Source organism: Paenibacillus sp. FSL M7-0656 (genome assembly GCF_038003225.1).
Taxonomy (GTDB): Bacteria; Bacillota; Bacilli; order Paenibacillales; family Paenibacillaceae; genus Paenibacillus; species Paenibacillus amylolyticus.
Window position 1 is genome coordinate 3,863,986 of record NZ_JBBOOT010000001.1, and the last position, 57,671, is coordinate 3,921,656.

General features: G+C 47.3%; 45 protein-coding genes, 17 tRNA genes and 3 rRNA genes (1 of these 65 running past the window's edge). 12 read left to right on the forward strand and 53 right to left on the reverse strand.

The window, feature by feature from the left end; all coding sequences use genetic code 11:
• Both MHI01_RS17075 and MHI01_RS17080 read right to left on the reverse strand, forming a co-directional pair.
• Positions 1–99 carry the beginning of an amino acid ABC transporter permease gene (locus MHI01_RS17075; RefSeq protein WP_340983698.1) on the reverse strand. 558 nt of this gene lie to the left of the window's left edge, so 99 of the gene's 657 nt are visible here — the first part of the coding sequence; its start codon is at positions 97–99; its stop codon lies beyond the left edge, outside the window.
• Positions 100–122: 23 nt separating this feature from the next.
• Positions 123–944 (reverse strand): transporter substrate-binding domain-containing protein, encoded by an 822-nt coding sequence (locus MHI01_RS17080; protein WP_315371175.1) that lies wholly within the window; start codon positions 942–944, stop codon positions 123–125.
• Positions 945–1,267: 323 nt separating this feature from the next.
• On the opposite strand from MHI01_RS17080, the gene MHI01_RS17085 reads away from it, so the two are divergent.
• Positions 1,268–1,912, forward strand: a complete 645-nt coding sequence (locus MHI01_RS17085) for a GntR family transcriptional regulator (protein ID WP_315371174.1) — start codon at positions 1,268–1,270, stop codon at positions 1,910–1,912.
• 58 nt (positions 1,913–1,970) lie between these two features.
• Here MHI01_RS17085 and MHI01_RS17090 read toward each other — a convergent pair whose 3' ends face one another.
• Positions 1,971–2,705 carry a class I SAM-dependent methyltransferase gene (locus MHI01_RS17090; RefSeq protein ID WP_315371173.1) on the reverse strand — a complete coding sequence of 245 codons (735 nt, stop codon included), beginning with the start codon at positions 2,703–2,705 and terminating at the stop codon, positions 1,971–1,973.
• Between the two features lie 164 nt (positions 2,706–2,869).
• Here MHI01_RS17090 and MHI01_RS17095 point away from each other — a divergent pair, with 164 nt between their 5' ends.
• Entirely contained in the window at positions 2,870–3,217 is a 348-nt protein-coding gene (locus tag MHI01_RS17095) for a hypothetical protein (protein WP_074093127.1), read from the forward strand.
• A 247-nt stretch (positions 3,218–3,464) separates the two neighbouring features.
• Here the strand turns inward: MHI01_RS17095 and MHI01_RS17100 are convergent, their stop codons facing one another.
• The 4 genes from MHI01_RS17100 to MHI01_RS17115 all read right to left on the reverse strand — a co-directional run bounded on the left by MHI01_RS17100 (position 3,465) and on the right by MHI01_RS17115 (position 5,652).
• Positions 3,465–3,692, reverse strand: coding sequence for a cold-shock protein (locus MHI01_RS17100; RefSeq protein ID WP_017691121.1), 228 nt, complete (start codon positions 3,690–3,692; stop codon positions 3,465–3,467).
• Positions 3,693–3,880: 188 nt separating this feature from the next.
• A complete protein-coding gene (locus MHI01_RS17105) occupies positions 3,881–4,081 on the reverse strand; it encodes a cold-shock protein (RefSeq protein ID WP_024633772.1) in 201 nt (66 codons plus the stop codon).
• Between the two features lie 395 nt (positions 4,082–4,476).
• Positions 4,477–4,713, reverse strand: a complete 237-nt coding sequence (locus MHI01_RS17110; RefSeq protein ID WP_036607962.1) for a DUF6953 family protein — start codon at positions 4,711–4,713, stop codon at positions 4,477–4,479.
• 150 nt (positions 4,714–4,863) lie between these two features.
• Positions 4,864–5,652 carry a CPBP family intramembrane glutamic endopeptidase gene (locus MHI01_RS17115; protein WP_315371172.1) on the reverse strand — a complete coding sequence of 263 codons (789 nt, stop codon included), beginning with the start codon at positions 5,650–5,652 and terminating at the stop codon, positions 4,864–4,866.
• Between the two features lie 304 nt (positions 5,653–5,956).
• Here MHI01_RS17115 and MHI01_RS17120 point away from each other — a divergent pair, with 304 nt between their 5' ends.
• Positions 5,957–6,628 (forward strand): phosphatase PAP2 family protein, encoded by a 672-nt coding sequence (locus MHI01_RS17120; protein ID WP_315371171.1) that lies wholly within the window; start codon positions 5,957–5,959, stop codon positions 6,626–6,628.
• Positions 6,629–6,762: 134 nt separating this feature from the next.
• On the opposite strand, the gene MHI01_RS17125 is transcribed toward MHI01_RS17120, so the two are convergent.
• Entirely contained in the window at positions 6,763–7,542 is a 780-nt protein-coding gene (locus MHI01_RS17125; protein WP_036607966.1) for a helix-turn-helix transcriptional regulator, read from the reverse strand.
• A 112-nt stretch (positions 7,543–7,654) separates the two neighbouring features.
• Here MHI01_RS17125 and pyk point away from each other — a divergent pair, with 112 nt between their 5' ends.
• Positions 7,655–9,070, forward strand: coding sequence for a pyruvate kinase (pyk, locus tag MHI01_RS17130; RefSeq protein ID WP_036607968.1), 1,416 nt, complete (start codon positions 7,655–7,657; stop codon positions 9,068–9,070).
• Between the two features lie 145 nt (positions 9,071–9,215).
• Here the strand turns inward: pyk and MHI01_RS17135 are convergent, their stop codons facing one another.
• Positions 9,216–10,745, reverse strand: coding sequence for a methyl-accepting chemotaxis protein (locus MHI01_RS17135; protein WP_282319668.1), 1,530 nt, complete (start codon positions 10,743–10,745; stop codon positions 9,216–9,218).
• Between the two features lie 177 nt (positions 10,746–10,922).
• Positions 10,923–11,372 (reverse strand): SRPBCC family protein, encoded by a 450-nt coding sequence (locus MHI01_RS17140; RefSeq protein ID WP_282319669.1) that lies wholly within the window; start codon positions 11,370–11,372, stop codon positions 10,923–10,925.
• A gap of 257 nt (positions 11,373–11,629) precedes the next feature.
• On the opposite strand from MHI01_RS17140, the gene MHI01_RS17145 reads away from it, so the two are divergent.
• Positions 11,630–12,367 (forward strand): WecB/TagA/CpsF family glycosyltransferase, encoded by a 738-nt coding sequence (locus tag MHI01_RS17145; RefSeq protein WP_340983700.1) that lies wholly within the window; start codon positions 11,630–11,632, stop codon positions 12,365–12,367.
• Positions 12,368–12,461: 94 nt separating this feature from the next.
• Here MHI01_RS17145 and MHI01_RS17150 read toward each other — a convergent pair whose 3' ends face one another.
• On the reverse strand, positions 12,462–12,995 hold the full coding sequence (locus MHI01_RS17150; RefSeq protein ID WP_017691131.1) for an MOSC domain-containing protein: 534 nt from the start codon (positions 12,993–12,995) through the stop codon (positions 12,462–12,464).
• 266 nt (positions 12,996–13,261) lie between these two features.
• Here MHI01_RS17150 and MHI01_RS17155 point away from each other — a divergent pair, with 266 nt between their 5' ends.
• From MHI01_RS17155 to MHI01_RS17165, 3 genes are all read left to right on the forward strand, one after another.
• On the forward strand, positions 13,262–13,618 hold the full coding sequence (locus tag MHI01_RS17155; RefSeq protein ID WP_036608019.1) for a DUF1304 domain-containing protein: 357 nt from the start codon (positions 13,262–13,264) through the stop codon (positions 13,616–13,618).
• 76 nt (positions 13,619–13,694) lie between these two features.
• Positions 13,695–14,534: a DUF4261 domain-containing protein gene (locus MHI01_RS17160; RefSeq protein WP_340983701.1), complete on the forward strand. Its 840-nt coding sequence runs from the start codon at positions 13,695–13,697 to the stop codon at positions 14,532–14,534.
• Between the two features lie 261 nt (positions 14,535–14,795).
• On the forward strand, positions 14,796–15,155 hold the full coding sequence (locus MHI01_RS17165) for a hypothetical protein (RefSeq protein ID WP_340983702.1): 360 nt from the start codon (positions 14,796–14,798) through the stop codon (positions 15,153–15,155).
• A 149-nt stretch (positions 15,156–15,304) separates the two neighbouring features.
• Here the strand turns inward: MHI01_RS17165 and MHI01_RS17170 are convergent, their stop codons facing one another.
• The 36 genes from MHI01_RS17170 to MHI01_RS17345 all read right to left on the reverse strand — a co-directional run bounded on the left by MHI01_RS17170 (position 15,305) and on the right by MHI01_RS17345 (position 42,747).
• The gene (locus tag MHI01_RS17170) at positions 15,305–15,814 is read right to left on the reverse strand and encodes a GNAT family N-acetyltransferase (protein ID WP_340983703.1); all 510 of its coding nucleotides are present in this window, start codon (positions 15,812–15,814) and stop codon (positions 15,305–15,307) included.
• Entirely contained in the window at positions 15,811–16,338 is a 528-nt protein-coding gene (locus MHI01_RS17175; protein WP_340983704.1) for a hypothetical protein, read from the reverse strand. The genes MHI01_RS17170 and MHI01_RS17175 overlap by 4 nt, the downstream gene beginning before the upstream one ends.
• 332 nt (positions 16,339–16,670) lie before the next feature.
• Entirely contained in the window at positions 16,671–17,678 is a 1,008-nt protein-coding gene (locus tag MHI01_RS17180; RefSeq protein ID WP_340983705.1) for a LacI family DNA-binding transcriptional regulator, read from the reverse strand.
• Positions 17,679–17,804: 126 nt separating this feature from the next.
• Positions 17,805–18,611, reverse strand: a complete 807-nt coding sequence (gene iolB / locus MHI01_RS17185; RefSeq protein ID WP_105602509.1) for a 5-deoxy-glucuronate isomerase — start codon at positions 18,609–18,611, stop codon at positions 17,805–17,807.
• Positions 18,612–18,721: 110 nt separating this feature from the next.
• On the reverse strand, positions 18,722–19,774 hold the full coding sequence (gene iolG, locus MHI01_RS17190) for an inositol 2-dehydrogenase (RefSeq protein WP_282319682.1): 1,053 nt from the start codon (positions 19,772–19,774) through the stop codon (positions 18,722–18,724).
• Positions 19,775–19,843: 69 nt separating this feature from the next.
• Entirely contained in the window at positions 19,844–21,319 is a 1,476-nt protein-coding gene (locus MHI01_RS17195; protein ID WP_340983706.1) for a CoA-acylating methylmalonate-semialdehyde dehydrogenase, read from the reverse strand.
• A 98-nt stretch (positions 21,320–21,417) separates the two neighbouring features.
• A complete protein-coding gene (gene iolC, locus MHI01_RS17200; RefSeq protein ID WP_036671941.1) occupies positions 21,418–22,428 on the reverse strand; it encodes a 5-dehydro-2-deoxygluconokinase in 1,011 nt (336 codons plus the stop codon).
• A gap of 142 nt (positions 22,429–22,570) precedes the next feature.
• Positions 22,571–23,473, reverse strand: coding sequence for a myo-inosose-2 dehydratase (gene iolE / locus MHI01_RS17205; RefSeq protein ID WP_127551649.1), 903 nt, complete (start codon positions 23,471–23,473; stop codon positions 22,571–22,573).
• A gap of 53 nt (positions 23,474–23,526) precedes the next feature.
• A complete protein-coding gene (gene iolD / locus MHI01_RS17210; protein ID WP_340983709.1) occupies positions 23,527–25,392 on the reverse strand; it encodes a 3D-(3,5/4)-trihydroxycyclohexane-1,2-dione acylhydrolase (decyclizing) in 1,866 nt (621 codons plus the stop codon).
• A 391-nt stretch (positions 25,393–25,783) separates the two neighbouring features.
• Positions 25,784–25,854, reverse strand: a tRNA-Gly gene (locus tag MHI01_RS17215).
• Between the two features lie 11 nt (positions 25,855–25,865).
• A tRNA-Pro gene (locus MHI01_RS17220) sits at positions 25,866–25,939 on the reverse strand.
• A gap of 7 nt (positions 25,940–25,946) precedes the next feature.
• Positions 25,947–26,025: transfer RNA gene (locus MHI01_RS17225), tRNA-Leu, on the reverse strand.
• 17 nt (positions 26,026–26,042) lie between these two features.
• A tRNA-Arg gene (locus MHI01_RS17230) sits at positions 26,043–26,119 on the reverse strand.
• A 7-nt stretch (positions 26,120–26,126) separates the two neighbouring features.
• A tRNA-Gly gene (locus MHI01_RS17235) sits at positions 26,127–26,201 on the reverse strand.
• A gap of 10 nt (positions 26,202–26,211) precedes the next feature.
• Positions 26,212–26,292 (reverse strand) — tRNA-Leu (locus tag MHI01_RS17240).
• Positions 26,293–26,298: 6 nt separating this feature from the next.
• Positions 26,299–26,374: transfer RNA gene (locus tag MHI01_RS17245), tRNA-Lys, on the reverse strand.
• A 10-nt stretch (positions 26,375–26,384) separates the two neighbouring features.
• Positions 26,385–26,470: transfer RNA gene (locus MHI01_RS17250), tRNA-Tyr, on the reverse strand.
• A 9-nt stretch (positions 26,471–26,479) separates the two neighbouring features.
• A tRNA-Thr gene (locus MHI01_RS17255) sits at positions 26,480–26,555 on the reverse strand.
• Positions 26,556–26,575: 20 nt separating this feature from the next.
• A tRNA-Phe gene (locus MHI01_RS17260) sits at positions 26,576–26,651 on the reverse strand.
• A gap of 17 nt (positions 26,652–26,668) precedes the next feature.
• Positions 26,669–26,746, reverse strand: a tRNA-Asp gene (locus MHI01_RS17265).
• Between the two features lie 27 nt (positions 26,747–26,773).
• Positions 26,774–26,847: transfer RNA gene (locus tag MHI01_RS17270), tRNA-Met, on the reverse strand.
• A gap of 17 nt (positions 26,848–26,864) precedes the next feature.
• Positions 26,865–26,940, reverse strand: a tRNA-Val gene (locus MHI01_RS17275).
• Positions 26,941–26,946: 6 nt separating this feature from the next.
• A tRNA-Glu gene (locus MHI01_RS17280) sits at positions 26,947–27,018 on the reverse strand.
• Positions 27,019–27,022: 4 nt separating this feature from the next.
• A tRNA-Asn gene (locus tag MHI01_RS17285) sits at positions 27,023–27,098 on the reverse strand.
• Position 27,099: 1 nt separating this feature from the next.
• Positions 27,100–27,175 (reverse strand) — tRNA-Ala (locus MHI01_RS17290).
• 33 nt (positions 27,176–27,208) lie between these two features.
• Positions 27,209–27,282 (reverse strand) — tRNA-Ile (locus tag MHI01_RS17295).
• Positions 27,283–27,341: 59 nt separating this feature from the next.
• A 5S ribosomal RNA gene (rrf, locus tag MHI01_RS17300) occupies positions 27,342–27,458 on the reverse strand.
• Positions 27,459–27,536: 78 nt separating this feature from the next.
• A 23S ribosomal RNA gene (locus MHI01_RS17305) occupies positions 27,537–30,462 on the reverse strand.
• A gap of 312 nt (positions 30,463–30,774) precedes the next feature.
• Positions 30,775–32,327, reverse strand: a 16S ribosomal RNA gene (locus MHI01_RS17310).
• The 16S, 23S and 5S rRNA genes sit together here with 17 tRNA genes alongside, the layout of an rRNA operon.
• Positions 32,328–32,959: 632 nt before the next feature.
• Positions 32,960–33,508, reverse strand: coding sequence for a GNAT family N-acetyltransferase (locus MHI01_RS17315; protein WP_340983710.1), 549 nt, complete (start codon positions 33,506–33,508; stop codon positions 32,960–32,962).
• Between the two features lie 51 nt (positions 33,509–33,559).
• Complete coding sequence (locus MHI01_RS17320) at positions 33,560–35,164, reverse strand: response regulator (protein WP_340983711.1); 1,605 nt, start codon at positions 35,162–35,164, stop codon at positions 33,560–33,562.
• Complete coding sequence (locus MHI01_RS17325) at positions 35,161–37,029, reverse strand: cache domain-containing sensor histidine kinase (protein ID WP_340983712.1); 1,869 nt, start codon at positions 37,027–37,029, stop codon at positions 35,161–35,163. Before MHI01_RS17325 ends, MHI01_RS17320 begins: the two co-directional genes overlap by 4 nt.
• A gap of 28 nt (positions 37,030–37,057) precedes the next feature.
• Positions 37,058–37,906 (reverse strand): carbohydrate ABC transporter permease, encoded by an 849-nt coding sequence (locus MHI01_RS17330; protein WP_036616400.1) that lies wholly within the window; start codon positions 37,904–37,906, stop codon positions 37,058–37,060.
• The gene (locus tag MHI01_RS17335; RefSeq protein ID WP_036616398.1) at positions 37,903–38,853 is read right to left on the reverse strand and encodes a carbohydrate ABC transporter permease; all 951 of its coding nucleotides are present in this window, start codon (positions 38,851–38,853) and stop codon (positions 37,903–37,905) included. Before MHI01_RS17335 ends, MHI01_RS17330 begins: the two co-directional genes overlap by 4 nt.
• Before the next feature lie 47 nt (positions 38,854–38,900).
• On the reverse strand, positions 38,901–40,241 hold the full coding sequence (locus MHI01_RS17340; protein ID WP_315371281.1) for an ABC transporter substrate-binding protein: 1,341 nt from the start codon (positions 40,239–40,241) through the stop codon (positions 38,901–38,903).
• 262 nt (positions 40,242–40,503) lie between these two features.
• Entirely contained in the window at positions 40,504–42,747 is a 2,244-nt protein-coding gene (locus tag MHI01_RS17345; protein ID WP_340984870.1) for a glycoside hydrolase family 88/105 protein, read from the reverse strand.
• Between the two features lie 600 nt (positions 42,748–43,347).
• Here MHI01_RS17345 and MHI01_RS17350 point away from each other — a divergent pair.
• Entirely contained in the window at positions 43,348–44,175 is an 828-nt protein-coding gene (locus MHI01_RS17350) for a methyl-accepting chemotaxis protein (protein ID WP_017691152.1), read from the forward strand.
• A 162-nt stretch (positions 44,176–44,337) separates the two neighbouring features.
• On the opposite strand, the gene MHI01_RS17355 is transcribed toward MHI01_RS17350, so the two are convergent.
• Positions 44,338–45,156: an endonuclease/exonuclease/phosphatase family protein gene (locus tag MHI01_RS17355; RefSeq protein WP_340983714.1), complete on the reverse strand. Its 819-nt coding sequence runs from the start codon at positions 45,154–45,156 to the stop codon at positions 44,338–44,340.
• A gap of 283 nt (positions 45,157–45,439) precedes the next feature.
• Here MHI01_RS17355 and MHI01_RS17360 point away from each other — a divergent pair, with 283 nt between their 5' ends.
• Both MHI01_RS17360 and MHI01_RS17365 read left to right on the forward strand, forming a co-directional pair.
• Entirely contained in the window at positions 45,440–47,215 is a 1,776-nt protein-coding gene (locus MHI01_RS17360) for an SWIM zinc finger family protein (protein WP_340983715.1), read from the forward strand.
• 5 nt (positions 47,216–47,220) lie between these two features.
• On the forward strand, positions 47,221–50,241 hold the full coding sequence (locus tag MHI01_RS17365) for a DEAD/DEAH box helicase (RefSeq protein WP_340984872.1): 3,021 nt from the start codon (positions 47,221–47,223) through the stop codon (positions 50,239–50,241).
• 115 nt (positions 50,242–50,356) lie between these two features.
• Here MHI01_RS17365 and MHI01_RS17370 read toward each other — a convergent pair whose 3' ends face one another.
• Positions 50,357–50,821 carry a hypothetical protein gene (locus MHI01_RS17370; RefSeq protein WP_340018930.1) on the reverse strand — a complete coding sequence of 155 codons (465 nt, stop codon included), beginning with the start codon at positions 50,819–50,821 and terminating at the stop codon, positions 50,357–50,359.
• Between the two features lie 383 nt (positions 50,822–51,204).
• Here MHI01_RS17370 and MHI01_RS17375 point away from each other — a divergent pair, with 383 nt between their 5' ends.
• Positions 51,205–51,888 carry a type 1 glutamine amidotransferase domain-containing protein gene (locus tag MHI01_RS17375; protein ID WP_036674651.1) on the forward strand — a complete coding sequence of 228 codons (684 nt, stop codon included), beginning with the start codon at positions 51,205–51,207 and terminating at the stop codon, positions 51,886–51,888.
• A gap of 104 nt (positions 51,889–51,992) precedes the next feature.
• Here MHI01_RS17375 and MHI01_RS17380 read toward each other — a convergent pair whose 3' ends face one another.
• The 4 genes from MHI01_RS17380 to MHI01_RS17395 form a co-directional block, all read right to left on the reverse strand.
• A complete protein-coding gene (locus tag MHI01_RS17380; RefSeq protein ID WP_340983717.1) occupies positions 51,993–52,952 on the reverse strand; it encodes a 2-keto-3-deoxygluconate permease in 960 nt (319 codons plus the stop codon).
• A gap of 6 nt (positions 52,953–52,958) precedes the next feature.
• Entirely contained in the window at positions 52,959–54,416 is a 1,458-nt protein-coding gene (locus tag MHI01_RS17385) for a glycoside hydrolase family 1 protein (protein WP_340983719.1), read from the reverse strand.
• Positions 54,417–54,495: 79 nt separating this feature from the next.
• A complete protein-coding gene (locus tag MHI01_RS17390; RefSeq protein ID WP_340983721.1) occupies positions 54,496–56,424 on the reverse strand; it encodes a beta-glucoside-specific PTS transporter subunit IIABC in 1,929 nt (642 codons plus the stop codon).
• A gap of 126 nt (positions 56,425–56,550) precedes the next feature.
• Positions 56,551–57,387: a PRD domain-containing protein gene (locus MHI01_RS17395; protein WP_340983722.1), complete on the reverse strand. Its 837-nt coding sequence runs from the start codon at positions 57,385–57,387 to the stop codon at positions 56,551–56,553.
• Positions 57,388–57,671 lie beyond the last annotated feature (284 nt).

The window sequence follows — 57,671 nt, forward strand, 5'->3', positions numbered from 1 at the left end:
ACCAAACAATACACCGAAGAAGGAAAGTTCAAGCGTGACCCACGCACTTCGTGCATAATCCTGCCAATGTTCTAATAGAAAGGAAAAATCTAAATTCACGGCATATCCCTCACTCGTCCGGTTTATTCGCCGAGCATCTCATTCGCTTCAACGACGAACCGTTCAATATCTCCGTTCGTTTTGAGCTTTTCCAATGTAGTGTTGATCTGATCCAGCAGCTTCTGATTACCTTTCTTCACCGCGATGGCCGAACCACCCTCGTCTTCAGCCTGTTCAACCTCCACACCTGCAATAACAAGCCCCTCTTGGTTCTTCACATACTGTTCAGCCACCGGCTTCTCCAGGATGAGCGCGTCTACACGCCCCGTCTGCAACTCCAGAATCAGTTCAGGTATTTTGGCCAGAGAAGTGAGCTTTGCTCCCTCTATTTCCTGAGCAATCCCTTCCTGAATGGAACTCTTTTGTACACCAACCTGCTTGCCTGATAGATCATTCACAGACTTTAATGCCGTACCTTCCCCATCTCTAACAAGTACAGCCTGCTCTGCATAATAGTAGATATCCGTAAAATCAACGTTCTTCTTTCGTTCCTCGGTAGGGGTTAAGCCTGATATTACAAAATCAACCTTATCTGTACCGAGGGCCATAAGAAGGCCATCAAAGTCCATGTCCTCAATCTTCAGCTCGGCTCCCAGATCAGCCGCAATTGCTTTGGCAATCTCGATGTCAAAACCTACAATGGTATCTTTACCATCAATTTTCTTATGAAATTCATAGGGTGCATAGTCCGCACTGGTTCCAAGTACAATGACTTCCTTTTCCGCAGAGCTACTGCCCGAAGACGAAGTAGCGTCTGATCCGGTTCCTGTCGTTTTTTCCTGCCCACATGCGGACATGAATACAACCACTAACAACAGCATCATTGGCAAAAGCACTTTTTTCACACATCATACCCCTATTCTTTTTTTTGAATAAGTAACATAATGGTTTGTATACAATATACATAAGACAATATATGGACTTATATGTAAGTAATACTAACAAACATTCTGGTTTATCACAATCATTATTTAAACATTTATACGCTTTAATTCCATAAAATGTGATATATATAACATAGAATTTACATCGGCTGAAACATGAAGTTTGCTTGCCCAACTTCCCCCTCGGTGTTAAGATGATAAAAACTTGAAACTCCTGAACGGCGCGTACAGTACGGCCCCACACCCATCTATTTATTCACTATACATAGAAAGGAGGATTCGGTATGGAGGTACCCAAATACCGGTCCTTGAAAGATCACGTATACGATTACATTGCCCAGAAGATTCAAGACGGGACGTTGCTTCCCAACCAGAAGATCAACGAGGCAGAAATATGCAAAAAGCTGGACATCAGTCGCACGCCTACTCGGGAGGCGCTTTTCCAGCTGGCTTCAGACAATCTGCTGCAATACATCCCACGCAGGGGATTTATTGTCACTCCTTTTGATGCAGGCAAAAAACTGGAATTCTCCCAAGCGATCGGTGTGCTGGAGGCACTTGCTGCCACACTTGCAACAGACCACCTCAGACCATCTGAACTTTTGGAGATGGAAACTCTGGTTGTTCGAATGGACGAAGATATCAGCCAGCTTGATCTTGCTGCCTACAACAAGAACCAATATCAGTTCCATAATCTGTACATTCAGCGATGTGGTAATGCAACAGTCATTGAGATGTTAAACACATTGAAGAACAGTTTCATCCGGCAATCTTATGTTAGCGATAATAAACCAAAGCTATCTGAGGTACTGCTCGAAGTTAATGAAGAGCACCGGCAAATTTTAAGTGCTTTTCGAGCCAAAGATAAGAACCAACTGGAAGCCCTGCTCAAACACCACTGGCGGATTATCGACAACGATATGCTGTAGTACGTGCTGTCGAAACAAACCAAAGGCAACCCACACGATTGTGTGAGTTGTCTTTTTCCTATTTTTCCTTTTTGACCTCCAACGGTGCCCTAGCCGCAAAAACAGCATATCCCAACTTTTTGCCGTATTTCGCGAGCAAACGATCATTGGTTTGACTCATTCGCTGCATACGTTCATCCTCAAACCAATTCATATCGATCTCGCGATGTGGATCATGATCAACGCCCCATTTTCCCATGGATCGCGAATGTTCTTTGACCTCTACCTTGGTGAAACCACACTGCTTGAAGCGTTTTCTCCATGCTGTGGCCGTTACCAGGGTTCGTATACCGTAAAATTGCTTTAACCTGCGACACATCAATTCGGTCTTCTGGCCTGATAGAACCATCTCCCGATCCACTAAAAGTCCACCAGGTTTCAACACTCTTCTATACTCAGCAAGTGCACTCCGCCATGGGGTGAAGATCGTGACCGACTCTACAAATACCACATCAAAATGATTTTCCGGAAAAGGTAACGATGTTACATCCGCCTGAACAAATCGAACATCCACCCGTTCTCGTCTCGCTCGCCGAACTGCCTTATCCAGCATATTGCGATGAAGATCAATCGCCGTTACCCGATATCCACTTTTAGCCAGGTAACACGCAGTCCTCCCAGTGCCGCACCCTATTTCAAGAATATGATTACTCACAGGCAGAGATAAGCCATCCAGCAACTTCAGTGTTGCCAAAAATCCTCCAGGATGGGCACTTCCCTCCCCTAACCGAGCCAGCATGTCATGATAATCCACGCGACATCCCCTCCTCACTTCTCCCAGTGTATGGAGCAGATTCAAAAACGGCTCCTCCCTATTCGATTTTCCGGGTACTCGTCCATACCAATTGCTCTTCTTTTTACTATGATATACAAACCGTTGAATTCAAGCGGCAACCGCATCTAATGAGGAGGATTTGCATGTACAGAATTAATCGGGTATGTGAAGAAACGGTTTCTCCGCACGTTGGACGTTCCGTTTGTCTCGTTATGAACGACGGTAAGCATATGTATGGTACGCTTAGTCAATGTCGTGATGGCAAAATTTATTTGAACGGGTGTTTCGAGGGACCACGGCTGTGTTCAGTCAAATCCAAACAGCAGCTGGTAAAAAGCAGCAAGAAAAACGCTGTTGCAACAAAAAAAGTTAAATCTTCGGCCTACGGTCGATATGGTTACGGAGGATACGGTGGGGGTTACGGCTATGGAGCAGGAATCGATCTGGCTCTGGTAGCAACATTGTTTCTGCTGCCGTTCCTGTTCATCTAAACTCCAATCTGATCGTTGTAAAAATTGTAGTCATAACAAAGACCCTTTTTGCTTATAGCGAAAAGGGTCTTTATCTTTTTCATATGATTCACATCAATCACACTATATTTTTCTGTTAAAAAATGATACAAAAAAAGGCATTCGCCAAAACGAATGCCGGGAACTTCATATTTAATACCCTTACCTTCGCACAGGGTGTCTATTTGATCTTAAAAAAAAACACCTCGTTAGAGGCGGGTAAGCTATGTTAAATCCGATTTCCTTTAGGCATCGTTTTCAGATTACTATTCGAATTCTCAAGCAATGGTAGCATCCTAGTCGTGCTGACCATCTCAGAAGCACATATCGGACAAGTAGGTACGTTATCAAACGCAAAATTGTCCCGCATCCATCCTTTGCACGTATCACTCGTACATTCCCAGATTGCCGCATCAGCTTGTGGAATCTCTTCCAACGGTTTTTTGCGATTATACATGACTTCTACCCCCTTTGTTATGGAAAAACATCTAACCGACGTTATTTCACAGAAGACTACACTTAGCGGAAGTTTAACGTCCCACCGGACTCCTGCCTCGACAACTAATGGGCCGACTTTTATATAACTGATCAAAAAAAAGAAGCTGCCTTTACCATTATAACATGTTAAAGGCAGCTATGCTTTAATTACAGTTTTACAACTTCTTCTGCTTGAGGACCACGGTTTCCTTGTACAATTTTAAATTGCACGCGTTGACCTTCGTCCAGCGTTTTGAAGCCTTCGCCTGTAATAGCGCTGAAGTGTACGAATACATCTTCTCCGCCTTCAACTTCGATGAAACCGAAGCCTTTATCAGCGTTGAACCATTTTACTGTTCCGTTTTGCATGTGAATTACACCTCCAAATAAAGATTAACATGTTCCTTTGTTCTTTGCAGCAAGCAAATAAAAATTCACACATTGAAAAAGGTACCAGTCATAAACCTATAAGTGATCGCCCTTTACAATATATGAATTAGGTTTTCCACTCTCTACAACTTGTTTTTATTATAACTCCATTTCAGCCAAAAAGCAAATCTTTGTATTTTCTTTTCAAACAGCTTTGGAAATACATGTTATTAACACGCGTGGGGCCAGGGTTTATCACGCTTATGTGCCTGGTCGCTTGCGTACGGTCTTATGAAAGGATATGCAGATCTAATCCATCTTATACATTTTTTATATAATATTCTGACATGCATATCCAACACAACCAATGAATCATCTTACTCCAGTATAACACACTATGTCCATGCCCACATAAATGCATCCCGATCCCAGGCGATCTGCCCACGATGAAGCTTTCGGAAAGCCTTCTTCACTTCCTTGGACAATGATGTATTGCCGTTCTCGTTCACAAAAACAAACTCTTCGCCAAAATGGGTCTTCACATATTCTATGGCAGCTTCCTGATGAAGTGTTCCTGTGAATTTAATCTCCTGTACCATCCATTCCGCTACACCTTGTGCTGTCTTCTCCACTATATCACCTACTGTCTAAACCTAATGTACGGATAGGCAGACCTCGTATCATGAACATATCTGTCTTCCCGTCAGACTGAAGTATACCATGATCCAACTGCTGACGGGAAACTGTATGATAACTACTTTCAAGCAATACCCGCAATACCCTTAATGAACAACCGTATTCGCTTGCTCACTCCCTTTGGATGGAATGGACGAATTTGTTCGAATGCTCCACACTAACCATGCACAGTAAGCAATCAGTACTGCCAGTATAAACAGATCGTAAGGGAGTGTACCTGTGTCCTCCAGATCATTCCCTAGAAATTGAATCAGATTATGTATGAAATGAAACAATATAAGCGGTACGATATTTCCGTTCTTCAGCATCAATAACGCCAGTACAGCTCCCAGGAGCAGCGCATAGATCAATTGTATGATCGTATCCGTCATATCCTGACCAGACAATGCGTTCAATAGATGTGTAATGGAAAACAAGATGCTGGAGGTCACAACTGCGGCCACTGCACTTTTTTGAAGCAAGGTCTTGAAGATAAGCCCCCGATAGATCGTTTCCTCAACAAAAGCTACGAGCAAGGTAAAAAAGATGAAAAAGGCTACCCGTGACAAGCTCAGCTCCCCAAATCCTTTCAGGGCAAGTGTACCCAGTACAAGGAGTAGTGGAATATAATACTTTGCATGGCCAGCTGGGATACTTCGCAAAGATCGGAAGCCAGTCTCTCTCCACTTGCGCCTTAACGTCAGATAGATCATCAGAACAATGGCGATGGGTGTAAAGGAAATGAGTACAGGGGAAGTGTAGTCGAGTTGTTTTATCGTTGCAATGGCCCCTGCTGCAAATACGGCTAACAGGAGAAGCAGCTCAATAATCACAACGGTGAGTACAGGTTTCCGCTCGGAAAAGGAATGTTTTGGCTTGGCTTGCGGATTAATCATACATTTGCCTACCTCGTTTCATTTATGTTTTCCGTTGTCATAAGAACTTATATGCCAATATAGTTGTATCACATTATCCGTATATTGAATATTCCTATTATGGATAAAACTATAAAAGTAACAAAAAAGAGACTTATCCTGACTTCTTTTCCCCTAAAATCAGGTATGGCTTATACCTTTATCTGTCCATTATAGTATTACAAGAGTTCAAAGTTGCAGGGGTGTGGCGACTCATCAGCGTCTTATATCTATGAAGTACCCATAACGATAGACTCACAATGCATAATGAAATCAGGGGGATACTATGAAAGCATTCTTTCAGCGCTGGGGGCATTTACTGGCTATTCTGTGCATACCGCTCCAAGGCTCCATTTACGTATTTCTAGGCAGCAACACCGGAAGTGATGTCTTCTACAATTATGCTTGGATTGACACACAGATTCCTTTTCTCAAAGAATTTATTTATCCGTACATTAGCTGGATGCCCATTCTGTATCTTGGATTTCTCTATTTGGGTCTGACGAACAAGTCGCTATTCTGGCGTACGTTGATTACCTATAATGTTGGTGTCATGGCTGCCAATGTCTGTTTTGCGGTGTTTCCTACCCATGTCCCGCGCCCGGAGATCGGCGGAACTGATCTGAGCAGCGTGTTAGTACAGTTTATCTATACCAATGATGCGCCCTTCAACTGTTTCCCAAGTGTTCACGTTCTGACCAGCTATTTGCTGTTTATTGTGATTAACAGACACTTGAACTTTAGGCCTTTGGCACGGATTTCTTGGTCGGTATGGCTGTGGTTGATCATTGCTTCAACGGTGTTTGTAAAACAGCATTCCTTGCTGGACATCGCTGGAGGCATTTTGTTTGCTGAGGCCGCGTATTGGACTGTACATGTCTTTGCTCTTCGTCTTGGGCAGGCACGAAAAAAAGGCAAGCAGCCACTCACAGCTTCTAACCCAAGCAGTCATGTATAACGACATTTATTGATGTAACAGGTGGGATGATGATCCTGCTATACAGCAAAAGAGGGCATAGGCCCTCTTTTTTTGTACTCATTTAATTAAACCTACTTATATAGAAGAACTTTATTTGGGTTGGACTACGCGTTTCACGCTATAGGTGGTCGTTCATGAAGAAGGTCAGACGGTGGACTTCCGGTTATACGTTTGAATATGCGGTAAAAATAAGACAGGTCCCGGTAGCCGAGAAATTCGGCAATTTCCTGGATGGAGAGTTGTGACTCAGTGAGCAGATATATGGCTCGTTTCATCCGTTGATCATGGACATATTGACTGATGGTCTGATTTGTCATGCTTTTGAATAATGCGGCAGCATAATTGGGAGTTTTATTGATCTCGTCCCCGAGTTCTTCCTTCGTCACTTTCTCCCGATAATGCCGCTCAATATATCGCTTCATCCGTTCAACATGATTATGCCTCTCCGGCGGGATAACTCCACGATCAAGCTCCCTGTTCATATAAATCAACACTTCCATCAATAAGGCTTGGCTCATCATGACATAATAAGACGGACGCTCCTGCCATTGTTGATAAATAGCGCTCATGCGTTGATGGATCAGTTCGTAACATCCAGGTTTATGCCGCAAAGCCTCATACCGTTCCAGTGCAGGCAGAGTTTCGGTATGGTCGCGTTGCAATTGAATTACAATCTGTGTGTGCGTTACTGTAGGAATACTCTTGCCGTAATATGGGGTACCACCTGGAATGAGGAGCAATTCCCCCTTTTCCATGATCTGTTTATCACCGTTCACCCAATATACACATTTTCCATAAGTAACCAAGCTAAGCCGCCAAGTTTCTTGAGATTGCACAGCTTCTTCGTACCAACCGACACCATTAATATGTCGTACTTCAAGTGGAGTGACCATAACACACCTCATTATCGGACTATACTCTAATCATTGTACTATAGTTCATACCCTGATTCGACAGAAAACGCTACAATACACATATAAGCTTAAATATGAGGAGGAAATTAGCATGTTAAAAACAAAAATTATTTGTACCATGGGACCTGCTTGTGACTCAATCGAATTGTTAAAAGTAATGATTCAGGAAGGTATGACCGTTGCCCGTCTGAACATGGCTCATGGCGAACTGGAAGATCACGTTACACGGATTAATAATATCCGCAAAGCAGCTTCCGAACTGAACACCTATATACCGATCATGATGGACATCAAAGGGCCGGAAGTACGTATCGGTAAACTGAAAGAAGCATCCTGCCATCTGCAAGCTGGTAAAGAGTTGATCCTGACTACCGAAGAAATTCTTGGTGACGCTGAGCGTATCTCGGTAAACTATCCGGAACTGAACCTCGTTGTGAAACCTGGCGATCGTATCCTCATCGATGATGGCCTTGTGGATCTGACTGTACTGTCTGTGGAAGGATCCGATATCCATTGTAAAATCATCAGTGGCGGCATTCTGAAACCACGCAAAGGGGTTAACTTGCCAGGAATCAAAACGACATTGCCAGGTGTAACCGAGCGTGACGTTATGCACATCGGATTTGGGATCGAAAACGATATCGAAATTATCGCAGCATCCTTTGTTCGTAAAGGTGATGACATTCGTGAAATCCGCAGCATTTTGAAAGAACGCGGTGTAGACCACGTTCAGATCATCTCCAAAATCGAAAACCAGGAAGGTATGACCAACCTGGACGATATTATTGAAGCATCTGACGGCATCATGGTAGCTCGTGGAGATCTCGGGGTTGAAGTTCCGATCGAAGACGTACCAATGATGCAAAAAGAAATGATCGATAAATGTAACCGCGCTGGTAAACCAGTTATCGTAGCTACACACATGCTGGAGTCCATGCAAGTGAACCCACGCCCTACTCGTTCCGAAGTTAGTGACGTGGCCAATGCTGTACTTCAAGGTGCTGACGTTGTGATGTTGTCCGGTGAATCAGCTGCTGGTAAATATCCGGTACAATCTGTGCGCACGATGGCTGCTGTTGCTCGCCGTGCTGAAACGATGATCGACTACAAAGAGCAATTCGCACAAAAATCGGCTCAACAGATCGCTGATATTACTGAAGTTATCAGTCAGGGCGCTGTAAGTTCTTCCCTCGTACTGAATGCAAAAGCAATCATCACTTCAACTGAGAGTGGATTCACAGCACGTATGATCTCCAAGTATCGTCCAAAAGCACCAATCATCGCAGTTACACAACATGAAGAAGTATTGGCGAAAATCTGCCTGCTCTCCGGTGTTATTCCGGTTATGGGCGACAAAGTAACAACAACGGATGAAATGTTCGAGTCTGCTACGCGTAACGCAATCAAAACAGGTTACATTGAAAAAGGTGATATCATTGTGTTGTCCGCTGGTGTTCCAATCGGTCAATCCGGTAATACAAACCTGATCAAAGTTCAACAAGTTTAATTCAATAACTGAACTGAAGCTATATATCTTAGCTATAAAATAGAAATAGAAATACAAAAAACCACCGGGAGCAGAAATGCTTCCCGGTGGTTTTTTGTTGATGTTGTTGCCAATGATCGTGATGTTATAACAAACGGCTTCGAGATTATAGATTCCTCGAGTAATTAACCAGATCCTGTGACATGGTGTTGATCTCATCCATTGAAGCATTTACCTGCTGTGTCAGGGCAGCCTGATTTTGTGTTAACGTGGACATATTACCGATATGTTCAAGAATCTGATCAATCAATGTTTTCATCTTCTGCATGCTATCTTCGATATTTACTGTGGCCTCCGAACTGTGATCAGCCAGTTTCCGCACTTCACCTGCAACGACGCCAAATCCCAGTCCCAGCTCTCCCGCTCGTGCAGCTTCAATGGCTGCATTCAACCCCAGCAGATTGGTCTGACTCGCAATCTCTCGAATAAATACGGTGATATTCTTCGTATCATCTGCACTGCTTTTCACTTGAATGGCTGCATCGGCAGATAATTCCTGCGCAGTCACCAGATCCTGTGCCTGATCGGTAATCGAGTTGATTCCACGTACCATCTCGCCAATGGACTCCGACAATTGTTTTGTTTTCAGATTCATGGCTTCCACGATCTGTTCCTTATTCTTCTCATGGGTAACATCTCGAATGGTTCCAGCTACACGGAGTGGTACTCCATCCTGATCCCGAATGGTCTCCCCACCCGCGTGATACCACCGATACTCCCCGTCTTTGCGTTGCAGACGATAATCCAGATCGTACGGTGTACGACCACTGTAATCGTTCATATGTCTGGCAAATTCGTTGATCGTCCGATCATGGTCTTCCGGATGAAGTCGGCTACTCCAGCTGCTGAACACATTCGGGAAATCCTGCTCGTCTTTAAACCCTAATTCTTTACGGAACTGGGGTGACCACCAAAATTCATTGTTCGGATTAACTACATCTCCAGCCACAACGGTCATATCCCACGGAGCCTCCACCAAGGCGCGGTTAACCAGATCATATCGGGTGACGAGTGCTTCCAGCTCATCAGACTTGCTCTTCTCCTCATGAATATCAAACATGATGCCCAGGAGTTTGACCGGAACTCCAGCCTGATTTCGGATGACTTGTCCAAGGCATCGGAACCAGCGGATTTCTCCACTTTTTGTAATCATACGGCTGATGACGTTATAGGCAGTTGTTGCTCTTGTGTCATTCACATGTTTCATAATCTCCTGCACCAGTTGGGGTCTGTCATCCGGATATATCGATTTGGCCCAGCTTGCAAATGAATCGGGATAATCCTTGGCATTATGGAAGCCTAACATTTGGCGGAATTCATTCGAAAATGCGACGATATTATTGTTATCCAGTGGATCACCAGCAACAATTTTTGATTCCCATAATCCCACATTCATTGCCTGATTCAGCATTCTAAGGCGCATTTCCACGTCTTCGTTTTGAGCTTTCATCATATGTACTGCTTTTTTGATATTACTAGCTATTTCATCAGTATCCTGAAACTCAATGCCATCTTCAATCCATGCGTCATAGTCGCCCTTTTCTGCGTTTGCTACCAGTTTACGACTATACTCCAATAATCTCTGATGAGTATCTGTACGAAGGTGTTTGGTCGATTCAGTACGTTTACGAAACATGCTCATTTCTCCTCTTAGCTCATATGATATATATTTCGACATTATCAGACATTAAGTGTAGAGCAATGGTCTTAATTTTGTATAAAAACAAGAACCAGCGCTGAAACAGCACTGGTTCTTATCTTAATTGCCTTTATTTTTTATGAAAATAAATCTTAAATGACTACCTCTTCCCAGCTACCAGCCAAAATTCAGTGTTTTCCCCGTCTCCACCCAAGTTTTGATGCTGCTTAGAATCATCCACCAGCTGCTCTGTGCATTCGCAACGGAAGGATGGTTATCTGTAAATTGATCATTGATCAGCGTCAGCTTCGTACACTCACCTACAGTTTCCAACTGAAAGACCACTCTGGATTGAAGCTCGGCATGATTCGCATGGTACGACGGTCCAGGATGCTCCTGATAACTAAGTCTGGACAACGGTTCAAATTCTAATATATCTCCATACACATGGACAGTCTCCGCACCATCATTGCCCGGTCCTACATAAGCAAACGGCTGACCTGGTTGGAAATTGGTGCGGAGTTCGCTGCCGAAAAAACTATTCCGTGTGCCGTCTGGTGATATTAGAGCATTCCACACCTCTTCCAGTCCTGCATTGATATAGAATTCATATTTCAGTTCCATGGACTCACTCCCTTTATGTATTGGATAAGCGATCTGCCAACCTCGCACCCCTATCCTATCGTTATACCCCAAAGGCCGTATTGTAAAAACGCGACAACAGGTAAAATATAAGCTCTTTATGTTTTTGGGAATGTTATACCATGATCCCAACGGATTGCGCCTATATAGTGCTTTCCCAGAAGATCAGATATACTAAACTGGAATGAAATAACAGGTCTGTTCAAGGTAATGCGACTAATTAAGAAAGGAAATGAGATATGAGCCAATCAACCAATATTATGGGTATCCCTTTTCCCAATGTCACGATGGATCAAACCGTTGCGATCCTTGATAAAGTCGTAGATCAGGAAAGCAATGAACTCTTCCATGTCATCACAGGTAATCCCGAGATTGTTATGTCCTGTCAAAAGAATGCCTCTCTTCGCAAGGTTGTCGATCAAGCCGGGTTGGTCACGGCTGACGGTGCTGGCATTGTGATGGTATCCCGTTTCCGCGGCGGACAATTGACTGAACGGGTAACCGGTTGTGATCTGCTGTTTCGTTTATTAGAGGAAGGTGATCAAAAACACTGGTCATTTTACATGCTGGGAGCAGAGGAAAGCGTAAGTGAACAGGCCGTGAAAGTTATTGCGCAACGTTATCCGGGAGTTGTTGTAAAAGGCAGACACCATGGTTACTTCCAGGCAGATGAGGAACAACAGATTGTGGAAGAGATTTGTACTGCTCAACCAGACTTTCTTATCGTGGCTCTTGGCGCCCCCCATGCGGAACACTGGATTAACAAGTATCGCCACCAGTTGAACGCTCGTGTAGCCATAGGTGTTGGAGGCAGTCTCGATATCGTGGCCGGCAAAACCAAACGTGCCCCTGCGATATGGCAGAAGCTTAACCTGGAATGGCTCTATCGCCTCCTCAGTCAACCTTCGAGATGGCGCAGGCAACTCATTTTACCCCGTTTTGCTGTGCGGGCATTGTTGTTCAGAGAACCTAAATAATGTGAGATGAGCAGTACACCAGAGGAGTACTTACACTCTAGACATCCCCATGGTGAGCGCCGAGGGCTGATCAATTAGAAACCTGTCCTGAAAATCAGGACAGGTGAATGACTTCTATGGTATCCCCCGTGTGAATTACACCTTCCCGTTCAACCGAGCATACAATCCCACGTTTTTTGCGAGCCGCAGGCACGAATTTTTTGCGCAAACCGTCCTGTTCATAGAATTGTTCAATCATTTTTCCCGGGTGTACACAGGGAAGGTTCTCCCCTTCGCATATTAACCCTGTCCCGTTTGGAAATAGGAGCCGCGTTCCAGCAGGCAGTTCCGTCAATCGATCAATGCCACGAACCAGTATATTGGCACCAAGCCACTCTGGACGCACTTCAGGAATGTTCATTTTCTCAGCAATAAGAGCACATTCTTCCTCAGACACAATACTGATCTGGCGGCGATTCGCAATCGGTGTACCACGCTTGTAGATTTTCTGACGTGAGTCCGCCGGACGAAGCAGACCATAATGACGGTCACCCGGAATTCCTGCAAGCTCAATGTCGATAAAAGGTACAACTCGGGTCACAAATGTGGATGGATCATCAGCCAACATGACGAATTGAACTGTTCCCATAGTAATCTCCTCCCTTTCCTGAGCAATATTACTTCTTTATTGTTCATTATTACCCAATGAATGGATTGTCGACAATCGGCGTATGCTTACCTTTGTAACCATTTTTTAATTTCAACATCAAAACTCAACTGGAAAACGATAAATGATTTTAATAATACGCAATTAAATTGTTACAAATTAAATTTACTCTTTCCGTTCTTGTTGCAAACACTTATACTAGGATGGACAAGTAAATAAATTACATATCAGAAAGCAAGGTGTTTCCTTTGATTAGTATCATTTTTGTAGCTCTTGTAGCTGTCGAACACTTCTATATCATGGTGATGGAGATGTTTATGTGGACTCGTCCACGCACAATGAAAACCTTTAATCTCACGCCGGAATTCGCCAAATCCACCAAATCTCTCGCGGCCAATCAAGGTCTTTACAATGGATTTCTTGCGGCAGGTCTGATCTGGGGACTCGTATATCCGGATGCTGCCGTTGGACAGCATATTCAGATTTTCTTCCTGGCGTGTGTGATTATTGCGGCTCTTTATGGAGGAGCAACTTCTTCACGGTCGATCATTATCAAACAAGGTTTGCCTGCGATCATTGCGTTGTTGCTAGTTCTGTTCCTGTAATTTCTGTCGAATGGTGCATTGCTTCGATTCATGTTAACTCCTTTATGGTAAGGTAGTGAATAGATAGCAGTGTACAATGACCAGAATCGTTCTGGAATTGGAAGGAGAACATGTCATGGGATTGTTTGACAAGCTTCGGCGGCGCAAAAAGGAGAAAGTACCTGCAGGTGGTGCTGTCGAATCGACGAATTACAGTGAAACCATCGTGGGTTTTGTCCTGCTGGAGCGTGACGATTGTGATTTTGACCTCTTCATCAGGAACATGAAGAACGAATGGGATATCGAGATTGAAGAACGCCCAGAGGAGGGCAATCTCTTTTTCGAAGTGAAGGGGATGCAGGTGGTATGTGCTCACATTGCTGCGCCTGTGCCTGACCGTGAAGTTGAGGAGAATGCCAAGTTAAACATCCTTTGGCGAGAAGCGGAACAAGTTACCTCACGGCACCAGTCTCAGATTATTGTCTCTGTTCTGAACGCAACAGATGCAATTGAGGGACATGTTCTGTTCACTCAAACAGCAAGTGCCTTGTTACAGTTGGATCACGCGCTGGCCATATACATGGCCCCACTTGTTGTTGAAGCCAGTCAGTATGTCGAAACCAGCCGTGGGATCAAACATGATGAGTTGCCAGTCTCGCTCTGGATTTTCATCGGATTATTCCAGAATGCCGAAGGCGCTTCAGCTTACACTTACGGACTACGTAACTTTGGAAAAGAAGAGATGGAGATTATGCAATCGTCTGAATCCTTAAGCGATGTATTTGAGATGATGTTCATGACCACAACGTATGTGGTTGAGAACGACGTCACACTGCATGATGGGGAAACACTAGGCTTCTCGGCAGAACAAAAGCTGAGCATTTCCCTTTCCAAAGGTGTAGCAACGGAAGGTAACAGTTTGAAGCTTGGCTTCTAATTTACGTAGGATTTTCAATTTATCATGTTACAGTTATAGAGGCCGTCTGGAGTTCATTCTCTGGGCGGCTTTTAGCTATTTAACCTTCCTTCCAATGAAGATATGATAACAATCCCTGAATTTAACTTCCCTAGGAATAAGTAGTCCATAAGAACCACTTAATTATGAATTTAGTTTTCATTCTCGTTATAAAAAGGTATAATTAATAGTCTTATAGTCTCATATATTACATATTTATTTTATTATCGAGGAGTTGCCTACATGTCTGTTAGACGTTTGGATTCAACTAAACCTATTATTGAAATTATCTGGGAAGGTATTGTTTCTCCGGAACATGTCGAACAAACGAATACAGAAATCCAGAGAATAGCGGAACAATTGGGAAATTCGTTTGATGTGCTAGTAGATATGCGGAACATGAAGGCTTTCCCTCAAGACACCAAAGAAAAAATTGTGGAACACCAGAAATTACTGACACATTGGGGTATGAAACGAGCCAGTGTATCGGTAGGTGGTGCAATCGCCAAAATGCAATTGAATCGGATTTCCAAAGAATCGGCGCACCAGACTGAATTCCAATGGGAAACGTATGACGAGGCTTTGGCATTTTTGTTGAAATAATATTAAAGTGCTACGGACTTAGTATAATAAGAGAGATACCGATGCTGTACATGGCACACAGAAAGAGGCGTTCCCATGAGGAAACGCCTTTTTCTTTTGCAGTTCCACTTGGTTTACTCAGTTTTGCCAGTGATCCGAACGCTCATCATTTAAGATTCAAGTTTACTTACACGCACCATCGTTACTGATGTACCATTTAGGGACTCCTCCACGAATCCTAACCGCTTATATAAGCGAATCGCTTGGTTATCCGGGTCAACACTGAGCGAGACTGCTGCAATCCCCCGCCGTTCAACCTCATCTAATGCGGTCTGAAGCAGTAAGGTACCTACTCCTTTTCCACGTGCATCTTCCGTTACAGCCATCCCCATCTCTGGCGTAGCTGCATTCACATAACCGTATCCCGCATTCTGATCCGTATAGAATCTTAATGTTATTGAACCTAGTCTCTTGCCCTGCTGGTCAACTGCAACATACCCGAAATCACCTTCTCTTCCCCAGTCTTCAACGTATTTGGACAGTCCGGGAGTATGAATACTTTCGATTGGAAGAGGTTCATCACCTTCTCTTCTATGCAGGGATGCGTATAACATCTCCCACAGAAAGGGGATATCCTGTTCTTCAATAGGGCGTACATAATAGTTGGTTATGATGGTCATGTTTGCTCCTCCTTCAGCTTTTCAAAAAGGCGGTCCATCTCATTCAGATTAAACTCATTGGTAATCTCGTAGTCCTGAAATTTGTCTCTTGTTTTCGCGCCGCTATAGATGGAGATAGATTGTTCATTATAAAACGTGATTCCGAAATCTTCAGTAAAGCGACCTTCTTTATTAATAGTAAGTCGCCACTCATAGTAATGCGGATTCCTTTCAGAAACGTCGAATTCCCGTACTCTTTTGAGATCAACATCCTTTAATAACTTCAGCATGTCTCTAATCTCTTTGGGATCTGTAATCGTTATTTCATCATCTTCATTATACGGTTCATTGTTGGAAATTTTCCTAATCGTCAGTCGATCCAATGTATCCAGCATCGTCATATGATCGGTAACCTCTGCTCGAAACGTCGTATGTTTGCTGGGGATATACATAGTATATTGACCAGAGGTATACATACGCACTGCAATAGCTAAAAAAACAATAATCATGGCGATACCCATAATCATCTTGATTCGTTTAATCATCCCAATCCCCTCTCTAGATCTACATAAAACATATAAATTGGTAATTATTGATATATTCCAGTATAACATCTCACTCCTTCTGTTCCAATGTCATTTCTTATCTCTGGTCTCTCAATTACGATGACGTTTTGGGCTACACTAAAAATTAAAGATTTAAACAAACAAGCCGCGTTCTCCCATAGGGTGAGCGCGGCTTGTTTGTTTACTTTGTTATATTGTTTTATTACCTATTCAGAACGAGGTAAGACGATAACCCTTATCCCGAGCCATGAATATGACACACGTAGACTTGGCCTCACGTCTGTTCAGCGTACGCCGAAAACTATTTGTTTTCAGCTCAATACACGACCTGCTGATTCTCGGATAACCAGCTCGGGCTTCAGCACAATCTTCTGCGGTTCTTTTCGCTCATCCTTTAACTCTTCAATCAACAGATCTACAGCGCGATGTCCCAGTTCTTCAATTGGCTGGGCAACGGTCGTAAGCGGTGGACTGGTCACCGAAGCCAGAATGGTATTATCAAATCCGATAATCGACACATCCTCTGGCACGCGTAGGCCCAGCTCTTTGGCTGCCTGAAGTGCACCGATGGCCTGAATGTCATTACAACAGAACAAACCTGTCGGGTGATCCTTCTCACCGAGCAGCAATAGCGCCTCTTTTTTGGCCGAGCTCAGGTCAGCTGCCGATTCTCGGATCTGATTCGGTTCCAGCGTATGACCTGCCTTAATCAGGGTTTCACGGAATCCACGTACACGTTCCTGACTGCTGCTGACTTTGGACGGTTCCGACAGAACCGCTACACGGGTGTGCCCAAGTTCAAGCAGATGCTCCGCTGCGAGTGCTCCACCGAGAATGTCATCAATGGTGACTGTATGAACCGACAGGGATGGCATATGACGTGCAATCAAAGCGACAGGGATGGACTGCTGCAAAAGTGGTGACAAAATTTCGGCATTATCGATCCCGGTTCCGATCATCATGCCATCGACCCTTTTTTGCTGAAGCAGATTCAGGTAACGCTCTACCCGCTCGTCCTTATTATCCGTACTGCAGATGACCACGCTGTAACCCAATTGACGGCTTCGATCCTCCACGGCTCTGGCGAGTTCTGCGAAATAAGGGTTTGAGATGTCCGGTACGAGCAGCCCCAATGTATACGTCTGCTTCCCTGTAAGTGCAGCTGCGATCGCACTGGGTTGATAGTGAAGGCGTTCCATGATCTCCATAATCTCAGCGCGCCGCTTCTCGCTGATCTTGCCTTTGCCATTAATGACCTGCGAGACGGTTGCAATGGATACACCCGCCTCGCGTGCTATATCGTATATGGTTGCTTTCATTGTTGTTCCCCATTTGTGCTATATATAAATTTCGTTATACATAGATAATTGTTCTCTTCTCATTATGCAGGGGGAAGTCTGCATACGCAACTTGAAGCCAGCACAATGTGCGTAGCATGAACTGTTTTACTTTTTCATCAACCACTCATGGTCAGGATCGTTATGGAATTTCCAGGTCCGGGTTGGTCCAGCCATCACGTTCAGATAGTAGACCTCATACCCCGGAGGAGCACCTACCGGATGATATCCGTCCGGAACAAGCACCACTTCTCCGTTCTTCACTGCTAGCGTCTCGTCCACAGAACGATCATCCGTGTATATACGCTGAATGGCAAACCCCTGCTCAGGCTGTACACGGAAATAATACGTTTCTTCCAGCAAAGATTCATCCGGGAGTGCGTCCCGATCATGCTTATGTGGCGGGTAACTGGACCAATGCCCATCTGGTGTGAATACCTCAACAACGAGCAGACTGTCCGCTTCCTTCTGTTCCGGCAAAATGTTGTGAATCTGGCGTTCCAGATTACCATACCCTCGCGCCTCTACCCCTACATCTTCAGGTGTAATGAGACGAGCCGGGTACGTGCCTTTACCGGGTGCAACACATATAGCGATTTCCAGTTCGGTACGTGCTGTGATCTGTACTTGATCGGAAGTTGAGACGTAGACCGAATACGGCGGAATTTTCTCGAAAACACTCATTCTTTTTCCGATATTATCCCATGTGTGCTCCCGGGTACTTACATTGGCGAAACCACTGAGAAGCACCACACAGAGTTCCTGATCACCGCTCTCACGGGTTAGCGTCTCCCCCTCCGCCAGCTTCGCTACCTGAAAGCCAACATATTCCCACCCCGCCGACTCCGGTGTTACGTTTATAAGTGTACCGTCTCCCTCCGGGTTGACCACGGGTTTCACAATACGTTCTGACATCTTGTCATCCACTCCTTTCTGTAATCGTCCACAACAACCTGATACTTATAAAAAACAAAAACTTGGACCATTCTTACGCTCTATTAGAAAAAGTGACTTTAATCATCCACCTATGGCGTTGCCGTTTGCGATTCCAGTGACACCCCAGGGACTTCACTCAGCTTCACAGGTCTTCCCCGCTCCATGGACATTTTTGCTGCCAGTGCAATTCGTTCTGCCTGTACTGCATCGTGGCCATCAACGATAACCGGTGTATCATGAATGATTGCATCGATAAAGAGGGCTGTCTCCTGTACATATGCTTCATTGTAGCGTTCCAGGAAAAAGTGTAACGGTTTGTCGCGCATAAGCCCGGCCGCTGTACTGATCTCAGCCGTATTTGGATGATCATTCGCCGCTGCGGCGCTGCCCTTCGAGCCAAATACTTCAACACGCTGATCGTATCCGTATACTGCCTGACGGCTGTTATCAATAACACCAATCGCTCCATTGGCAAAAGTCATCGTTACAATCGCTGTATCCACGTCACCATGTTCCGCAAAAACCGGATTGATCAGCACGTTGCCCTGAGCGTACACTTCTTCCACTTCACTCCCGGACAGATAACGGGCCATGTCAAAATCGTGGATCATCATGTCCATGAAGATCCCGCCAGACACCCGGATGTACTCCGAAGGAGGCGGACTCGGGTCGCGAGACGTAATTTTGATAATATGTGGATCACCAATCGTACCATCCTGCACATGCGCACGTATCCGTCTGAAATTGTGATCGAAGCGGCGGTTAAATCCAATTTGCAGCTTCACGCCAGCCTTCTGAACTGCCGCTACCGCCGCTTGGGTCTGTGCCAGATCCATGCTGACTGGTTTCTCGCAGAAGATATGTTTGCCCGCCTGGGCGGCCTGTTCGATCAGCGGCACATGTGTATCTGTTGAAGAACAGATCAGCACCGCGTCTACACTAGGCATCGAGATCAACTCGCTGCTGTTCGTTGTTACAACAGGGATGCCACGACTGGAGGCCCAAGCCTCCAATTCAGGACCTGCAAACAAGTCACTGATTCCCACAATCTCGGCATGCGGGTTACGCAGGAGATTGTCTGCATGAATTTTGCCGATCCGTCCAGCACCGATGATGCCAATTCTCACTTTGTCCTTGCCCATTCCGTTATCCTCCCTATGTGCGTCCATATGGGCTGGGCGTTCCCCTTAGCCCGAGTGATGCTCTGGTTGTTACCAGCGCGCCGTTACCATCTTCTTGCGAGTGTAGAATTCAACACCATCCGTACCATTGGCATGTAGATCACCATAGAAGGACTTTTTCCAACCGGAAAACGGGAAAAATGCCATTGGCGCAGGTACGCCCAGGTTAATACCCAACATGCCCGCATCAATCGTTTCACGGAATTGACGCATACTCGCTCCGCTGCGGGTGAACAGACACGCCCCGTTGGCAAAATCAGAACGGTTCGCCAGCTCAACGGCTTCCTCCAGCGTAGACACTCTTGCCACCGAGAGTACCGGAGCAAAGATCTCATCCTGCCAGATTTTCATATTGCTATCAACTTGGTCGAATACCGTAGGCCCTACAAAATAACCGGATTCACCTGTCGCCTGATCCTTACGTCCATCCCGAATCAATGCCGCGCCTTCCTGCTCCCCGGCTTCAATGTAACTGAGTGTACGCTCTTTATGTGGTCCACGGATGACAGGACCGAGGAACACGCCCTCATCCATGCCGTTACCAATGGTAATGCGGTCTGCCGCTTCCACCAGCTTTTGTACCAGTTCGTCAGCCACATCACCCACAGCCACAACAACCGCACATGCCATGCAACGCTCCCCTGCTGAACCAAAAGCTGCACTGGTAATCTCTTTCACGGTTAGATCCAGATCGGCGTCCGGCATAACGATGGAGTGGTTTTTGGCACCCGCGAGTGCCTGTACCCGTTTGCCATGCTTGGATGCAGTGGTGTAGACGTATTCAGCTACAGGTTGTGATCCGACAAAGGAGATCGCTTGAACATCCTTATGTTCCAGCAACCCGTTCACGACATCATGTGCACCGTGAACGATGTTGAGCACACCGTCCGGAAGCCCCGCTTCCTTGAACAGCTCTGCCAGGCGGCCTGCCAGCAGCGGTGTGCGCTCGGACGGCTTCAGGACAAAGGTGTTACCACACGCAATAGCCAGCGGGAACATCCAGCACGGCACCATCATCGGGAAGTTGAATGGGGTAATCCCCCCAATTACGCCGATTGGGTAGCGGTACATGCCCGACTCCAGTCCTGTCGCGATGTCAGGCAGTTGTTTGCCCATCATCAGATTCGGGGCACCTGCCGCGAACTCGACGCATTCAATGCCACGTAATACCTCGCCGTACGCTTCGGCATAACTTTTACCGTTCTCCAGTGTCACCAGGCGAGCGAGCTCTTCCCAATGTTCAACCAGCAGCTGCTGGTAGCGGAACAGAATACGTGCACGGCGCGGAACCGGTGTGCTGCTCCAGGATTTGAACGCTTCTCGTGCTGTCTGAACCGCCAGATCCACGTCCGCTTGTTCGGACAGTGGCACATGTGCAATAACCTCTTCTGTAGCCGGATTCACCACTGGGTCCATGCGAGTTGACGCTGGGGTTACCCAGGCACCTCCGATCCAGTTTTGTACCATTGTCGCTGTTGCAGACGCTTCAGAAATTCCTTTTCCCATAGCCCTGTCTCCCTTCACTTATGTGTGATCCCTTATGTTCAACATGTTCATTGTTATAGATCTGTATGAGTACGTTGTTCAAAGTATTGCAACGTGCTTCAAGACACGGTAATCTCGCCCCGATTGCAACGTTCAATGTAGTCATTCACCTGTTCCACCGTTGGCATTGCATCCGAACAGCTGTGGCTTGAAATAACGATACTTGCTGCGCCACTGCCATACGCCATACTGCGCTCAATTGTCCAGCCCTGCATCAATCCATACAGGAACCCAGCCGCGTAAGAGTCGCCTGCGCCGAACGTTTTGACCACTTTTGCCGGATAGCTGTCCGCACGATGGGAAAGCCCTTCACGCGTATAAGCAATGGACCCTTCCTTGCCGTGTTTGATTACTACAATATTCGCTGAGAAATCAAACCATTTCTGTGCAGTCACCTGATCGCTATGATCCGGATTGTGGTCGAATGTCTCCATCATGTCGAACTCTTCACGTGTGCCGAGGATGATATCGCATTTCTCGGCTGCAAGGTTGTAATAGACCGCTGTCTCTTCGTCCGATGTCCATGTGTATGGGCGATAGTCCAGATCAAACACAATAACTGTGCCATGTTTTTTTGCATACGTTAGTGCCTGTAATACGGCTTCACGGGATGGGCTCTGCGCGAGGGCTGTGCCTGAGATTAACAGCACTTTGGAGTCAGCAATCAACTGCTCTTGTACCTCTTGCGCCTGTAATAACAAATCCGCTACATTGTCCCGGTACATCAGGATACTGCAATCCGTTGGGCTTTTGATTTCGGTAAAAGCAAGCCCTGTCACCGCTCCAGTGTCATCTGTAACTACATTTGATGTGTCGATGCCGTTCTTCTCCAAATAACTCTGGATGAATCTGCCCATCTGGTCACCTGCGATTTTGCCGATAAAAGCCGTCTTCATACCCAGTCTGGACATGCCAATCGTAATATTGGCCGGAGAGCCACCTACATACTTCGTGAACGTCATCGTCTCTTCCATCGGGCGATTGATCTCATTGGCGTTCAAGTCGATGCACAAGCGGCCAATCGCGGTGAAATCCTTCTTCCTGGATACCGGAAAGGATACGTAAGTCATTGCATGTGAGCCCCTTTCTGTAGTGGGATTTTCCATGTTGTATATCGATATCTAGACTAGTTACTCATTCCATCGTAAGAACTCGTAAACGGCTAGAGTAAGTCAGTTTTATTTTCCAATCGTAATTTCAATGCTAAACGAATCAGCTGTGTTGGTATAACGACTCCATATAGTTTAAAGATCGCTTCGCATACTCATACGGGTTATGAATCGCAGGGTCCTGCTCTCCTTCAAGCATCGCCCAGCCATCGTACCCTCGTGTGATCAGTTCTTGCAGAATTGGTGCAAAATCAATGCATCCATCGCCTGGTACAGTGAACACTCCTCTACGAATACAGCCGACAAAGTCAGATTGCTCCGCGCGTGCTTCATCCAGCACATGCGGGCGGATATCTTTCAGATGGATATAGGCGATCCGATCATAATGTTTGCGTAGCAGTTCAAGTGGATCGGCTCCGCCATAATAGGCATGACCAGTATCATAGAGCAGGTACACGAGAGAAGGGTCTGTCAGCTCCATCAATCGATCAATCTCATCCGGTTGCTCTACCACTGTGCCTCCATGATGATGGTACGTAAGCTTCAACCCATGTTCGCGAGCAATAGCACCTGCTTCGTTCAACCCTTCAGCAAGAATATGCCATTCAGATTCGCTGAGTCTGAGCACTTCTTTTTCATTCGGAGTTCGTCTTGGATCAAAATGAAGTGACCCGCCTACCTCCGCCGTACTGATTACCTTACTGCCCATGGATTGCAGAAACTCCGCATGTCTGCGATAACTGTCCAGCTCCGACTGACGATATGCCGGATCGGAGAAAAGTACGGATTTCCACTGGGAGACCAGCTTGATATTCCTTTTGCTCAATTCCTCACGCAATATAGCAGGATCGGTAGGATATTTACGTCCCATCTCTGTACCCGTCAGCCCAAGACGCTGAATGTCATCCAGAATCTGTGCACACGTTGTCGCATCACCATGCTCCTTCACATCTTCACCGACCCAATTGATCGGATGAATCCCAAGCTGGAATGGCAGCTTGCTCATTGCCCCACGTCTCCTTTGTCGTTCAACATTGTGGTTCACTATATTAAACCGGATTAAATCGGTCTTGCTTTGGCACGGTTGGCTTGCATGGTGTGATGAGCATGAACTACCTTTTCTTCGGCAGATACCTCAGGTACACCCACATTCCACCATGACTCGTATCCACCTGCGTTGGTTCCAGGCACGACCGGAATCTCAATCAACGTACTCACTGTTTCGTTCTTCGCATCTCGGAGTGCTTGTTCCAGCTGTTCTGCTGTCTCCGCTCTATAGGATTTGGCTCCCATGCTTCGGGCGTGTGCAGCAAAGTCCATTGGCATGTAATCCCCGGTCAATCGTCCACTCTCGGATTCCCGATAACGGAACTCATTGCCAAACCCGTCACTACCATGTTCCCGCTGCAAATTATGAATACATTGGAATCCATTGTTGTTGAATAATAAAATAGTCATCTTCTTCTGTTCCTGCAAACTGGTCACAAACTCCGAATGCAGCATCAGATAACTGCCATCACCGACCATCGCGTACACTTCACGATCCGGCTCGGCAAGTGCTGCTCCGAACGCTCCACTTACCTCGTACCCCATACAGGAGAACCCATACTCCATGTGATACGTCTTTGGTTCAGACGCACGCCACAGACGATGCAGATCGCCTGGCAGACTGCCCGCCGCACACACAATAACGGAAGATGGATCAATGGTCCGGTTAACGATGCCAACTGCTGTAGTCTGTGCCAGCCCTGCTTCATGTTGAGCTGCATACAGCCGATCCACTTCTGCATTCCATTCAGCGCGGAGATCAGCGATTTCGGATGCGCCATATGCACATCGATATTGTCTTTCCTGCAATTCCTTTTGCAAAGCCTGCAATCCTTCGCGTGCATCTGCCAGAATGGCTTCCCCGCCTAACTTGGCGGCATCCATGCCGTTCAGGTTAATGTTGATGAATGAAGCTTCCGGATGTTGAAAAGCAGAGCGGGACGCCGTCGTAAAATCCGAGAACCGCGTACCGACGCCGATCACAACGTCTGCTTCTCTCGCCAGCCTATTGGCTGCTAGAGAACCTGTAACCCCGATGGCCCCCACATTTAGTGGGTGGTCCCAAGAAACTGCGCTCTTGCCCGCCTGCGTCTCGGCGATCGGAATACCAAATGCCTCGGCGAATTCCACGAGCTGGGCGGATGCCTCAGAATACAACACACCGCCGCCTGCAACGAGCAACGGTTTCCTGCCTCGGGCAATCTGCTCCGTTGCCCGCTCAATCGCTGCCTGTACCGGGGGACGACGATCCAGATAATGTACTTTGCGGGCAAAGAACGATTCTGGATAATCGTATGCCTCTGCCTGCACATCCTGCGGCAATGCGAGCGTTACTGCTCCTGTCTCTGCTGGATCGGTTAGCACACGCATGGCCTGTGTAACAGCAATCATCAACTGTTCAGGACGAACGATGCGATCCCAGTATTTACTGACGGCTTTGAATGGATCAGTGGCTGAGATTGTATAATCACTGCTCACTTCCAACTGCTGAAGTACCGGGTCCGGTTCCCGTGTAGCAAAGTTGTCTCCAGGAAGCAATAAAACCGGAATTCGGTTCACTGTTGCAGTAGCTGCCGCCGTAATCATATTCAAAGCACCAGGTCCAATGGATGTAGTACATGCATAGATCTGTCTACGGTTCTTCTGCTTGGCATAAGCCGCTGCCGTATGCACCATGCCTTGTTCGTTCTTGCCTTGCATATACGTCAGGCTTCCCGGACTGCGCTCCAGCGCTTCTCCAATGCCTGTTACATTGCCATGTCCAAAAATACCGATGATTCCCTTCACAAACTTGGTTTCCACCCCGTCAACCGAGATATATTGCTGATCCAGGTATCGAAGCAGTGCCTGAGCCATCGTTAGTCGAATTGTATTCATGAATTGATCGCCGTCCTTTCCTTTACGGGTTAAGCGCTTAATCTACGTTAAGTTTAAGCGCCTTACCCCTAAAGGTTAAGCGCTTAATTGATATGGTATTACAGGTTAATGATTTACGCAAGCTATTTTTGTAAGCGTTTTTATAAATTGTGATAAAGAAAAGATATTCTTGTGTTCGAACATGTGTTAGACCTTCTCTATTCGTACACTTAAAAAATGACTAAGAACAGACTTAAAAAAGGGGGAAATATATCGTGAGGATGGGATACATGTTGGTACATGCTAATCAGCCATATAGTCCGTGATCTTTGCATACAATTATGATCAATATGCCTGTGAATGCAAAAAAAGAAAGAGACGGTGAGTACCATCTCTTTCTTTTCAATATTTAAGCGGGTGATGGGAATCGAACCCACGCTATTAGCTTGGAAGGCTAAAGTTCTACCATTGAACTACACCCGCATAACAAACAATCGGGATGACACGATTTGAACATGCGACCCCCTGGTCCCAAACCAGGTGCTCTACCAAGCTGAGCTACATCCCGTTATCTATACCGGCGAGAGGACTCGAACCTCCACGGTTTCCCACTCGATTTTGAGTCGAGCGCGTCTGCCATTCCGCCACGCCGGCAAAATATGAAGTTATAATGGCGCGCCCTGAGAGATTCGAACTCCCGGCCTTTTGATTCGTAGTCAAACGCTCTATCCAGCTGAGCTAAGGGCGCAAAATATTGGAGCGGAAGACGGGAATCGAACCCGCGACCCTCGCCTTGGCAAGGCGATGCTCTACCGCTGAGCCACTTCCGCAAATAAAGGATGCGCGTGGAGGGACTTGAACCCCCACGTCAAAGACGCTAGATCCTAAGTCTAGTGCGTCTGCCAATTCCGCCACACGCGCATATAATGGTGAGTCATGAAGGGCTCGAACCTTCGACACCCTGATTAAAAGTCAGGTGCTCTACCAACTGAGCTAATGACTCATAGAAAAACTGGTGGAGGATGATGGATTCGAACCACCGAACCCGTACGGGAGCAGATTTACAGTCTGATGCGTTTGGCCGCTTCGCTAATCCTCCAGGATTACATGGTGCCGGCGAGAGGACTTGAACCCCCAACCTACTGATTACAAGTCAGTTGCTCTACCAGTTGAGCTACACCGGCGTATTACATGGTGTTATAAATGGTGGCTCGGGACGGAATCGAACCGCCGACACGAGGATTTTCAGTCCTCTGCTCTACCGACTGAGCTACCGAGCCTTACTACATTAAAAAAATGGCGGAACCGACGGGATTCGAACCCGCGATCTCCTGCGTGACAGGCAGGCATGTTAGGCCAACTACACCACGGTTCCAGATCACTTTCTCAAAGGAAAGTATAATTGCGGGGGCAGGATTTGAACCTGCGGCCTTCGGGTTATGAGCCCGACGAGCTACCGGGCTGCTCCACCCCGCGTCGTTATAAAGTTTATATGGTGGAGGCTGAGGGGATCGAACCCCCGACCCTCTGCTTGTAAGGCAGATGCTCTCCCAGCTGAGCTAAGCCTCCATAATATGACCCGTAGGGGATTCGAACCCCTGTTACCTCCGTGAAAGGGAGGTGTCTTAACCCCTTGACCAACGGGCCTTACTGGCTCCCCGAACAGGGCTCGAACCTGTGACAACTCGATTAACAGTCGAGTGCTCTACCAACTGAGCTATCAGGGAATGGTGGAGCCAAGCGGGATCGAACCGCTGACCTCCTGCTTGCAAGGCAGGCGCTCTCCCAGCTGAGCTATGGCCCCATACACTGTGTATTTCTTGTTGTGGTCTTGCTATGGGCCCTGGTGGACTCGAACCACCGGCCTCACCCTTATCAGAGGTGCGCTCTAACCAACTGAGCTAAGGGCCCTAATATATATCCCTTATTCCTTGGCAAGGGGGGCAAAAAAAATACCCCAAAGGGAAATCGCTTGGCGGCGTCCTACTCTCCCAGGACCCTGCGGTCCAAGTACCATCGGCGCTAGAGGGCTTAACGGTCGTGTTCGGGATGGGTACGTGTGGAACCCCTCCGCCATCGCCACCAAACGCGTAGCTTAGCTTACATTCAGAGATCATTCTCTGAAAACTAGATTCGAAACGAAACATGCGATTTACAACTTGCTATTGGATAAGCCCTCGACCGATTAGTACTGGTCAGCTCCATGCATTGCTGCACTTCCACCCCCAGCCTATCTACCTCGTCGTCTTCAAGGGGTCTTACATACTGGGAAATCTCATCTTGAGGGGGGCTTCACGCTTAGATGCTTTCAGCGTTTATCCCGTCCGTACATAGCTACCCAGCGGTGCTCCTGGCGGAACAACTGGTACACCAGCGGTACGTCCATCCCGGTCCTCTCGTACTAAGGACAGCTCCTCTCAAATTTCCTACGCCCACGACAGATAGGGACCGAACTGTCTCACGACGTTCTGAACCCAGCTCGCGTACCGCTTTAATGGGCGAACAGCCCAACCCTTGGGACCTACTTCAGCCCCAGGATGCGATGAGCCGACATCGAGGTGCCAAACCTCCCCGTCGATGTGGACTCTTGGGGGAGATAAGCCTGTTATCCCCAGGGTAGCTTTTATCCGTTGAGCGATGGCCCTTCCATGCGGTACCACCGGATCACTAAGCCCGACTTTCGTCCCTGCTCGACTTGTAGGTCTCGCAGTCAAGCTCCCTTATGCCTTTGCACTCTTCGAATGATTTCCAACCATTCTGAGGGAACCTTTGGGCGCCTCCGTTACTCTTTAGGAGGCGACCGCCCCAGTCAAACTGCCCACCTGACACTGTCCCCGCACCGGATTACGGTACCAGGTTAGAACCTAGATACGATCAGGGTGGTATCCCAACGTTGCCTCCACGCAAGCTGGCGCTCACGTTTCAAAGGCTCCCACCTATCCTGTACAGATCGTACCCAAATTCAATATCAAGCTGCAGTAAAGCTCCATGGGGTCTTTCCGTCTTGTCGCGGGTAACCTGCATCTTCACAGGTATTAAAATTTCACCGGATCTCTCGTTGAGACAGCGCCCAAGTCGTTACGCCATTCGTGCGGGTCAGAATTTACCTGACAAGGAATTTCGCTACCTTAGGACCGTTATAGTTACGGCCGCCGTTTACTGGGGCTTCGGTTCACAGCTTCGGATTGCTCCTAACCACTCCCCTTAACCTTCCAGCACCGGGCAGGCGTCAGCCCGTATACTTCGCCTTACGGCTTCGCACAGACCTGTGTTTTTGCTAAACAGTCGCTTGGGCCTTTTCACTGCGGCCCCCTCGTGCTATTCACACTACCGGGGCACCCCTTCTCCCGAAGTTACGGGGTCATTTTGCCGAGTTCCTTAACGAGAGTTCTTCCGCGCGCCTTAGAATACTCTTCTCGCCTACCTGTGTCGGTTTGCGGTACGGGCACCATCACCTGGCTAGAGGCTTTTCTTGGCAGTGTGAGATCATGACCTTCGCTACTATAATTTTCGCTCCCCATCACAGCTCAGCCTTACAATGTGCGGATTTGCCTACACATCAGCCTTACTGCTTAGACGGACATCCATCAGTCCGCGTCACTACCCTACTGCGTCCCCCCATTGCTCATAACGGCTTACGGTGGTACAGGAATTTCGACCTGTTGTCCTTCGACTACGCCTTTCGGCCTCGCCTTAGGTCCCGACTTACCCTGAGCGGACGAGCCTTCCTCAGGAACCCTTAGGCTTTCGGCGGATCAGATTCTCACTGATCTTTTCGTTACTCATACCGGCATTCTCACTTGTATAATGTCCAGCGCTCCTTACGGTACACCTTCAACCCTTATACAACGCTCCCCTACCCCTGATGCAAAGCATCAAGCCATAGCTTCGGTGGTGTGTTTAGCCCCGTTACATTTTCGGCGCAGAGTCACTCGACCAGTGAGCTATTACGCACTCTTTCAATGATGGCTGCTTCTAAGCCAACATCCTGGTTGTCTGTGCAACTCCACATCCTTTCCCACTTAACACACACTTGGGGACCTTAGCTGATGGTCTGGGCTGTTTCCCTTTTGACAATGGATCTTAGCACTCACTGTCTGACTCCCGGAAGTAAGTCTATGGCATTCGGAGTTTGACTGAGCTTGGTAACCCTTGCGGGCCCCGCACCCAATCAGTGCTCTACCTCCACGACTCTGTTTTCCGAGGCTAGCCCTAAAGCTATTTCGGGGAGAACCAGCTATCTCCGAGTTCGATTGGAATTTCTCCGCTACCCCCACCTCATCCCCGCATTTTTCAACATGCGTGGGTTCGGGCCTCCAGTGCGTGTTACCGCACCTTCACCCTGGACAGGGGTAGATCACCCGGTTTCGGGTCTACGTCCACGTACTAATTCGCCCTATTCAGACTCGCTTTCGCTACGGCTCCGGCTCTTCACCTTAACCTTGCACGGGAACGTAACTCGCCGGTTCATTCTACAAAAGGCACGCCATCACCCCTAAAACGGGCTCTGACTTTTTGTAAGCACACGGTTTCAGGTTCTATTTCACTCCCCTTCCGGGGTGCTTTTCACCTTTCCCTCACGGTACTGCTTCACTATCGGTCGCTAGGAAGTATTTAGCCTTGGCAGATGGTCCTGCCGGATTCATACGGGGTTTCACGTGCCCCGCACTACTCGGGATCCGTCTCGGAGGGAACAGACTTTCAACTACAGGGCTTTTACCTTCTTTGGCGGGCCTTTCCAGACCTCTTCGCTTAACCGGTTCCTTTGTAACTCCATGTGAGACGTCCCACAACCCCAAAGAGCAAGCTCTCTGGTTTGGGCTTCTCCGCGTTCGCTCGCCGCTACTGACGGAATCACTATTGTTTTCTCTTCCTCAGGGTACTTAGATGTTTCAGTTCCCCTGGTATGCCTCTGCATAACCTATGTATTCAGTTATGAGTAACTGGAAATTACCCCAGCTGGGTTTCCCCATTCGGACACCCCCGGATCAAAGCTTGCTTACAGCTCCCCGAGGCAGTTTCGTTGTTCGCCACGTCCTTCATCGGCTCCTAGCGCCTAGGCATCCTCCGTGTGCTCTTAGTAGCTTAACCATTTTGTTCCGGTTTCGGTCGCTCGCTTCCCTTGTTTTGCTTGCGCAAAGCCAAAAGTCGCTCTCACCCGATACCATCACAAAAGCAATTTGACTACCGTTTTTATTGAAACTTGTTTAACACAAGTTCAGCTAAAAAGGAATGTTCTAATTCGCGTTTGTTTCGTTTCGATATCTAGTTTTCAAAGAACAAGCTCCATGCAAAAGCAAGCTGTTTTGAGAGCTTGAGCTCTCAAAACCGAACAACGAGTGAGTGTTTTGCAGCTAAGCTGCAGTTTTGAATGTTTCCGTTGCAGGAAACGATTCTCCATAGAAAGGAGGTGATCCAGCCGCACCTTCCGATACGGCTACCTTGTTACGACTTCACCCCAATCATCTATCCCACCTTCGGCGGCTGGCTCCTTGCGGTTACCCCACCGACTTCGGGTGTTATAAACTCTCGTGGTGTGACGGGCGGTGTGTACAAGACCCGGGAACGTATTCACCGCGGCATGCTGATCCGCGATTACTAGCAATTCCGACTTCATGCAGGCGAGTTGCAGCCTGCAATCCGAACTGAGACCGGCTTTGTTGGGATTGGCTCCATCTCGCGATTTCGCAGCCCGTTGTACCGGCCATTGTAGTACGTGTGTAGCCCAGGTCATAAGGGGCATGATGATTTGACGTCATCCCCACCTTCCTCCGGTTTGTCACCGGCAGTCTATCTAGAGTGCCCACCCGAAGTGCTGGCAACTAAATATAAGGGTTGCGCTCGTTGCGGGACTTAACCCAACATCTCACGACACGAGCTGACGACAACCATGCACCACCTGTCTTGAATGTTCCGAAGAAAAGGTACATCTCTGCACCGGTCATTCAGATGTCAAGACCTGGTAAGGTTCTTCGCGTTGCTTCGAATTAAACCACATACTCCACTGCTTGTGCGGGTCCCCGTCAATTCCTTTGAGTTTCAGTCTTGCGACCGTACTCCCCAGGCGGAGTGCTTAATGTGTTAACTTCGGCACCAAGGGTATCGAAACCCCTAACACCTAGCACTCATCGTTTACGGCGTGGACTACCAGGGTATCTAATCCTGTTTGCTCCCCACGCTTTCGCGCCTCAGCGTCAGTTACAGCCCAGAGAGTCGCCTTCGCCACTGGTGTTCCTCCACATATCTACGCATTTCACCGCTACACGTGGAATTCCACTCTCCTCTTCTGCACTCAAGTCACCCAGTTTCCAGTGCGATCCGGGGTTGAGCCCCGGGATTAAACACCAGACTTAAATGACCGCCTGCGCGCGCTTTACGCCCAATAATTCCGGACAACGCTTGCCCCCTACGTATTACCGCGGCTGCTGGCACGTAGTTAGCCGGGGCTTTCTTCTCAGGTACCGTCACCTTGAGAGCAGTTACTCTCCCAAGCGTTCTTCCCTGGCAACAGAGCTTTACGATCCGAAAACCTTCATCACTCACGCGGCATTGCTCCGTCAGGCTTTCGCCCATTGCGGAAGATTCCCTACTGCTGCCTCCCGTAGGAGTCTGGGCCGTGTCTCAGTCCCAGTGTGGCCGATCACCCTCTCAGGTCGGCTACGCATCGTCGCCTTGGTGAGCCGTTACCTCACCAACTAGCTAATGCGCCGCAGGCCCATCCCCAAGTGACAGATTGCTCCGTCTTTCCAGTTTCCTTCAGGCGAAGAAAACAATTATTCGGTATTAGCTACCGTTTCCGGTAGTTGTCCCAAACTTGAGGGCAGGTTGCCTACGTGTTACTCACCCGTCCGCCGCTAACCATCCGAGAAGCAAGCTTCTCTTCAAGTCCGCTCGACTTGCATGTATTAGGCATGCCGCCAGCGTTCGTCCTGAGCCAGGATCAAACTCTCCAATAAAGTATTGAAAAGAGCGATAAGCTCATTTTGAATCTGACGAGATTAAAAATCTCATTTGTGCTCCAGTCGATCCAAGCCAAGGCTTGTCTCAAACTTTTGCGTTCATTCTGCAAGCAGAATGTTTACTCACTCGTTGTTCAGTTTTCAAAGATCAAACTTGTTTTTGTTACCGAGTATTGTTCTCCTCAGCAACTTTTATATCATAACACTTCCGAACCAACTTAGCAAGCTCTTTTTTTAAGTTTCTTTCGAAGCTTATTTTTTTTGCCTGCGGCACTTTGTTTCTCGTGTTTTTTTGGCCGGAAATAGAATATATCATATACACAACACAATTACTACTTGTAAAATATCCCATCTGAAAACTTATTATATATTTGATTCAATCTCTTCATAATCTCTTTTTCCAATGGCAATATCCTCTTACTATATCCTATATACACTCACCGGTCTAATCTATCTCAATAATAGGTTGTGAATAGACTCATTCAACATCATTACATTCGTTCTATAAGATAAGAAACATAATACATCTTCTCAATAACACTGCTATCTATTATGTCGGTATCAAATCTAATAATTAAACTCCGTAAGCTGTGGGCTTATATAGATTCTTCTTTTCACTTTTTATACCATTATAAGTCTCTGAACCTGCCCATCACTATCGTGTCGTAATACTGTCCATCCGCATGTCTACGATCCTTTTTCAAAATACCTTCGATCTCGAAGCCACTCTTTTGGTATAACTCGATTGCCTTTTCATTGGATGCCAGCACGTTCAACGTCATCTTCTCTACACCAGTCTGGTCTGCCCATTCTATCGACTTCTCTAACAAGTTCTTGCCAATCCCATGCCCCCAGAACTCTCTGGATACACACACGCCGAACTCAACTTTATGGCAAAAGCGCTTCAGCTCTGTACCTTCACATCGGGAGTATCCCACAATCTCACCCGCTACTACAGCAACAAGGAACAAATTCCGTGACTTCTCAGTGTCCAAATGGATGATCCGCCTAAACCCGGCTGCGTCGATATACGCCTCGCCCTCTTCACGATCCATGTTCTCGGTCTCCCCATCGATTTGTACACGTAGTGAAGACAAGGCCTCAGCATCTTTTTCCTCTGCCGATCTAATGGAGTAAGATAAGCCTTTAATGTAATATTCCTGCTGATCGATCATCATAAGAACCATACCTCCTCTTCCACTTTATTTAATTACTATACCTGTATCGCTCTACCCCACCTCAGACGGACTCTTGCCCGTAAGCATTTTGAACACCTGGCTAAAATACGTTGCATTACGGAACCCCGTCATCTCGCTCACCTCATATACCATGTAATGTCCCGACTGCAACAGTTCCAACGCCCTCTGAATCCGGTACCCGTTCAAATAACTCACGAAATTCTCACCGGTCACCCTTTTGAACAGTTGACTCAGATACTTCGGATGTACAAACAGCCCCTTGGCGATCGCTTCAAAACTAATCTCTTCGGCGTAATGAAGCTCTACATACTGTTTCACCTGCTCGATAAGTTTATTGCTTTTCTTCTCGCCCATCTCCTTACGTATCTGTTCCAGCCAGTCGCAGATAATACGATCCATCCAGTTTACCAGATCATGCAACGCATATTTCGATTGAATTTCACGCAAAAAATCACTCATCGCCAGCGGCGGCGTTAACATAGGATGAAGTCGGTTCCAGCTATGCATCAACGTGTCGAACAGACTGACGGCCACAACCTGTACATCCTGTATCCCAACACATTTCCCCTCTTTCAGCAAAAGGCAAATATGATGCCATACCTCTTCGGCCAGGTCAGGTCGAATATCCGCCCAAGCCTCGTTCCATTGACGAAGCAATAATGAATAATCGGTCACACTTGGTTCTGTTTCCTCTGATGTTTCATAGTGGTAGATACGACTTCCACCTTGAAACTCTGCTTTTTCCACCGCTTCCCTGCTCTCGAGATAGGAATCTATCACCTCACATGGGTGACTCTTGGATCTTCCGATTCCAGCACTCACTTCAATTTTCAGATACGTAAAGATCTGATCGATCATCCTCTCCACGAATGGCAGGCATTCTTTCAGATGATCTTTATCTCCTAATAGAAGCAACACAAATACCTGATCCGAATAATCAACAATCTCTACCTGACCATTCATGCGCGCCGCGTGCTCCTTCACCGTCTCCTGAATAATATCGGCCGCCCCATAGCGGAGAAGCTGCCAATCCCGTTCTTTCATCCGTGTCAAAAATACGGGGCGATTCAGTTGCAGACTGATGGCGCGTGTCTGGGAGGACATATGAATGCCTATATAGTCCATGCGTTCTTTGGGCAGCTCGTCTGCCCGATATCGCGTAGTCAGCAGTTCGTGAAGAAATTGTTTGCGCAAATACGGAAGTACCCGTCCGACCTCCTGCTTGTATGTCCGCTCCAGCCGCTCATGCCGCTCTCGCACATCTTGTTCCAGTAGCACCTCCCGCAGCACAGACTCAATCTCCTCAACCTCTGCCGGCTTCAGCAAAAAGTGATTCACCCCCCAGCGCATGGCTGCCCGGGCGTTCTCGAATTCGTCATATCCACTAAGAATGATGATCGGCAAGTGGGGATGATCACGTCGCAACGTCTGTGTGATCTCAAGCCCGGTCATCCCCGGTAGATATACGTCAGTCATAACGACATCTGGATGCATACGGTGAAACAGCTCCAGCGCATCCAAGCCATTGGAAGCAGTGCCTGCAATGCTGAGGCCCAGAGAAGGCCAATCAATATGATCTGTTAATGCCTTTACAATATGAGGATCGTCATCAACAAGCATAATGGTCTTCATCATTTTTCACCGTCCAGCCATAGATTTAATTGCTCGTCGGTCTCAATACGCGGCAGCGTAATGGTCACTTCCACGCCACCTGACTCTCTATCGCTCAGTTGAACACCATACCTCTTCCCACAATAAAGCTGGATGCGCTGATGTACATTCCGTACGCCGATGCCACACGTCTCTTCGAGTTTCCACCCCTCCGGCAAACCCCGCCCATTATCCGTGATACGAATGACGATATCCTCATGCGGACCAACCTCTTCGTGCATATGCACCTGAATTCGAAGTGTGCCTTCTTCAGGGTGCCCGTGCATAACGGCATTTTCGATGAAGGGCTGCAAAATGATCTTGGGAATGTAACAACCGCGAATATGCGGATCGATCTGCTCCTGATATTGAATGGAGAACGGCAGCCGCTCTGACTGGATGTTAACGTAGCAACGGGCATGTTCCAACTCATCACGAACCCGTATAAACAGTCTCCCTCCACTCAGCCCGATCCGTAACAGCTTACTGAGTTGTACAATCATGCGACTGATATCCTTGGCTTCGTAATCAAGTGCGCGCCAGTGGATCATGTCGAGGGTATTGTATAGAAAATGGGGTTTGATCTGGGCCTCAAGCAAGCCCGTCTGGGCTTCACGCTTGGCCCGGCTCTCATCCTTCACCTGTTCCATCAGCGTCGTGAGCTGTGAAGCCATGTGATTAAAGCCATAAGCCAAATGGGCATATTCCTCCGTAAACGAAAGTTGGACCCGGGTATCGAAGTCCCCTTTCTCCAGTTGTCTCATTCGCTTGATTAATTGTCGCAAAGGTCCGATGATCTGCCTTACAAACAGGTACGCCAGCACAGCCGAGCATAATAGTCCCAGCACGGCGATGCCGAGGATCTGCCAGCCTGCTTGTCTGAGCGGAGATAACAGTGTATATACCGGAATAGTCTGTACGAGGCGCCACTGAAGCATGGCTGGCCTGGAGTACAGCACCAATTGAGCACCTCCAGGTTGGCCGGAAACTACTTCGTACCCGTCTGCACCATGCTGTACATGTTCCTGAATCCATGCACTATCTATAATAGAAGAAGATGAATTTACAGCTTCACCCGTTTCCTGTACTGTACTAGCTTCATTTCTTCGATCCGCCCGTTCATTCTCCCCTGTTGGATCAACTCTCCCCATCTGCATTACGACATTACCAGCCGTATCTACCAACAGGACTTTTCCATCAAGCACCATGGGTACATCGGCAAACCTGCGTACGATGTCCGCTCTACTCAGTCGAATGAGCACATAAGCAACCGTTCCACCACGACTGTCGAAAATCCGCTGGGCGTATCCGACCAAGGATTGGCCTGATTCGTTCTCACGCAGCGGAACCCAAGCCGCATCAGCCTTTTCCAGCGTAGCAAACCAAGAGTCGTGTGCGATGGTGTCCACCGGAAATATGCGATCAGCCATAGTCACTGTCACTTCATTAAAGGCATCCGTATACAGTTCAATGGAAGTGATGCCTTCACTCACGACCATGGTATGATCCAGAATTCGAGAGACCTCTCTCCGCTGGTGAATCTGTGCAAGCCTGCCCGTATCAGCCGTTTCGAGCAGACTGGACAGTTCCCGATTGCTTGCCAAAGCATAGGAAGTTCCGGTTACCCCTGTGATGAAATCAAATCCCCGACGTGTGCTTTCGTTCAGAAGAGCCAGGCGTGCTTTGCTAATCTCGGCAAATGTGACTGCTGAGAAAGACTGATATGCCAGCCAGACCACAACCGAGACGAGCAGGAGGTTAAACGCAATAAAGCAAGTCACCATCAACGTGGAGAGCTTGCTTTGTTGCAGCTTTTGATTAATAAATGAAGACCATCTTCCTTTCCTCATGGAAAAATCAACTCGTTTCGTCTTGGAATTACCCTTTGAGCCCAGAGGTCGCGATTCCTTCCACGAAGTACTTTTGACACACGATAAATACGATAAAACATGGCACCAGCGACAACACCGACATGGCAAACATCGGGCCCCAATCGGATTGAGAGCTGGAATCAAGGAACAGGCGCAGACCCAGCGGCACAGTGTATTTGCTAACGTCACTCAGGTAGATCAACTGACTGAAGAAGTCATCCCATGTCCACAAAAACGTAAAGATCATCGTAGTGACCAGTGCCGGAAAAGCAAGTGGGATGATGATTTTTGTGTATATTTTCACAGGACCGCATCCATCAATGGTAGCCGCCTCATCCAGCTCTTTGGGCAATCCCCGGAAGAACTGTACCATGAGAAAAATGAAGAAGGCGTCGGTCGCCAGCCATTTTGGCACCACAAGCGGCAGATACGTATTCACCCACTCCAGGTGGTTGAAGAGAATATACTGCGGGATCAGCGTCACATGATGGGGCAGCATGATCGTCATAAGCATCAGTCCGAAGCAGATGGCTTTGAAACGAAAATTTAGTCGGGCGAAGGCATATGCCGCCATAGAGCAGGAGATGACATTGCCCAGTACGGCGCCAAGCGACAGGATGACAGAGTTGGTCAGAAAGCGGGAGAACGGATTGCCCTGAATTCCCGACCAGCCATTCATGTAATTTTGCCAATTCCATTCCTGTGGCCAGAACCAGGTCTCTGTAAAGATCATATGTCCCGGTTTGAATGAGCTGCCCAGCATCCAGAGGATCGGGTAGAGCATGACAAAGGCGATGCCTGAGATCAACACATGTTTGCTGACGACCCATGCTGTAGAGTTCCGTTGTCCAATCATGATTTCCCACCATCCTCATAGTGCACCCACAGCTTGCTACTGCGGAATACGAGCAATGTAAATACGCCAATCAGGATGACCAGCACCCAGGCCATCGCAGAAGCATAGCCCATCTGAAAGAATGAAAATCCTTTTTTGTACAGATACAGAGAGTACATTAGGGTTGAGTTCACTGGCCCTCCGCTACCATTACTGATAACAAAAGCCTGCGTGAACGATTGAAAGGATGTAATCAGCTGCATGACAAGATTGAAGAAGATAACGGGTGACAGAATCGGCAACGTTATATAGAAGAATCTCCGCAAAGGACCTGCACCATCTACCGCTGAGGCTTCATCATATTCGGGTGGAATCTGCTTCAAACCTGCTAGGAAAATAATCATGGATGATCCAAACTGCCATACGGATAACAGCACGATGGAGTACAAAGCATATTTCGGATTCGCTACCCAATCGGGCGCTTTAATGCCTACCATGGCAAGCACACTATTGAGTAGCCCGTCTCCACCCAGCATTTTACGCCACAACATTGCAATCGCCACGCTACCTCCAAGCAATGTCGGGATGTAATACACCGTACGGTAAATGCCGAGTCCTCGAATCCCTTTGTTCAGCAACATCGCTACAAGCAGCGCGAAAATCAATTTGACCGGTACGGATACAGCGACATACGTGAAGGTGACTTTGAGCGACTGGGTGAACAGTTTATCCGATGTAAACATCGTGGTGTAGTTATCCAGACCGACCCAGGAAGGGGCGGCCAGGATACTGTAATCGGTGAACGAGATGTATAACGATACCAACATTGGACCTAGGGTAAGGAATAACAATCCGACAAGCCATGGGGCGAGAAACAGAAGTGCGGCTCCATTATGCGCATATCTCCGTTTGACCCGCCGGGTAGTTACACGCTCGATTCGGGCTTGACTGACCTGTGATGTCGTCATCTTCGCAACCTCCCCGCAGAATTAGAAGTGTGAGACAGTTTCAATCATTATTGACTCGATCCAAGCGTAGCCTTGGCTCCTTCAATAAACTGGGCAATGACATCTGGAGTATTACCTTGACCGAAGGCGATCTGCTCGCTTGCGCTCTTGAAACTTGTGTCCACTTCAGCAAATCCTTGCGGGTATGGCGGGTCAATCTCGCTGGAGTTCTTCGATACGGTGTCGATAAATTGGAAAATGGTTTGTTCCGCTTCCGGCAGCGTAGGCTGCATCTGTTCACGAATGCTTGAGTTAACCGGCACCCCACGCTCAGAACCAAGAATAGCGGTTGCTTCTGGATCATTGACCATGAAATCAATGAACATGGCAACTTCCTTTGGATGTTTGGTTTTGCCATAACCGGAGAGGAACTGGCCTGGTTTCAGATATTCACCGATTTGCTTTTCACCTACACCATGCGGAAGCACTTGTATGCCAAGCTTATGATCCTGGTTTTTGTTCACCTGCTGGAATGTCAGCAATTGATTGGACCATGCAAAGTCCATGGCGGCTGTGCCCAGTGAGATCGGTCGTGTCTCCAGCGCATTGGTTGTGGATGCCGTTATCTCCGCTGTAGTCACTCCACCATTCTCGCGTAGTGCGCTCCACATATCGAACCATTGTTGAAGCTCCTCGCTGGTAGCTGTCATTGTGCCACCATCAAACAATCCTTTCCCGGATTGCCGAATAAACACTTCAAACATGTTCGTTGTACCGGAAATGTCTGCCGATCCATAGAACCCCTCACCTTTGGCTGCGGCGATCTTGGTTGCAATATCCCCAAAATCCTTCCATGTCCAGCTCTCTTGTGGTTCTTCTATACCTAATTCCTGAAATACGGTGGCGTCATATATGACACCTGGTGCGTTTACTCCGAGGGTAATCGCATATAATTTATCGTCAATCGAACCGGCTGTAATCATGCTCTGATCATGATCCTCTGTCCGCAGCTCTTTGCTCTCTGCAAACGGAGTCAGGTCAAGCAAGGCACCACGCCGGGCAAAGTCAGTCAAAAAGGCGTAATCCATCTGGATGATATCTGGTGCATTTGAACCGGCTACCTGTGTAGTCAACTTGTCAAAGTAACCGTCCCAACCGGAATATTCAGGTTTAATGGTGATTCCCGGATGTTTCTCTTCAAACAATTGGATCACTTTGGTCGTCAGATCATGTCTGGTCTGTGATCCCCACCAGGTCATGCGCAGTTCAATCTTGCCTGATGAATCTCCTTCACTTCCACTTGCTTCCCCAGAAGAAGAAGATGTATCGGCGGCCCCTCCAGAACAGGCTGTAGCGAACAATAACAGGGACAGACAGAACAGGGTTACCCACTTTTTTGTAATCATCATAAATGAATTTCCTCCCCTTTTTGCATTTATGGAATCGCTTACAAAACCTATTGTATCGGTCTATTACTGTACATGACATAAACAAAAGTAAGCTTTCCTGTCAAAAAAGTAAGGAGTTACAGGAATCAAAAACCACCAGGAATGATATTCCCGGCGGTGATGATCCCGTCTCAAATATGATTACGGATATACAACCGTATTACGTGGAGCAGAAGACTGTTGTATAGAAACGATAGTATGAAAATCAGACCTCGGCGGTCTGTCAGGAATGTGAGACGGCAGGTGAAGACACGCTGTGTTCAGCCAGATGTTTCTTCATTTTTGCTACTTCAGTTCCTGCCAGCATCATAATGCCTATTCCGTGATTGTCATTGGTAACGGTACGCAAGTCCTGATCATAATACTCTGCCGTAAACGCATATCGTGATCCGCTACACACGCCATGCACACTCCCTTGACGATCAATGGCTTTGCAGATAAGTCCCTTCCAAGCCCGCTCGGCAGCTGTGACGTAAACTTCAGGGTCTTTGAACCAGCCAAAGCGTACACCTCTCGCAAAACCATAGGCAAACATCGCCGTGCAGGAGGCTTCTTCATACGTCTGCGGAACATTCAACACCTGATGCCACAACCCGCTTTCCCCTTGAAGCGCTACGTACCCCTCACACAGCTCATTGAAGAAATCTATTAAGGCTGGGCGCTCGGGATGCTCTGTTGGCAAAGCTTCCAATACCTCTGTCAAGGAAAACAGTGTCCAGCCATTTCCCCGTCCCCATGGAATCTGCGTTGCCTGTCCGTATTTGAAATCATACACATGGGACATGATCTTGAACTCAGGCATAAACAGATACTTCCGATACAGTGAAAATTGTCTGGCGGCTTCATCCAATGCGGTTGAGTTGCCTGTCACCCGTGCATAACGAACGAGAAACGGCGTGCTCATATAGAGGTCATCTGCCCACATGGTATTCTCGGCATACTCCCCTACACATGTGCGATAAAATGCACCATCCTCCTGCCGTTCCAGGCGGGAAAGCATGAAATCTGCAATCCGTTCAGCAATCGGAAGAAACGTTGGTTCATGACACTCGGAATACGCTTCTAGCATGGCCGAACCAAAAGAACCACAGTTATCCAGCATTTTCAGCATGACCAATTGTTGATTGATAGCCGGGAAACCATACTGCTCCCGATCCCATAAGGAGTACTCATACATCTGGGTACATGCCTGTACATGCTCAGCCGCATAACGTGTAATGTCCGGTCTTTGCAAATAACGCCCCGTCCGTAATAGACCATATACAGTGACACCCAATGGATAATCCCAGCGACCATAATTGGTCACACTGCCCACTGTCCATTTGTTGCTTAACATCGCGTTCTCATAATAAGGTCTGATCCAAGCATCCGGTCGATCTAAACGCCAGTACGTCTGTTCCAGCCCCGTTTGGTACACTAGGTCCGTTCGAGTCAGATCCGCCAAGTCCGGTCCAACCTCCGATTCAAAAGGTCCAACATATAACCAAGACTCTCCAGAAGCACCGTGCACACGCTGAGGAAGTTCCAATGAAAGTGGCTTACCCGACACGGTTGCGTTCAAATTAAAATGCCAAGGTTTTGCCGTATCATTGCATTCACTTCGGACAAGCAGGTCACTCCGCCCAAAAGAAGCTGGTACATCCACCTCGAACGGACCCGCTTCCTTCACTTGCGCCACAGGCTTGCCGCTAATCCATATACTTAGAGAACCGGAAGATTGACCTGACAATCGCACTGCATTCCCGGTTGAATCGTTATTGTTCAGGTGGGTCCAAGCATAAGCATGCTTACCAGCAAGATTTCCGAATATTCGCTCGAAAGCTGGCTTGGTTTTATCTTCATCAGACCAGCCTGTCTCAGGCAGCCAGTTCAAGCTGACGTCTGATTCTTTTCCAAGCAGGTCCGGTTGTTTACTTGTGGCTGGGTTCGGTTGGGAGAACACCCACCCCGCTTGCCCCTGTCTCTCCTGAAATGGAGCATATACATTCAAAATGCGCACTTTTCCTTCATCTGACCCAAATTGGCAGCCAAATCCGGCAGGGGTGTTTTTCATCTCCAGCCAAATGCTGTTCCAACCAGGCTTGATATCGATGCTGAGCTTCACCGTTGCGTCTGGACTAATCTCATCCATTACGGTAGAGCGATAGATCATCTGCTCATTGAAATAGAAACGAACAGGCCCATAACAGCGGACCAGTACATCCAGGTTTCGGTCCTCGTCCCCCCAAACCAATGCAGCTGCGTAGGATATATGGTCTTTAGGCGCATCAGGAAAGCGTTTACTTAAATTCAGATCATAAAGCCCTTTTTCATTTTGCAAAATACCAGACTTCTGGAATACCCGATATACAAAATCAGCCTGCGCATTGGCTCCAATATACCTCTCGGCCAGTACCTTCAGCACCTGATCCTGATCTTCTCCAAATCGGTAATACATGCTCTGCGGTTCACTGAAATAGGTCGTCATCGATGGCACACATCCTTCTCCCGTTGAAATAAAGTCTTATATCATAGCATTCATACCATCCACACTGGAGCACCAAACTAATATGCAGTAATAAAGTATAGCGCTTAACCTAGGTGGGTAATCCCCTTACCGGGAAATAGGTATGTCCCTTGGTTATCTTCTGAATACCGAATAATAATCCCAGTATAACTGACATGTTCGGTGGTGGCTACAGATTTTTGATTACGCTTACAAAAAATCAGAAGATTTGGTTTTTCCTTCGCCAATTACACCTTCATTGGGACATTAATTCAAAAAAACGGAAAATGTTACCGATATAGAAACTATATATGTTGAACTAATCATTTACACAGAAACGTAGAGGACAGAAAAAAACTGAAAAAGCGAAGCGTTCGCCTAAAAGATTTCTGAAAGAAAGCTGCATCGTAAGCATACGCTATCACCGGATTTTTCCCTTGAGAAAAGGGAATCAAAAAAATCTGGGGATAACAGCGATTGGAAGGTTATTCTGTCATCGGAGTGTACGTGTGAATATATCTTTAGTTCAACTTATATAGATTGAAAAATTCCACTTTTTGTATCGGGAAGGAAAGATGCACATTGAATACTCTTGAATCTCTGGTAAATGCTATGCCTTTTGTTAGCCAAATGTTCCGTGACGACATATCCATATCCATTAATGATCATGAGAAAGTATTGTATTTTTCCGAAGCAAAAAGTCTGGAGATTGGCGTAAAGGTTGGGGATGAGCTGCATGATGATTATAAACATTTCAAAATGCTGACTAACAGAGATTCCCGTACCGTGGCACGCATGCCTGGTGATCTGCAGGGCAGACCTTTTGATGCCATTCTAATCCCTATTAAAGAGAACGATCAGGTCGTGGGTATATTGGGTGTGAACTACGCACTGGATAGTCACATGACACTGGAAACGCTGATCCGTGAAAACGAAACAACCATTAATGCGCTCGTCGGCGGCATTCAGCAGATTGCTGCACATTCCGAAGAACTCTCTGCGACCTCGGAAGAGATTCTGCGCAATTCCAAAAAAGCTTCAGAGAACTCGGTCAGTGTAAGTAAAGTAACAAACGTCATTCGTGAAGTATCGGAACAAACCAATCTGCTTGGACTAAACGCCATGATAGAGGCAGCCCGTGTGGGCGATCAGGGGGCCGGATTCGGTGTGGTGGCCAGTGAAGTACGTAAACTGTCGGATCATACGAAACAAGCAGCAGCTGATATCGAATCGTCCCTAGGTAGCGTGCAAGATTCCATGAAACATATGGAGCAGGAGATCGGTCAGATTACAACCGCAACAGTGGATCAGGCCAAGCTTGTTACCGAGTTCATGGAAAGTATCGAACAGCTTAGTGAGACAAGCGCGAATCTGAAAAAGTTCGTACATCAGATGCTGGCGCTCGAATAACAATAGAGTTCCACAACAGAAAGAACAAACGATATGAAATGTACATAACAAATGATTTAGAATGTGAAAAGCCTCCGCTGACTTCCCTTTACAGGAAGTCAGCGGAGGCTTTGTTTCGTACTTGCGGTGATATCACCTTTACGGTTTATGCTCACACGGCTGTTATATCTCTACAGCGACGCCAAAATGGTCAGACACTACCCGTCCGTTTTTACCATTCAAGACCACGGTAGAAGATTTAGCCTGAATCGGACGATTGGAGAAAATATAGTCGATCCGAAGATCGCGTTTGTTATCTGCCCAGCCGGCAATGGCCTTCACCACGGTTGCTCCTTCATCCTTTTGCAATGCTGTGGTGTACAGGTCATTCCAGCCTTTATTCATCATATAATCATAGCCTTCACCACGCACTTCCGCGACATTATTGAAATCACCCATTATATATAACGGCTGGTCCATGTAGGGGGCAAGCTTGCTCTCCGTCAACTCCCACTGTCCCTTGAAAGGTTCCTGCGCATCATCCCACCAGTTATAATGTCCGTTCACAAACCAGGTTGCTTCACCTTGGACGACTGTCTGAATTCCCACAATCTTGCGTGTACGATAGTTGTTATAATCTCGCATGTGGGACACGTATTCCCCAAAAGCCTGCTTAATCGGCGTCCGGCTAAGGATCGCCAGTCCTTCATCGTATTTTTGGAACCCGACATGCGCGGGAATCCACGTCCAGTAATATTGTTCTGTCAGCTGCTGAAGCAGGACGTAGGCATAGTTGTCTTTTTTAATCACTGCATCGGGTTCAGTAGCATAATACATCTTCAGTTCTTCTTCAGAAAGCGCGACTTCCTGCATCGATTGGTTGACCTCCTGCATGGAGATCACATCGAATTGATGTGTATTAATAAAATCAGCCAGCTGACTGATCTTGTTCAGTTGATCCTCTTCCGCCCAAGCGTGTGTGTTTAACGTAAGTATTTTCATATGCTCTCTCCTGTTGTGTGTAATATGGCCGTTTCCCCGGCCTGCATCGTTCCTGAAAGGAATACATACCATAAGCATACACAATATGGTGCAATCATGCATTCCGTCCGCCAGCAGAACCGACGTGTTCATCCTGATTCCAGTTGGTCTAAAATAACTTCAAATTCTTCATAACCCATGCACGGATTGGCTCATAACTGATATGATGGATACAACAAATTTACAACATCACGTCATAGACGTGGTGATTACTGAACCTATGTTTACCCCAGGAGATGGAATGATGAACATACCGAATAACATGAGGATGGATGATGCGCAGTGGCAACAGTTGATCAGGCAGGTTGCAGAGCATTTTAATAACCTGACGATCATGCGCGGATTCCAATATTATAAACAGAAACGTGTCGGACCATTAACCTATTCCGAACAACAAGGGATCTCGGCCGTTGTACAAGGATCGGAAGAGTACGAGGTCACACTAAGCATGCAATCCCTGACTACAAGTCATTGTACCTGCCCGGTGAGTTCCGTATGCAAACATATGACGGCTGTATTAATGAGTTATGCCGAGCAACTGGAGCGACCTGTGCATGCGATTGTGAATGCGCACTCCAGTACTGCACTCAAACAAACGACCAAACCCGTCGGGGCCATGTCCGCAGGAATATCCAGCTATGCAGATGCCGATGAACAACAGGATATGGACATTCCGGACAACCAATACAGCCAGATCAAGGAACGTGCAACAGAGCTTGCTGATCTCGAAATCTCGGAATGGCACGAACTATTCCACTCATGTCTGAGACGGCTGGGTACTGGCACAGCAAGCACATCCTACGTACAGGAAGCAACGGACGAGCTGTATGCCATTAAACCAAGGCTGTCCGCTGCAATGGACCAACTTTTTGAACTACATGTGCAGCTGCACCTCATCCGATTCTGCGTGCCGCCGGCCCGTAACTCCATCACGCATACCCCCGTGTACTTGAGCTACCCTGCCCAGCTCGCGGTGGATGCACTTCAGAAAGACATTGAACGGATCTTTAACCATCCACTAGACCTGTCAGGTCTAAAGGGAAACAAGCTTGAACAACTTTGGAACAGACTGTCTGAAACCTCAGCTTATTTACGTAAACAGATGATGCCTGAGACAGCCAGCATGATGTTCTTCACTCCGATCTATCGACAACTGTGGTTGAACTGGATCGTACCTGAGCTGCAAGGGTCGCGGGACATGTTAGTGTCGGAACAGGCCATCTTAGATGATATAGAACGCAATATAACCGCCGCTTCGTCACCTTCCCAGTCAGGTGGGAGTGTCTTGGGTAGCGCTCAAAATAATGAAAGTAGTAGTGATAGACCAGGCAAAGCCGTAACACTGTCTTTACCACTCATACTCGCGCAGAGCTGGATGCACTTCCATCTGGGGCAGGATGATCAGGCATGGCAGCGACTCATCCATGGAAGCTCGGCCTACGGCTTCCCGCCAGAACAACTGTTGCATTTTCTCCATGTACTCGCAGATTCGGCTGAATGGAAGCGACTTGGGGATTGGTTGGTACAACTTGGCCCCCTTCTGGCGAATCGGCGTAATACACCTTTGAATGATTACATGCATCTATGGGATACGGCCATTCAACATCTGCCCGATGCAGAGAACCGTATGTGGGACACGCTTGTCAGTATGCTTCCCCACTCCCGCCCCGCCTACGAGGATGCTATGCATTCGCGTGGACAGTGGCGCAGATGGATTGATTTTCAGCTGAGTACGGGAACGGAACCTCTCGAATTCCGCGTAGTGATGCTGCAACCAATCGAAAAAGATGCACCTGAGTTGCTGCTTCCCTTCTATCATCAGGCAGTGGAGCGTTATATCGGACACAAAAACAGGGACGGATACAAAGCAGCCGTGAAGCTGCTGAAACGTCTGTCCAAAATCTATAAAAAAATGAAGCAAGAAGCGCACTGGGAGCAATTCATCACCACACTCGCTGTTCGTAACAGTCGACTGCGCGCCCTGCAGGAAGAGCTTCGGAAAGGTAAACTGATCTCATGAGCTTAATTCATCCTTACACTGAAACGATTGAGGTTCACGTCGCTTTAACCGGATATGGTGATGCTTTGTTTTACGGAGCACTCAACACACACCACTTTGTACCGGGACAGTCACTTAAGCAGCGATTGTTCGCTTGGCATGCACCTTCCTTCTACGGGACCGAACTGGAAGTTCGGCAGATTGAGGAGATTGAGCTGGTTGTTCTGCCTGCGGAAGAAGTGATTCCCTTTTTTGCCGAGATGCATACGCTGCTTCATATTGAATGGAAGTGGGACGAGCAAGCGGAACATCTGATTCGACTAGCTCCAGCACTGGCATCCTCCATAGAGAAACGAAAATACCTACCTAGCTTCGAGGCATACCGTGCAGGACAGCTTCAGTGGACCTGGGACCCGGATAGCTTGAAAAAGCAGGAGCGGGCATCGCTTACCAAAGCGATTCAGCAAACGGACGAGAGTTATGCCGAAGGACTTGGGGCGGCCTATTCCGCCTTTGTATTCCAGCGCTGGTACAGTTCGGAAGAAGCTGCAACGGATCTTCGGCGTGAATTCCCGCAGTTGTTCCCAGAGCGCGGCACTCTACCCAAGACAGCCGGGATGGATGCTCAGTCCTGGCTCGTATCCATTGGCTGGAAAGCAGATGCCGCACCATTCAGACCCATGCTGCAATTGCAGGAGCCGGACGAGGATGAGCCATCTTGGCGGCTGCGATTGGTGTTGCAGAACAAGCTGGATGCCGCTCTATTGGTGCCCGTCATGCTGGATTCACGGGGCAGACTTGAAGGGGAATGGCCAGAGGTATGGACACCGTTCATTCTGGATCGCTCCGCCGGATGGCTGGATCAGCTGCGTGCACATCTGCCGCGTCTTGGAAGCTCCATTAGTGGTAGGCGGGATGTGCTGAGTGATCCTTTGGGAGATCAGGAAGCCTGGCAGTTCCTGACGCAGGATAGCGGCAGGTTGCTCGCAGCGGGCTGGCAAGTTCTGCTGCCTGGTTGGTGGGAAGCAGCCCGTAAGAAGAAACCAAAGCTGCGTGCTAAGGTGCAGCCGGAGGAAGGCAGTGAACGGGGACAGTCTTTCTTTGGACTGGACTCGATTATTCATTTTGACTGGCGAATTGCGATTGGTGACACCGATCTCAGCGAAGATGAGTTCGCCGACCTTGTTGCCCGTAATGAACGACTGGTTCGCTTCCGTGGAGAATGGGTTCCTCTCGACCCCGATCTGCTGGAACAGATACGTCGTGCCATGGGCGGTGTAGATCGTGAACAAGGACTCTCATTCCAGGATATTCTGCACCTGCATCTGCTGCACAATGAGCAACGGGAATATCGCAACCAGAAATGGAAGGAAGGACAACAAACCGAGGAAGAGCAGCAACCACAGGATGATCAGAACATTCGGCTGGAAGTAGAACTGAATGAGCACCTGAACCGGGTTATTGCACAACTCGGGGGCGGACAAGGCGGCGCACCTTCCCTGCCCATTCCGACAGGGCTTCATGCCGAGCTGCGATCGTATCAGAAGGAAGGTTTTGCATGGCTTGGTTTCCTGCGCAGATTCGGACTTGGGGCATGTCTTGCCGATGATATGGGTCTCGGGAAAACCATTCAGTTCATCACGTATCTGTTACACATCAAGGATCATGAACCACGTAAGCCGGGACAAGCCCCGGTACTTCTGATCTGCCCAACCTCCGTACTGGGCAACTGGCAAAAGGAAATTAGCCGCTTCGCACCCTCCATTAATGTCAGTCTGCATTATGGCGCACGCCGATTAAGTGGAGAAGAATTCCGGGAGCAGACCGAGCAGGTGGATATTATTATCACGTCCTTTGCTACGGCTACACTGGATCAAGAGATGTTACAAACCTACACCTGGGCATGCATCTGTCTCGATGAAGCGCAGAATATCAAAAACGCCCAGACCAAACAGTCCTTAGCGGTCCGCAGTTTCCCGGCGAAACACCGCATTGCCATGACAGGTACGCCGATCGAGAATAGGTTGTCCGAGCTGTGGTCGATCTATGACTTTATCAATCCAGGATATCTGGGCAACGCCCGGGCATTCCAGACTCGCTTCATCAGTGCCATTGAAAAAGATAAAGATGAGCAGCGCATGCAGGATCTACAGCAATTGGTGAAACCATTCATGTTGCGCCGCAAGAAAAAAGATCCCAATATCCAGCTTGATCTGCCGGACAAAAACGAGATGAAGACTTACATTCACCTTACGGGCGAACAAAGTGCATTGTATGACCAGTCCGTACAGGCCCTGATGGATAAAATGAAAGAGCTGGAAGGCATCAAGCGCAAAGGTGCCATTCTATCGGCGTTAACCCAGCTCAAGCAGCTGTGTGACCACCCTCTGCTGTTGACCAAAGAGGCTTTGCCTGAGGAACTGCCTGAAGACGGCGCATTAACATCTTCTTATGACGTGTACAGTCCGCAAGATATGGCGATGCTGATCAGCCGCTCTGCAAAGCTGGAACGACTGATGGAACTTGTCCGCGAATTACGGGACGAGGGCGAGCGATGCCTGATTTTCACCCAATATATCGGTATGGGACAGATGCTGCAACAGGTACTGCGTCAGGAGTTGCAGGAGCCTGTGCTGTATCTGCACGGGGGTACCTCCAAAACGGCACGAGATCGTATGATTGAGGAATTCCAATCCCGTACATTGTCTGAGGATAAGCAACCGTCCGTCTTCATTCTGTCCATCAAGGCAGGCGGTGTGGGGTTGAATCTGACCGCAGCCAATCATGTGTTCCATTTTGACCGCTGGTGGAACCCTGCTGTTGAGAATCAAGCCACCGACCGGGCTTACCGGATGGGTCAGACCAAAGATGTTCAGGTGCATAAGTTCATCTCTCTTGGCACATTGGAGGAGCGGATCGACGAGATGTTGGAGAGCAAACAGCAGCTCAGCGATAACATCATCACAAGCTCTGAGAACTGGATTACCGAATTGTCGACGGACGAGTTGCAGGATCTGTTCACTCGGCGTCGTGACTGGTCGGGCTAACTTGGATTAGATGGTATATATCATAAAAAAAGAGAAACACAAAAAGAGCGAAGTTTCGGAATTTGAATTCCGACTTCGCTCTTTTTGTATTGTTGCAGCAGTTAATCATCCGTTCTTAACGCATGTTACCGATGATGGAAGATCTTGAATCCTGCATTTTTTTGACAAAGTTTGTCATGACATCAAACGCTTCATTGCGCTTGTTGGACATGGACTGCAGACGAAGCATGTCCATCTGTTGGGAATTGCCCGCTGCATCAATTTGGCCTTTCAGCTTTTGAACAGCTGCTTCATCCCCGTTTTGCTGGGCTACCTGCAATTGAGAGTTCAACTCCGCGATCTGTTGATTACGGTTCTGTACTTCCTGGATTTGCGTTTGCAATTGCGCATCCAGCAATTTGGCGCGTTCGCTCTGAACCATCATCAAAGCCGTTTCGATATCCATACTGCTAATGTTGATAGGTGTTACGCCAGAGATGTTGGAGACTGAAACTGTGCTCGCTGAAGCTGAAGAGACGATGGATACTGCAGCAACAGCAGCAACCACTGTTGAAGCGAAAAATTTGCCTGAACGTTTCATGAATGTTCCTCCAAGTATATATGTAATTTGTACCAGTTTTTTGTTGGCATCTTCCGCCATTCTAAATCAAAAGAACTAGTTGTACAATCAAATTAACTTCAAATTTGAATTAATTTCGTTTCCCCTTACACACGCCTACCTCCGCTTACAATTTGAGTAAATTAAGCAGGGCATAATAAGTAAAAGTGCATTCTTACAGGCATATTTACTACGACTAGATTGTTCTTTACTCCTACGCTTGAAAGTCACATTGGAGATCGACGATACGCTCATGATTTTACTTTAGAAAATGGTTATGTTATATTTAATAATATATTTTACACAATTTAATTTTGTGATATTTATTATAAATTTATGTTATATATTTTACGGGAGGTTTTAATATGAAAAAGATACTGGTTGTTCTAACAAATGTAGATAAGTACGCAACAAAGGACGAGCCTACTGGCTTGTGGCTGAGCGAAGCAACTCATTTTATTGAAGAGTTTGACCATAATGACAATGTTCAGATCGATCTGGTTAGCCCTAAAGGCGGGAACGTACCTCTTGATCCGAAAAGTCTGGGCGACTCTCTGGATGAGAGCACCAAAGCCTATTTCGAGAACGAAATGTTCATGAACCAATTGAAAAATACGTTGAAACCTAGCGAAGTAAACGCGAGTGACTACGATGCAATCTACTTCACAGGAGGTCACGGTACAATGTGGGATTTCCCGGACAATGCCGAACTTCAAGAGCTTTCTCGTGATATCTATGAAAAAGGTGGCGTTGTATCCGGCGTGTGCCACGGGGTTACAGCCCTGTTGAATGTGAAGCTGTCCAACGGCCTGCTTTTGATCAACGACAAAACCGTTTCCGGCTTCACGAATGAAGAAGAAACATTGGCTCAACAAACCGAGTATGTTCCTTTCCTGCTGGAAGATGCTTTGAGAGAACGCGCTGCACAATATGATAAAGCTGCTGCCTTCAGTTCCTATATCACAACAGATGGCCGCGTGGTCACAGGACAGAATCCGCAATCTAGCAAAGCTGTAGCTGAAAGTGTTAAACAACTGCTGGGTCTGTAAAATAAACCGATCGATCCCTCTCCTCCCCCAGGAGATCATATAGATGTACAAAGCAAAACAGCACGTGATCCGTCATGACCTGACAGAACACATGCTGTTTTTTTCTAGTGATTTGTCGAAGCAGAAGCTTCCATTGCTGTTCCTCCAGCCAAACGCTTCACGATATAAGGCACGGTCACCGACGTCAGGATCACGGCAAACGCAATCTGAGCGATAGCTGTGTCTACATATGGCGCATACGCCGGATTGAACCCGGCAGCCATCGAAGGCACCACCATGGACAATCCAGCAACCGAACATGTCGCAGCCGCTGCGTAACCTGGTCGTCTTAATATCGTTCGATCGATTCCAATGAGCGGCAACATGCAGATCAGCAAAAATAACACGGTGACCAGCAAGCCGGACAGACTGGACTGAAATGCAATACGCAGATCAATATTGGACCCAAAGCTGGTACCTAGAAAAGGCAGCAGAATCAGTGTTCCCGGAGCAAACATCTTCTGTATGTTTCTGTCCAGGTTACCAAGCAGTATTCCGATGAAGAAAGGCACTAGCGTAGCAAGTACACTAAGATAATCGATATCGACGCCGCTTGCCGAATTCAATATCATAACCGGAATAACCGGAACGGCGATCAGATTCAGAATGCCAAACGCAGCACGGTCCACATCATCTCCATATGTGTTCATCAAGGCCAGATATAATCCCGGATTACAGCTGGTCAGAACGGCAATGAAGGCTACCGCAGACACTCCCCCGACCCCACTTATGCCAAAAAAGTGTACAAACCCCCAGCCGAACAGGCAGCTGATGAGGATGCGTGAAATACAGAGCACCCCTGCTCTCTTCAAGGTCACCAGAAGCTGTGACAAGTTGAGCTGTGTTCCTGATATCAGTAAAATCATACCGATCAGCACCATGGTACCTTTTGAAGTGAATAGCGCTGTTGTTGGATCCCCGATCTGAAAAAACGATGGAAACACCGTGTTGATCACCGCGGCGGCCAGCATAGGAACAATCAGCAAGCCGCCGGGTATTTTTTTGATACGACCCAGGATGTTCATGGTGCGTTACAGTTCTGCTCCGTTGGTACGAATCACATTCTGATACCAAAAGAAGGAATCCTTACGATATCTTTTCAGCGTACCATTGCCATAGTCGTCCTGATCGACGTAGATAAATCCGTACCGTTTGCTCATCTCGGAGGTCCCTGAACTGATCATGTCGATTGGTCCCCACATCGTGTATCCCAACACCTCGACCCCATCCGCAATGGCGAGTCCCATCTGTTCGATATGTTTGCTCAGGAAATCAATCCGGTAAGGATCGTTGATCGTTCCGTCCTCATTCAGTTTGTCGTAGAAGCCTGAGCTGTTCTCCAGAATAAAGACAGGTTTTTGATACCGATCATAGACGAGATTAAGCGTATACCGCAGGCCAATCGGATCAATCTGCCACCCCCACTCGTTAGCGGGCAGATGCGGGTTTTTATATACGCTGTGTACATTACCTGCCGTTAGTTCGAGCTGCTCCGTATCACTGCTGGAAATCATCGAGTTGTAATACGACATCCCCACGAAATCAGCCGTGTGTGCACTAATGCTATCCAGATCGCCGTCCTCGATATTCAGCTGGATCTCCTTGTTTTTGAAATACGTTTTACTATAGTAAGGGTACTCGCCTTTATTGAGCACATCGAGATAGAACTGATTTTTCATCTGATCATCCTGTTGCATCTGGAGTGCGTCCTCCGGCTTGCAAGTGTAAGGATACGTTGTAAAATAAGCCACCATACTTCCGATCTGGTTATTCGGATCAATCTCATGTGCCATCTTGGTTGCTCTGGACGCAGCTACAAATTGATGATGCAGCCCCTGGAACAGCATTTCTTCATAATTTGGAGCATCATAATCAATGATTCCCAGCGTTTTGGCCGATGCTTTCACGCTCATGTTGATCTCGTTGAATGTCACCCAATATTTCACTTTGCCCTTGTAGCGATTGAACAGCACATCACAATAGTTCACATACAGATCGATCAATTTGCGGTTATACCATCCTCCGAACTTGTCCATCAGTACAATTGGTGTATCAAAGTGACTGATAGTGATCAGGGGCTCCATACCGTGTTTAAGACATTCATCAATAACCTGATCATAGAACTCTAGTGCCTTTTCGTTCGGAGCGGCATTGTCGCCACCCGGAAATACTCTGGCCCATGAAATGGAATAACGGAATACTTTGAAGCCCATTTCAGCAAACAAGGCGATATCCTCACGGAAGTTATGATAAAAATCGATTCCCCGGCGCTTCGGATATTTCACAGTATCCGGGTCATTCCTGGCCTCTTCAATCATCTCCCAATTCACTCTGATCTGCTTGGTCACTTTGCGGTCGTTCTTCTCGTTAAATTTCATCACTTCAGGGATGGTCAGACTCTTGCCGTCCACATTATAAGCTCCCTCGGCCTGACAGGCAGACAGTGCACCGCCCCATAAAAAATCTTTTGGAAAATTGGAATTTGTCATTTTAGTTTCCTCCTGTTATTACGTGTTATTAAGACCATCTAGCTTGTAACTTGTAGCTTAATGAAAAGATGAGCAGTTCTTACGGAATCAGCTTGATCAAAGGTTCACTCTCCCGGATCGGGCCGCTGGTCGCTGTAGTCAGCACATCTCCGTACTGTTGCATGTTGGTTACCACAATCGATGTAATCGTGTTATATCCTGCTGACGTAATGCCTTCTGGATCAAACTCCACTAATAAATCCCCAGCCGTGATTGTCTGTCCCTGTTCGATATGGGCGTTAAAATATTTCCCTTTCAGACTGACGGTATCCACTCCGATATGAATCAGGATCTCGACACCATTCGCAGCTTTCAATCCGATAGCATGTTTGGTGCGATAAAGCGCTTCGACTACCCCGTCAAATGGAGCATATACCTTGCCATCTGTCGGAACGATTGCAATGCCTTTACCCATCAATTCTTGGGCAAACGCTTGATCCTCCACTTCAGAGATCGGTTTGATCTCCCCTGTCATTGGACTAACGATAAGCATGTCAGAAGACGTGGATGTCAGTGATGATACGGACGCTGTAGTTGCCTCTGTGGCAACGGCTGTCTGATTGCTATTTACTTTATTCGTAGCTTGTTGCTTCGATTTATTTCCATCTGTATCTTCCTTGATGCCCGCCAACAGCGTGAACACAAACCCGAGTACAACTGCGGCAACACAACCAATAACGACATACATGTAACGATCCGATGAATACGTGCCAATTGCCAATACACCTGGAAGTGAAATTGCATTCGCTGTTGTATGCACCAAGCTGTAGAATCCACCAACTAATCCTCCTGCCAGACAACCTGCGAAAAACGGACGTTTGTATTTCAGCGTTACACCATAGATCGCCGGCTCGGTAATCCCGAATAAAGCGGTGAATCCACTCGAAGCAGCCGCTGATTTCATCGTTTTACTCTTCGTTAGGACAAATACACCGAAGGCCGCTCCAGCCTGAGCCAAATTCGCCGCTAGTGCCGTTGGTAACAACACGGTTGCGCCCAGTGTAGCCACTTGTTGAACCTGAATCGGCATGATGGCATAGTGCATACCGAACATAACCATGATCGGTTTGAAAAATCCAAGAATCGCACCAGCAAGAACACCTGCAGTGGAGAACAATGAGTTAATGCCATTCGTCAACCAGTCACCGATATATGAACCTACTGGGCCAAGCACGATCAGTTCCACTGGAATCATAATGAACAAAACAATCATTGGGGTAAGCAGGACCTGTAGAAACTTGGGAATCACTCGATTGACGATCGGATACACATAACTCATAATCCATACCGCCAAAATGATTGGAATGACGGAAGAAGAATATTTCATCAACAGAATCGGCATGCCGAGAAAATCAATACTGTTTACACCCGTCTCAGCAATCTGAGCCGCAGCGTTCAAAATGGTTGGATGCATTAGTCCCGCAGCAAGAGCTACCGCCAAATAGGGATTGGTTTTGAAACGGTTTGCTGCACTGACAGCCAGGAAGAATGGCATGAAGTAGAAAATGCAGTCCCCGATCATGTTAATGATCGTCAGGAAACCGGAGCCTTCCAGGTAACCCATGGCAGTTATAACGGTAGCCAAACATTTGATCATCCCACAACCAACAAGTGCTGGCAGAACAGGCGTGAATATACCTGCGATGGTTTCAAGCACTACGTTGACGGGGTTACGTCTCTTTTTCGGTCCACTATCTGTAGACTCCGTAAGCTCTCCAATCTTGTCAGAAGTTAGATTCTTCACTTCACTATATACCGCGTCTACTTTGGCACCGATAACAACCTGGACCTGTCCACCGGAATTTTGTGCCTTGAGCACGCCTTCGAGCTGATCCAGCGCCTTGAGGTCTGCTTTGTTATCATCCTTCAAAACGAATCTCAAACGGGTTGCACAGTGTGTCAGACCCGATATATTTTGCTCGCCGCCAACGAGATCAAGTACGTTTTTAGCCAAGTCTTTGTTGTTCATGACCCTTCTCCTCTACATGAATAAATTGGATATATAAAAAATGACCAAGCCGGGGAATCGTCATTCCCTACGCTTGGTCATGCCTGATCGAATCAGTAACAGTCCAATATGGATTATTCGGTTAGTTCATTCCGTTGGTTCATTTGAGATCAATCGTTGGATATGCAGAATCAGATATAATTTTTCATCATCCGAACAGGTCCAGCCGTAATTATTTTTCAGGAAATCAGCAATCTTCTCCACACAAGCCAGTTCTTTCGGAAACTTCTCCTTCACCATCAGGAACAGCGATTCATTCTCATCCTTGAGGGACTTACCGCTCATCTGCCTCATAATGAAATACCGGATATGTGTGGCAAAGCGCATGAAATGGATGGAATCCTCCTGAAAGTCAATTTTGAGGGCATATTTGATCACGGACAGGATCTCTCCCGTAACTGTAGTCACCTTGGTGGTATCCGTCATCTCTCCCGATCCAACCTGTGCATTAACAAAATGCAGAGCAATCAATGTTGTTTCGGCTGCTGGCAGAGCGATATCCATTTTTTCCTGAATCAGCTTCAGCGCAGCCTCCCCCACCCGGGTCTCGTCCGGATAGAGTGTCCGCACTTCCCATTCCAGCGGGTTTTTGATACGGATACCTTCTCTGGTTCGGGTTAATGCAAAACTGATATGGTCGGACAGGGTGAGAAGCAGATTCGGGTTAAATGTTTTATTCAGGATCTGACTGCCCAGCTTGATGACTTCCTCCGCGAGATAAATATCCTCAATCGGAATACTGTTCAGCAGATCATACATACGGATATTTTTTGGTGCTACAAATATTTTTTCCACCAAGTCCGTCTCCGTCAGCTCGTAAGGCGTTTTCAGAAATCCTACACCCTTGCCTACGACAAAAACCTCTTCGTTATGTTCATTAATAGCGATGGCTACGTTATTGTTTACTTTCTTGATAACCTTCAATGTTCTCACCCCCCAACAAAAATAAAAAAAGACCGAAAGCGATTACAGTAAAGCAATCGAATTCGGTCATGCCTGGTTTCCCCAGTAACAGTCCGTGTTATGAATATAAGTTTATTATAATGCTGTTTTCGAGAAAGTCAATCATCCAATCTTAGGGAAAAATCAACCTCTCTTATCATTGAAGGGAACGCAGAGACCCGATACGTCAGATATAACAATGCCCTTTTTTAAAACTATAAAAAGAAAATGTGACCATATGCCCTACTCGCCAGTCTAATTCATAT

Coding starts and splice junctions, on each gene's coding strand:
- MHI01_RS17085 (WP_315371174.1), top strand. CDS start 1,268: ATGGAGGTACCCAAATACCGGTCCTTGAAAGATCACGTATACGATTAC.
- MHI01_RS17095 (WP_074093127.1), top strand. CDS start 2,870: ATGTACAGAATTAATCGGGTATGTGAAGAAACGGTTTCTCCGCACGTT.
- MHI01_RS17100 (WP_017691121.1), bottom strand. CDS start 3,692: ATGTATAATCGCAAAAAACCGTTGGAAGAGATTCCACAAGCTGATGCG.
- MHI01_RS17105 (WP_024633772.1), bottom strand. CDS start 4,081: ATGCAAAACGGAACAGTAAAATGGTTCAACGCTGATAAAGGCTTCGGT.
- MHI01_RS17115 (WP_315371172.1), bottom strand. CDS start 5,652: ATGATTAATCCGCAAGCCAAGCCAAAACATTCCTTTTCCGAGCGGAAA.
- MHI01_RS17120 (WP_315371171.1), top strand. CDS start 5,957: ATGAAAGCATTCTTTCAGCGCTGGGGGCATTTACTGGCTATTCTGTGC.
- MHI01_RS17125 (WP_036607966.1), bottom strand. CDS start 7,542: ATGGTCACTCCACTTGAAGTACGACATATTAATGGTGTCGGTTGGTAC.
- pyk (WP_036607968.1), top strand. CDS start 7,655: ATGTTAAAAACAAAAATTATTTGTACCATGGGACCTGCTTGTGACTCA.
- MHI01_RS17135 (WP_282319668.1), bottom strand. CDS start 10,745: ATGTTTCGTAAACGTACTGAATCGACCAAACACCTTCGTACAGATACT.
- MHI01_RS17140 (WP_282319669.1), bottom strand. CDS start 11,372: ATGGAACTGAAATATGAATTCTATATCAATGCAGGACTGGAAGAGGTG.
- MHI01_RS17145 (WP_340983700.1), top strand. CDS start 11,630: ATGAGCCAATCAACCAATATTATGGGTATCCCTTTTCCCAATGTCACG.
- MHI01_RS17150 (WP_017691131.1), bottom strand. CDS start 12,995: ATGGGAACAGTTCAATTCGTCATGTTGGCTGATGATCCATCCACATTT.
- MHI01_RS17160 (WP_340983701.1), top strand. CDS start 13,695: ATGACCAGAATCGTTCTGGAATTGGAAGGAGAACATGTCATGGGATTG.
- MHI01_RS17165 (WP_340983702.1), top strand. CDS start 14,796: ATGTCTGTTAGACGTTTGGATTCAACTAAACCTATTATTGAAATTATC.
- MHI01_RS17170 (WP_340983703.1), bottom strand. CDS start 15,814: ATGACCATCATAACCAACTATTATGTACGCCCTATTGAAGAACAGGAT.
- MHI01_RS17175 (WP_340983704.1), bottom strand. CDS start 16,338: ATGATTAAACGAATCAAGATGATTATGGGTATCGCCATGATTATTGTT.
- MHI01_RS17180 (WP_340983705.1), bottom strand. CDS start 17,678: ATGAAAGCAACCATATACGATATAGCACGCGAGGCGGGTGTATCCATT.
- iolB (WP_105602509.1), bottom strand. CDS start 18,611: ATGTCAGAACGTATTGTGAAACCCGTGGTCAACCCGGAGGGAGACGGT.
- iolG (WP_282319682.1), bottom strand. CDS start 19,774: ATGGGCAAGGACAAAGTGAGAATTGGCATCATCGGTGCTGGACGGATC.
- MHI01_RS17195 (WP_340983706.1), bottom strand. CDS start 21,319: ATGGGAAAAGGAATTTCTGAAGCGTCTGCAACAGCGACAATGGTACAA.
- iolC (WP_036671941.1), bottom strand. CDS start 22,428: ATGACTTACGTATCCTTTCCGGTATCCAGGAAGAAGGATTTCACCGCG.
- iolE (WP_127551649.1), bottom strand. CDS start 23,473: ATGAGCAAGCTGCCATTCCAGCTTGGGATTCATCCGATCAATTGGGTC.
- iolD (WP_340983709.1), bottom strand. CDS start 25,392: ATGAATACAATTCGACTAACGATGGCTCAGGCACTGCTTCGATACCTG.
- MHI01_RS17315 (WP_340983710.1), bottom strand. CDS start 33,508: ATGATGATCGATCAGCAGGAATATTACATTAAAGGCTTATCTTACTCC.
- MHI01_RS17320 (WP_340983711.1), bottom strand. CDS start 35,164: ATGATGAAGACCATTATGCTTGTTGATGACGATCCTCATATTGTAAAG.
- MHI01_RS17325 (WP_340983712.1), bottom strand. CDS start 37,029: ATGAGGAAAGGAAGATGGTCTTCATTTATTAATCAAAAGCTGCAACAA.
- MHI01_RS17330 (WP_036616400.1), bottom strand. CDS start 37,906: ATGATTGGACAACGGAACTCTACAGCATGGGTCGTCAGCAAACATGTG.
- MHI01_RS17335 (WP_036616398.1), bottom strand. CDS start 38,853: ATGACGACATCACAGGTCAGTCAAGCCCGAATCGAGCGTGTAACTACC.
- MHI01_RS17340 (WP_315371281.1), bottom strand. CDS start 40,241: ATGATGATTACAAAAAAGTGGGTAACCCTGTTCTGTCTGTCCCTGTTA.
- MHI01_RS17345 (WP_340984870.1), bottom strand. CDS start 42,747: ATGACGACCTATTTCAGTGAACCGCAGAGCATGTATTACCGATTTGGA.
- MHI01_RS17355 (WP_340983714.1), bottom strand. CDS start 45,156: ATGAAAATACTTACGTTAAACACACACGCTTGGGCGGAAGAGGATCAA.
- MHI01_RS17360 (WP_340983715.1), top strand. CDS start 45,440: ATGAACATACCGAATAACATGAGGATGGATGATGCGCAGTGGCAACAG.
- MHI01_RS17370 (WP_340018930.1), bottom strand. CDS start 50,821: ATGAAACGTTCAGGCAAATTTTTCGCTTCAACAGTGGTTGCTGCTGTT.
- MHI01_RS17375 (WP_036674651.1), top strand. CDS start 51,205: ATGAAAAAGATACTGGTTGTTCTAACAAATGTAGATAAGTACGCAACA.
- MHI01_RS17380 (WP_340983717.1), bottom strand. CDS start 52,952: ATGAACATCCTGGGTCGTATCAAAAAAATACCCGGCGGCTTGCTGATT.
- MHI01_RS17385 (WP_340983719.1), bottom strand. CDS start 54,416: ATGACAAATTCCAATTTTCCAAAAGATTTTTTATGGGGCGGTGCACTG.
- MHI01_RS17390 (WP_340983721.1), bottom strand. CDS start 56,424: ATGAACAACAAAGACTTGGCTAAAAACGTACTTGATCTCGTTGGCGGC.